The sequence below is a fragment of the Apibacter adventoris genome (genome assembly GCF_002964975.1).
Classification (GTDB): domain Bacteria; phylum Bacteroidota; class Bacteroidia; order Flavobacteriales; family Weeksellaceae; genus Apibacter; species Apibacter adventoris.
In genome coordinates, this window is sequence record NZ_PSZM01000047.1 from 1 (window position 1) to 57,671 (window position 57,671).

At 29.8% G+C, this 57,671-nt stretch carries 69 protein-coding genes and 1 tRNA gene (1 of these 70 running past the window's edge); 52 read left to right on the forward strand and 18 right to left on the reverse strand.

Going from position 1 to position 57,671, the window contains the following annotated elements:
- Positions 1-325: 325 nt before the first annotated feature.
- From C4S77_RS12440 to C4S77_RS13495, 31 genes are all read left to right on the forward strand, one after another.
- Complete coding sequence (locus C4S77_RS12440; RefSeq protein WP_105245813.1) at positions 326-544, forward strand: hypothetical protein; 219 nt, start codon at positions 326-328, stop codon at positions 542-544.
- Between the two features lie 2 nt (positions 545-546).
- On the forward strand, positions 547-1,371 hold the full coding sequence (locus C4S77_RS12445; RefSeq protein ID WP_181042895.1) for an ankyrin repeat domain-containing protein: 825 nt from the start codon (positions 547-549) through the stop codon (positions 1,369-1,371).
- Between the two features lie 198 nt (positions 1,372-1,569).
- The gene (locus tag C4S77_RS12450; protein WP_221405136.1) at positions 1,570-2,121 is read left to right on the forward strand and encodes an RHS repeat-associated core domain-containing protein; all 552 of its coding nucleotides are present in this window, start codon (positions 1,570-1,572) and stop codon (positions 2,119-2,121) included.
- Positions 2,060-2,299: a hypothetical protein gene (locus C4S77_RS12455; protein WP_105247830.1), complete on the forward strand. Its 240-nt coding sequence runs from the start codon at positions 2,060-2,062 to the stop codon at positions 2,297-2,299. Before C4S77_RS12450 ends, C4S77_RS12455 begins: the two co-directional genes overlap by 62 nt.
- Positions 2,296-2,514 carry a ParB N-terminal domain-containing protein gene (locus C4S77_RS12460; protein ID WP_105247831.1) on the forward strand — a complete coding sequence of 73 codons (219 nt, stop codon included), beginning with the start codon at positions 2,296-2,298 and terminating at the stop codon, positions 2,512-2,514. Before C4S77_RS12455 ends, C4S77_RS12460 begins: the two co-directional genes overlap by 4 nt.
- Before the next feature lie 8 nt (positions 2,515-2,522).
- The gene (locus tag C4S77_RS12465) at positions 2,523-3,092 is read left to right on the forward strand and encodes a hypothetical protein (RefSeq protein ID WP_105247832.1); all 570 of its coding nucleotides are present in this window, start codon (positions 2,523-2,525) and stop codon (positions 3,090-3,092) included.
- A gap of 422 nt (positions 3,093-3,514) precedes the next feature.
- Positions 3,515-3,763 carry an RHS repeat domain-containing protein gene (locus tag C4S77_RS12470; protein ID WP_105247833.1) on the forward strand — a complete coding sequence of 83 codons (249 nt, stop codon included), beginning with the start codon at positions 3,515-3,517 and terminating at the stop codon, positions 3,761-3,763.
- Complete coding sequence (locus C4S77_RS12475) at positions 3,745-4,287, forward strand: NucA/NucB deoxyribonuclease domain-containing protein (RefSeq protein ID WP_146106119.1); 543 nt, start codon at positions 3,745-3,747, stop codon at positions 4,285-4,287. The genes C4S77_RS12470 and C4S77_RS12475 overlap by 19 nt, the downstream gene beginning before the upstream one ends.
- A 172-nt stretch (positions 4,288-4,459) precedes the next feature.
- Entirely contained in the window at positions 4,460-5,032 is a 573-nt protein-coding gene (locus C4S77_RS12480) for a hypothetical protein (RefSeq protein ID WP_105247835.1), read from the forward strand.
- Positions 5,033-5,506: 474 nt separating this feature from the next.
- On the forward strand, positions 5,507-6,160 hold the full coding sequence (locus C4S77_RS12485) for an RHS repeat domain-containing protein (protein WP_181042896.1): 654 nt from the start codon (positions 5,507-5,509) through the stop codon (positions 6,158-6,160).
- 300 nt (positions 6,161-6,460) lie between these two features.
- On the forward strand, positions 6,461-7,033 hold the full coding sequence (locus C4S77_RS12490; protein WP_146106120.1) for a hypothetical protein: 573 nt from the start codon (positions 6,461-6,463) through the stop codon (positions 7,031-7,033).
- A gap of 350 nt (positions 7,034-7,383) precedes the next feature.
- On the forward strand, positions 7,384-7,599 hold the full coding sequence (locus tag C4S77_RS13250) for an RHS repeat domain-containing protein (protein WP_105247838.1): 216 nt from the start codon (positions 7,384-7,386) through the stop codon (positions 7,597-7,599).
- Between the two features lie 11 nt (positions 7,600-7,610).
- Positions 7,611-8,015, forward strand: a complete 405-nt coding sequence (locus C4S77_RS13255) for a hypothetical protein (RefSeq protein WP_105247839.1) — start codon at positions 7,611-7,613, stop codon at positions 8,013-8,015.
- Between the two features lie 12 nt (positions 8,016-8,027).
- The gene (locus C4S77_RS12505) at positions 8,028-8,390 is read left to right on the forward strand and encodes a hypothetical protein (protein ID WP_105247840.1); all 363 of its coding nucleotides are present in this window, start codon (positions 8,028-8,030) and stop codon (positions 8,388-8,390) included.
- A 10-nt stretch (positions 8,391-8,400) separates the two neighbouring features.
- Positions 8,401-8,820, forward strand: coding sequence for a hypothetical protein (locus C4S77_RS12510; RefSeq protein ID WP_105247841.1), 420 nt, complete (start codon positions 8,401-8,403; stop codon positions 8,818-8,820).
- A 119-nt stretch (positions 8,821-8,939) separates the two neighbouring features.
- Positions 8,940-9,296 carry a hypothetical protein gene (locus C4S77_RS13440; protein ID WP_260210078.1) on the forward strand — a complete coding sequence of 119 codons (357 nt, stop codon included), beginning with the start codon at positions 8,940-8,942 and terminating at the stop codon, positions 9,294-9,296.
- Positions 9,194-9,520 (forward strand): RHS repeat domain-containing protein, encoded by a 327-nt coding sequence (locus C4S77_RS13260; RefSeq protein ID WP_317614921.1) that lies wholly within the window; start codon positions 9,194-9,196, stop codon positions 9,518-9,520. Before C4S77_RS13440 ends, C4S77_RS13260 begins: the two co-directional genes overlap by 103 nt.
- Before the next feature lie 203 nt (positions 9,521-9,723).
- Complete coding sequence (locus C4S77_RS12520) at positions 9,724-10,131, forward strand: hypothetical protein (protein ID WP_105247842.1); 408 nt, start codon at positions 9,724-9,726, stop codon at positions 10,129-10,131.
- Complete coding sequence (locus C4S77_RS12525) at positions 10,113-10,466, forward strand: hypothetical protein (RefSeq protein ID WP_105247843.1); 354 nt, start codon at positions 10,113-10,115, stop codon at positions 10,464-10,466. Before C4S77_RS12520 ends, C4S77_RS12525 begins: the two co-directional genes overlap by 19 nt.
- Positions 10,467-10,776: 310 nt before the next feature.
- On the forward strand, positions 10,777-11,919 hold the full coding sequence (locus tag C4S77_RS12530; RefSeq protein ID WP_221405137.1) for an RHS repeat domain-containing protein: 1,143 nt from the start codon (positions 10,777-10,779) through the stop codon (positions 11,917-11,919).
- A 10-nt stretch (positions 11,920-11,929) separates the two neighbouring features.
- Entirely contained in the window at positions 11,930-12,712 is a 783-nt protein-coding gene (locus tag C4S77_RS12535; RefSeq protein WP_146106121.1) for a hypothetical protein, read from the forward strand.
- A 436-nt stretch (positions 12,713-13,148) separates the two neighbouring features.
- Positions 13,149-14,129, forward strand: coding sequence for an RHS repeat domain-containing protein (locus C4S77_RS12540; RefSeq protein WP_221405138.1), 981 nt, complete (start codon positions 13,149-13,151; stop codon positions 14,127-14,129).
- Positions 14,130-14,142: 13 nt separating this feature from the next.
- Positions 14,143-14,607 carry a hypothetical protein gene (locus C4S77_RS12545; protein ID WP_146106122.1) on the forward strand — a complete coding sequence of 155 codons (465 nt, stop codon included), beginning with the start codon at positions 14,143-14,145 and terminating at the stop codon, positions 14,605-14,607.
- Positions 14,608-14,740: 133 nt separating this feature from the next.
- Positions 14,741-15,259 (forward strand): hypothetical protein, encoded by a 519-nt coding sequence (locus C4S77_RS12550; protein WP_146106123.1) that lies wholly within the window; start codon positions 14,741-14,743, stop codon positions 15,257-15,259.
- Positions 15,260-15,351: 92 nt separating this feature from the next.
- Positions 15,352-15,495: a hypothetical protein gene (locus C4S77_RS13090; protein WP_181042897.1), complete on the forward strand. Its 144-nt coding sequence runs from the start codon at positions 15,352-15,354 to the stop codon at positions 15,493-15,495.
- A gap of 8 nt (positions 15,496-15,503) precedes the next feature.
- A complete protein-coding gene (locus tag C4S77_RS12555; RefSeq protein ID WP_105247849.1) occupies positions 15,504-15,803 on the forward strand; it encodes a hypothetical protein in 300 nt (99 codons plus the stop codon).
- A gap of 14 nt (positions 15,804-15,817) precedes the next feature.
- Positions 15,818-16,291, forward strand: a complete 474-nt coding sequence (locus tag C4S77_RS12560; RefSeq protein WP_105247850.1) for a hypothetical protein — start codon at positions 15,818-15,820, stop codon at positions 16,289-16,291.
- A gap of 114 nt (positions 16,292-16,405) precedes the next feature.
- Positions 16,406-16,819 carry a hypothetical protein gene (locus C4S77_RS12565; RefSeq protein ID WP_146106125.1) on the forward strand — a complete coding sequence of 138 codons (414 nt, stop codon included), beginning with the start codon at positions 16,406-16,408 and terminating at the stop codon, positions 16,817-16,819.
- 19 nt (positions 16,820-16,838) lie between these two features.
- A complete protein-coding gene (locus tag C4S77_RS12570) occupies positions 16,839-17,036 on the forward strand; it encodes a hypothetical protein (RefSeq protein ID WP_105247852.1) in 198 nt (65 codons plus the stop codon).
- Between the two features lie 16 nt (positions 17,037-17,052).
- Positions 17,053-17,844, forward strand: coding sequence for a hypothetical protein (locus C4S77_RS12575; RefSeq protein WP_146106126.1), 792 nt, complete (start codon positions 17,053-17,055; stop codon positions 17,842-17,844).
- 129 nt (positions 17,845-17,973) lie between these two features.
- A complete protein-coding gene (locus tag C4S77_RS13495; RefSeq protein WP_317614922.1) occupies positions 17,974-18,438 on the forward strand; it encodes an RHS repeat domain-containing protein in 465 nt (154 codons plus the stop codon).
- Here C4S77_RS13495 and C4S77_RS12585 read toward each other — a convergent pair whose 3' ends face one another.
- Entirely contained in the window at positions 18,439-18,702 is a 264-nt protein-coding gene (locus C4S77_RS12585) for a hypothetical protein (protein ID WP_146106127.1), read from the reverse strand. It abuts the gene before it with no gap.
- 118 nt (positions 18,703-18,820) lie between these two features.
- Positions 18,821-19,084: a hypothetical protein gene (locus tag C4S77_RS12840; RefSeq protein ID WP_146106128.1), complete on the reverse strand. Its 264-nt coding sequence runs from the start codon at positions 19,082-19,084 to the stop codon at positions 18,821-18,823.
- Positions 19,085-19,192: 108 nt separating this feature from the next.
- Between C4S77_RS12840 and C4S77_RS12590 the strand changes: the two genes are divergently transcribed.
- From C4S77_RS12590 to C4S77_RS12595, 3 genes are all read left to right on the forward strand, one after another.
- Complete coding sequence (locus tag C4S77_RS12590) at positions 19,193-19,489, forward strand: hypothetical protein (protein ID WP_105247856.1); 297 nt, start codon at positions 19,193-19,195, stop codon at positions 19,487-19,489.
- 142 nt (positions 19,490-19,631) lie between these two features.
- Entirely contained in the window at positions 19,632-19,772 is a 141-nt protein-coding gene (locus tag C4S77_RS13270; protein WP_221405139.1) for a hypothetical protein, read from the forward strand.
- 41 nt (positions 19,773-19,813) lie between these two features.
- The gene (locus C4S77_RS12595) at positions 19,814-20,707 is read left to right on the forward strand and encodes an RHS repeat domain-containing protein (RefSeq protein WP_221405140.1); all 894 of its coding nucleotides are present in this window, start codon (positions 19,814-19,816) and stop codon (positions 20,705-20,707) included.
- A gap of 350 nt (positions 20,708-21,057) precedes the next feature.
- Here C4S77_RS12595 and C4S77_RS12605 read toward each other — a convergent pair whose 3' ends face one another.
- The gene (locus tag C4S77_RS12605) at positions 21,058-21,312 is read right to left on the reverse strand and encodes a hypothetical protein (protein ID WP_105247858.1); all 255 of its coding nucleotides are present in this window, start codon (positions 21,310-21,312) and stop codon (positions 21,058-21,060) included.
- A gap of 214 nt (positions 21,313-21,526) precedes the next feature.
- Between C4S77_RS12605 and C4S77_RS12610 the strand changes: the two genes are divergently transcribed.
- The 3 genes from C4S77_RS12610 (at position 21,527) to C4S77_RS12620 (ending at position 23,496) form a co-directional block, all read left to right on the forward strand.
- Entirely contained in the window at positions 21,527-22,300 is a 774-nt protein-coding gene (locus C4S77_RS12610; RefSeq protein WP_260210109.1) for an RHS repeat-associated core domain-containing protein, read from the forward strand.
- A 9-nt stretch (positions 22,301-22,309) separates the two neighbouring features.
- On the forward strand, positions 22,310-22,906 hold the full coding sequence (locus C4S77_RS12615; protein ID WP_105247860.1) for a LemA family protein: 597 nt from the start codon (positions 22,310-22,312) through the stop codon (positions 22,904-22,906).
- A gap of 86 nt (positions 22,907-22,992) precedes the next feature.
- Positions 22,993-23,496, forward strand: a complete 504-nt coding sequence (locus C4S77_RS12620) for a hypothetical protein (protein ID WP_105247861.1) — start codon at positions 22,993-22,995, stop codon at positions 23,494-23,496.
- 508 nt (positions 23,497-24,004) lie between these two features.
- Here the strand turns inward: C4S77_RS12620 and C4S77_RS12625 are convergent.
- Together C4S77_RS12625 and C4S77_RS12630 are read right to left on the reverse strand one after the other, a co-directional pair.
- Positions 24,005-24,078: transfer RNA gene (locus C4S77_RS12625), tRNA-Arg, on the reverse strand.
- A 38-nt stretch (positions 24,079-24,116) separates the two neighbouring features.
- Complete coding sequence (locus C4S77_RS12630; RefSeq protein WP_105247862.1) at positions 24,117-27,800, reverse strand: glycosyltransferase family 117 protein; 3,684 nt, start codon at positions 27,798-27,800, stop codon at positions 24,117-24,119.
- Positions 27,801-27,964: 164 nt separating this feature from the next.
- Here C4S77_RS12630 and C4S77_RS12635 point away from each other — a divergent pair, with 164 nt between their 5' ends.
- The 7 genes from C4S77_RS12635 (at position 27,965) to C4S77_RS12665 (ending at position 35,294) form a co-directional block, all read left to right on the forward strand.
- Entirely contained in the window at positions 27,965-29,467 is a 1,503-nt protein-coding gene (locus C4S77_RS12635) for a GH3 auxin-responsive promoter family protein (protein WP_105247863.1), read from the forward strand.
- 43 nt (positions 29,468-29,510) lie between these two features.
- Positions 29,511-30,365: a glycosyltransferase family 2 protein gene (locus C4S77_RS12640; RefSeq protein ID WP_105247864.1), complete on the forward strand. Its 855-nt coding sequence runs from the start codon at positions 29,511-29,513 to the stop codon at positions 30,363-30,365.
- Positions 30,362-31,480, forward strand: a complete 1,119-nt coding sequence (locus C4S77_RS12645; RefSeq protein ID WP_105247865.1) for a hypothetical protein — start codon at positions 30,362-30,364, stop codon at positions 31,478-31,480. The genes C4S77_RS12640 and C4S77_RS12645 overlap by 4 nt, the downstream gene beginning before the upstream one ends.
- Positions 31,477-32,277, forward strand: a complete 801-nt coding sequence (locus tag C4S77_RS12650; RefSeq protein ID WP_105247866.1) for an FkbM family methyltransferase — start codon at positions 31,477-31,479, stop codon at positions 32,275-32,277. The genes C4S77_RS12645 and C4S77_RS12650 overlap by 4 nt, the downstream gene beginning before the upstream one ends.
- A gap of 18 nt (positions 32,278-32,295) precedes the next feature.
- The gene (locus tag C4S77_RS12655) at positions 32,296-33,774 is read left to right on the forward strand and encodes a lipopolysaccharide biosynthesis protein (protein ID WP_105247867.1); all 1,479 of its coding nucleotides are present in this window, start codon (positions 32,296-32,298) and stop codon (positions 33,772-33,774) included.
- 99 nt (positions 33,775-33,873) lie between these two features.
- Complete coding sequence (locus C4S77_RS12660; RefSeq protein ID WP_105247868.1) at positions 33,874-34,695, forward strand: hypothetical protein; 822 nt, start codon at positions 33,874-33,876, stop codon at positions 34,693-34,695.
- Positions 34,696-34,769: 74 nt separating this feature from the next.
- Positions 34,770-35,294, forward strand: coding sequence for a DUF4442 domain-containing protein (locus C4S77_RS12665; RefSeq protein ID WP_105247869.1), 525 nt, complete (start codon positions 34,770-34,772; stop codon positions 35,292-35,294).
- A 21-nt stretch (positions 35,295-35,315) separates the two neighbouring features.
- On the opposite strand, the gene C4S77_RS12670 is transcribed toward C4S77_RS12665, so the two are convergent.
- From C4S77_RS12670 to C4S77_RS12685, 4 genes are all read right to left on the reverse strand, one after another.
- On the reverse strand, positions 35,316-36,494 hold the full coding sequence (locus C4S77_RS12670) for a carcinine hydrolase/isopenicillin-N N-acyltransferase family protein (RefSeq protein ID WP_105247870.1): 1,179 nt from the start codon (positions 36,492-36,494) through the stop codon (positions 35,316-35,318).
- Between the two features lie 5 nt (positions 36,495-36,499).
- Entirely contained in the window at positions 36,500-37,195 is a 696-nt protein-coding gene (locus C4S77_RS12675; protein ID WP_105247871.1) for a rhodanese-like domain-containing protein, read from the reverse strand.
- A gap of 16 nt (positions 37,196-37,211) precedes the next feature.
- A complete protein-coding gene (locus C4S77_RS12680; RefSeq protein ID WP_105247872.1) occupies positions 37,212-39,989 on the reverse strand; it encodes a TonB-dependent receptor in 2,778 nt (925 codons plus the stop codon).
- Positions 39,990-40,367: 378 nt separating this feature from the next.
- Entirely contained in the window at positions 40,368-40,982 is a 615-nt protein-coding gene (locus C4S77_RS12685) for a deoxynucleoside kinase (protein ID WP_105193909.1), read from the reverse strand.
- 160 nt (positions 40,983-41,142) lie between these two features.
- On the opposite strand from C4S77_RS12685, the gene C4S77_RS12690 reads away from it, so the two are divergent.
- The 5 genes from C4S77_RS12690 (at position 41,143) to C4S77_RS12710 (ending at position 44,712) form a co-directional block, all read left to right on the forward strand.
- Positions 41,143-41,607, forward strand: coding sequence for a hypothetical protein (locus C4S77_RS12690; RefSeq protein WP_105247873.1), 465 nt, complete (start codon positions 41,143-41,145; stop codon positions 41,605-41,607).
- Between the two features lie 89 nt (positions 41,608-41,696).
- Entirely contained in the window at positions 41,697-42,533 is an 837-nt protein-coding gene (prmA, locus tag C4S77_RS12695) for a 50S ribosomal protein L11 methyltransferase (protein ID WP_260210096.1), read from the forward strand.
- Complete coding sequence (locus C4S77_RS12700; protein ID WP_105193912.1) at positions 42,523-42,813, forward strand: ATP-dependent Clp protease adaptor ClpS; 291 nt, start codon at positions 42,523-42,525, stop codon at positions 42,811-42,813. The genes prmA and C4S77_RS12700 overlap by 11 nt, the downstream gene beginning before the upstream one ends.
- A 153-nt stretch (positions 42,814-42,966) precedes the next feature.
- The gene (locus C4S77_RS12705; protein ID WP_105247875.1) at positions 42,967-43,713 is read left to right on the forward strand and encodes an electron transfer flavoprotein subunit beta/FixA family protein; all 747 of its coding nucleotides are present in this window, start codon (positions 42,967-42,969) and stop codon (positions 43,711-43,713) included.
- A 39-nt stretch (positions 43,714-43,752) separates the two neighbouring features.
- A complete protein-coding gene (locus tag C4S77_RS12710; protein WP_105247876.1) occupies positions 43,753-44,712 on the forward strand; it encodes an electron transfer flavoprotein subunit alpha/FixB family protein in 960 nt (319 codons plus the stop codon).
- Positions 44,713-44,813: 101 nt separating this feature from the next.
- On the opposite strand, the gene rpsJ is transcribed toward C4S77_RS12710, so the two are convergent.
- The 6 genes from rpsJ to C4S77_RS12740 all read right to left on the reverse strand — a co-directional run bounded on the left by rpsJ (position 44,814) and on the right by C4S77_RS12740 (position 52,084).
- Entirely contained in the window at positions 44,814-45,119 is a 306-nt protein-coding gene (gene rpsJ, locus C4S77_RS12715) for a 30S ribosomal protein S10 (RefSeq protein ID WP_055425679.1), read from the reverse strand.
- 12 nt (positions 45,120-45,131) lie between these two features.
- Complete coding sequence (fusA, locus tag C4S77_RS12720; protein ID WP_105247877.1) at positions 45,132-47,261, reverse strand: elongation factor G; 2,130 nt, start codon at positions 47,259-47,261, stop codon at positions 45,132-45,134.
- Between the two features lie 12 nt (positions 47,262-47,273).
- Positions 47,274-47,750: a 30S ribosomal protein S7 gene (rpsG, locus tag C4S77_RS12725; RefSeq protein ID WP_105193916.1), complete on the reverse strand. Its 477-nt coding sequence runs from the start codon at positions 47,748-47,750 to the stop codon at positions 47,274-47,276.
- A 24-nt stretch (positions 47,751-47,774) separates the two neighbouring features.
- Positions 47,775-48,155, reverse strand: coding sequence for a 30S ribosomal protein S12 (gene rpsL / locus C4S77_RS12730; RefSeq protein ID WP_105193917.1), 381 nt, complete (start codon positions 48,153-48,155; stop codon positions 47,775-47,777).
- A gap of 206 nt (positions 48,156-48,361) precedes the next feature.
- Positions 48,362-50,032, reverse strand: coding sequence for a T9SS type A sorting domain-containing protein (locus C4S77_RS12735; RefSeq protein ID WP_181042898.1), 1,671 nt, complete (start codon positions 50,030-50,032; stop codon positions 48,362-48,364).
- 417 nt (positions 50,033-50,449) lie between these two features.
- Entirely contained in the window at positions 50,450-52,084 is a 1,635-nt protein-coding gene (locus C4S77_RS12740) for a T9SS type A sorting domain-containing protein (RefSeq protein WP_105247879.1), read from the reverse strand.
- A 160-nt stretch (positions 52,085-52,244) separates the two neighbouring features.
- Between C4S77_RS12740 and C4S77_RS12745 the strand changes: the two genes are divergently transcribed.
- The gene (locus tag C4S77_RS12745; RefSeq protein WP_105247883.1) at positions 52,245-52,895 is read left to right on the forward strand and encodes a protein-L-isoaspartate(D-aspartate) O-methyltransferase; all 651 of its coding nucleotides are present in this window, start codon (positions 52,245-52,247) and stop codon (positions 52,893-52,895) included.
- A 116-nt stretch (positions 52,896-53,011) separates the two neighbouring features.
- Here C4S77_RS12745 and mqo read toward each other — a convergent pair whose 3' ends face one another.
- Positions 53,012-54,493 carry a malate dehydrogenase (quinone) gene (gene mqo / locus C4S77_RS12750; protein ID WP_105247880.1) on the reverse strand — a complete coding sequence of 494 codons (1,482 nt, stop codon included), beginning with the start codon at positions 54,491-54,493 and terminating at the stop codon, positions 53,012-53,014.
- Positions 54,494-54,658: 165 nt separating this feature from the next.
- On the opposite strand from mqo, the gene C4S77_RS12755 reads away from it, so the two are divergent.
- A complete protein-coding gene (locus tag C4S77_RS12755; RefSeq protein WP_105247881.1) occupies positions 54,659-55,288 on the forward strand; it encodes an alpha/beta hydrolase in 630 nt (209 codons plus the stop codon).
- Between the two features lie 24 nt (positions 55,289-55,312).
- Complete coding sequence (gene bshA / locus C4S77_RS12760; RefSeq protein WP_105193923.1) at positions 55,313-56,437, forward strand: N-acetyl-alpha-D-glucosaminyl L-malate synthase BshA; 1,125 nt, start codon at positions 55,313-55,315, stop codon at positions 56,435-56,437.
- A 184-nt stretch (positions 56,438-56,621) separates the two neighbouring features.
- On the opposite strand, the gene C4S77_RS12765 is transcribed toward bshA, so the two are convergent.
- Positions 56,622-57,443, reverse strand: a complete 822-nt coding sequence (locus C4S77_RS12765; RefSeq protein ID WP_105247882.1) for a hypothetical protein — start codon at positions 57,441-57,443, stop codon at positions 56,622-56,624.
- Between the two features lie 101 nt (positions 57,444-57,544).
- On the reverse strand, positions 57,545-57,671 hold part of the coding region annotated (locus tag C4S77_RS13095; protein ID WP_181042899.1) for a hypothetical protein (this coding region is incomplete at its 5' end). The annotated region continues 534 nt past the right edge of the window; 127 of 661 annotated nt are visible.

Here is a 57,671-nt window from a genome sequence, read left to right on the forward strand (position 1 = left end):
AAAAAGTTATTACTACTAAGTATAATATTCCTGATAGAAATAGGAGTCAACGCACAAACAGGAGGCATAAAAGTAGCCTCCAAAGTATGTTTAAAAAACGGAGAGATCAAAGAAAGTAGACTATGATCAATAAACAATAGCTGGATAAAAGTAATGGACGTAGGTGTAAGAATTAAGGGCAAGGAACTTATGAAAGAGATCAGGTTAAAGCCCAAAGGAGGCAAAAAGGTGAAATAAGCATAGACTAAGAAAATCAACTAAAAGAAGTCATCTAAGGTTCAAATCTATATTTAAAAGTTATAAAGAAACTATTGATGCTTATGTTATGACCACTGATCCATTAAACCTAGTGCAAAATATGGTAACTATATTACCTTCAGTTGATGGAACTCGACACTATGTTACTCCAGCTTCAAAAAATGGGAAATGGAATGGACATAGTATAGATAATATGGTAGAGGCTGTAGATAAGATGCTTACACCTGAACAACAGCGGGCAAGCGATGAAGCAAAGCAACGATTTAATCCTAATATAAAATGGTAAAAATGAGTAAAGTATTTAAAATAATAGCTATATTAATTATATCAACGAAGATATATAGTTGTCAATATTATTATGTGCCGGGATTTGATTTAAATAACTTTAAAAATACCCCATTAGAATCTTTATCAAAAGCGGTAAAAAATCAAGACGAAGAAAAGATTAAAGAATTAGTAAAACAAGGGAATCTTGATTTAGAATACTATGACCCAGAATATGGAAATACAATACTAATGAATGCTGTTGCTAATAATTTACCCAGATCCGTAGAAACATTACTAAAATTAGGGGCAAATCCTAATCAGTTGAGTAATCTTGAAAAAGGGAGTCCAACAACCCCCTTATTAGTAGCATGTACAGGTTCTTATAAAAAAGATAAATGTAACACAAAGGTATTAGAACTTCTTATAAAGTATGGAGGGGATGTTAATTTTGAAATAAAAGGTTCAGAGTCGAATGCAAATGGTTTTACAGATAAATTTTTTTACAAAGAAACCCCATTATCTTTAGCCTCTCGTGGGGGATGCCTAAGTGTAGTTAAAGTTTTAGTAGAATCAGGAGCAGATGTTAATAAAGATATACAATATCCCGGATATAGAGCAATAACAGAAGCTATTATACAACAAAATATGGAAGTAGCCTATTATTTAATAGTAGATAAGAAGGCAGAAATACCCAAGTATTGTTTACTGCTAATAAATGGTAAGAAGAAGACAGTAACAGATTTAATAAATAAAAAAGAAGGGTTGCCAAATTTTGAAAAAGGAACTAAAAATTATAAACTGGGACAAAAAATAAAAAAATATTTAAAGAGTATAGGAAAAGAATAAAATTAGAGAAAACTCCTTGCAATTGCGAGGGGGTATTACTCCTAGTCCAACAAATCCAGTAGATTCAGTTGATCTTTAGGAATAAGGGAGCGTAAGAGTTGATATAATAAACGTTGCGGATCATTTGGGAGTAGCAGTAATATTACTAACTTAGACGCACAAATAGTACAGCATGTAGCATATGTACCATTTAGGGAGGTGTTTATTGAAGAAAGGAACCAGAGTTGGAATACCCCATACCTGTTTAATGGCAAGGAACTGGATGAGGAAACGGGGTTATACTATTACGGGGCTAGGTATTACAATCCGAGAGAATCCGTGTGGTTATCTACCGACCCGTTGAGCGGATATAATCCTGTATTTGAGCAAGAACATTATATTGATGGTCAACATAACGGAGGGGGTTATAACTCAGGAAATCTTAATGCTTATACTTATCAAAATCTGGTTATTTATGTAGATCCCAATGGAAAGCAAACAAAGAATGGGTTTGTAGCAGGGTTAAAGGATGGATTTGTAGGAACATTTAAGGCTGGTTATAAGTTAGTAACACAACCAGTAAAGACACTTAAGGAGACAGTAAGTAATTATTCATGGGAGGATTATGAGGATGTGTTAGGTAATTCTTTTACTCTTGGGCAATATGACTATTTTAAAGCAACTTATAAAGCAGCAACAGGAGATTTTTATGGAGCCAGGCGAAATAACAGGGAAGAAAGCAGCAGAAGCCTCAATTGTATTAGCAACTGAAGGTGCAGGGACAGTCATTAAGTCTGTTAGTAAGACAAGTGCTACAGTAGAAATTATTGAGACTTTAGTAGGTAAAAATGTGAGTAAAATAGAAAGCCTAGCAAGTTCTAGAAAAATTATGAGTCTTCAAGATGGGGTAAGAAGCCATTCAATAGTTGAAAAATTTATGAAAAAATGATTTCTAGTACAGGTTACGATACTAAAGGAAAATTGGGATACTTTATACATGAGGGAGTTATCTATGTTAATGAGGAAAATCATAATATGACAGCAGCATTGTTATATCAAGCAGAGAAGAGGTCTAGTAAATATGTGGATGCTTTGATAAAAGAAGGAGAAAGTGTGTTTAAAATGCCTGAAGGTAAAGTATATAAATTTAGTGCAAAAGAATAAAGTAAGATATGATAGATATTGAAATTGTAAAGGAAATAAAGGTAGATAATTATATTATAGATAAATATGATTTTGAATCAGGGAAATTTTATTTTATTAAAGTTCCATATGTTTTTAATGATTTCTTTATTAAATATAAAGCTGAAATTATGTTTTATAGAAAAGTATATATTGAACAATGGCAGTCATATCAATTGAGAGAAGAATATAAAGAAATAAACCAAATAGAATATTTAGATAATTCAAAATATAAATTAGATGAAATTATAGAGAATGCAAGAAAGTATGGTATAAAAAAACTAAATCATTATGAATTGAAATGTTTATCTACAGTAATTTTTGGCTTAGAGAAAGATATTATTGTAAGTAATTTAGATGCTATGAAAGATCAAAGTATTATTAAATATTTTGAGTATTTAAAATATTTAAGTTCTATCGAAGTAAATAAGACATTTATTAGTGTTTTTAGTGGAGGAGATAATATAGAATCAAATCATTATTTTTCAAAAGTAGAAATATTTGATGTGGAAAATAATAGTGATATTATAGACTATATTCCTAATATTAATATAAACTAATTAAAATTTTATATAATAAATAATCAAGCCTTAATTTGCTATTAAAAAGTTAGGCAAAGAGTAATAAATAAAAACAAAAGCGACCGATACATATCGGTCGCTTTTGTTTTTATTCTTTGTTTAACAGATCAAGCAGTTCCAGTTCATCGTTGGGCAGGATAGATTGAATAAGAGAAAATATATTGTAAATGTCTTATTTTTAAAGTATTAGGAGAGTTCTTTATGATCCAAAGAGAGGATAAGGGAGGACTTGCAAAGGTTACTCCCTAAATAAAGACAACCATGCCTATTTTGAAGTACCTTACCATGGAAAAGACCATAATGATTATGTAAACGGAGCAGGCTTCTGCTGTGAAGGAAAGGATAAAAAACTCCAAGCCTACGGATGCGGAATCGGCAAAGGGAATGAAGAATATGAAAAGATGCAGTATTATTATCATGCGGATCATTTGGGAAGTAGCAGTTATATTACTAACTTAGACGCACAAATAGTACAGCATGTAGAATATGTACCATTTGGAGAGGTGTTTATTGAGGAAAGGAACCAGAGTTGGAATACCCCTTACCTGTTTAATGGCAAGGAACAGGTTGAGGAAACGGGGTTATACTATTACGGGGAGCGAGATACTATAACCCGAGGGAGTCTGTTTGGTTGTCAACGGATCCGTTGAGTGGTTATAATCCAATATTAGAGGATGAGCATTATATTGATGGTGAACATAATGGAGGAGTTTACAACTCATTTAACCATAATACATATATGTATTGCCTACAGAATCCGATTCTTTATGTAGATCCGAATGGGAAGCAGGAGAAATCTCCTCAAATAATAAACGTATATATATCTGAGGCTACGTGGTCTAATGTATACAAAACCCACCAAATGGGTATAGCAAAAGGAAATCCTACATTATTAACTTATGATTCAGATCGATCAGAAGCTAGAAAGAGAAGAAGAGCTGCACAAACAGCTAGCGGATTGACTAAAATACCAGAACAAAATTTAGATGAATATCCGTATGCTTCTACAAAAGAGGGAGGAAAAGAGGCAGCAGTTAATTCTGTTCCTGCTAGTGAAAATATGTTACATGGTGGTTATTTAGGTAGTTTGGTAGTTACAAATAAAATGAAAACGGGGGATAAATTTAATATAATTCTTATTCCTAAAGTTAAGGAACCCAAACCTCAACCATAGACAGTTGAACAACCAAGTGTTTCTCCTACTAGTACTCAGAAAGCAATACCTGGAGCAAAGGAAGGGGTAAAAAATATAGGTATCTTAGGAACGGCTATGGGGATACTTATAACAATAGGAATGCTTTTAGGAGGGTAATTGTAGAATCGTAAAAGAATATTAAAGTTAAATCATGATAGAAAAAGAACTTATTACATTAGAAGAGACATTAAGAAAAATAGGTTATCCTATGTCTGTCTATAAGGAAATAGAAAGTCAAATAAAGATAGAGAATTTATTATTGAGTCAAAACTTAGTAATTAATGAAAGTTTAGTTAGTTTATATTTATGGAAAGGAGGATTAGATGGATCTAAAGTTTATGATGGAACGTTTATAGATTTATTTTCTTATGGGAATTTTATAGATATAGAATCAGTTGTAAGTTTATATCTTTTAGATCAAAGTACAAATAAAATTTATGGAAAAAAACTTCCCATAATACAATCCTTAACAGATAATGTATTTATAGATTTGGATGAGAATAGTTCAACTATAGGACGATTGTATATTTTAGCTCCAGCCATAACATTAAGTAATAATTTTGTTTCAATCTATGATTCTTTAGAATCATGGATACGGACTATTAGGTCTTGTTATGAAAAGAAAGCATATATATACAAAAATAGTGACTTGGATATAGATTTTCATTTAGAGGCTGAAATATCAAAAGAATTAAATCCTAATTCAGAATTTTGGGAAAGTTAAATTTCTAAATTAAGTTATGGTTGGTTGATATTATTTTAATAAAAACTTCCCCCAAATTAGATTTCCCTAAAATTAAAGACAAATATTGCAGTAAATATTTAAAAAGAAAGCGACCGATAAATCGGTCGCTTTTTGTTTTCAAGGTCTTTATTAATTAAATCCAATAGTTCCAGTTCATCTTTGGAATAAGAGAGCGAATGAGGGTAAGGATATTATAAATATCCCATTGGATGTGTTCTTGGAATTCCTTATGCTACAAAGAAAGAATAAGAGAAGAATTACAGAGGATAATCCCTAAGTAAAGACCACTATGCGTATTTTGAACCTTACCATGGAAAAGACCATAATGATTATGTAAACGTAGCAGGCTTCTGCTGTGCAGGCAAAGATAAAAAACTCCAAGCCTATGGAGGCGGAATCAACAAAGGAAATGAATAATATGAAAAGATTCAGTATTATGATAATGCGGATTATTTGGGCAGAATCAGTTATATTACTAACTTAGACGCACAAATAGTACAGCATGTAGAATATGTACCATTTGGGGAGGTGTTTATTGAGGAAAGGAACCAGAGTTGGAATATCCCTTACCTGTTTAAAGGAAAAGAGTTGGATGGGGAAACGGGGTTATACTATTACGGAGCCAGATACTATAACCCGAGGGAATCTATCTTTTTAAGTGTAGATCCAATGTTTGAAGAAACGATGACTCCGTATCAATATACGTATCAAAATCCAATTAGGTTTACTGACCCAACGGGAATGGAGCCAGAGGAAGGGCCAGGGCCTAAAGGGGTGATATCAAGAAGACTGCAAATTTTAGTTAATTTAAATGTCAAGGGTAATGAACAAATACCTATTGCGGCAGGAGAAAGTCATACATCAGTAATCTTAGCTCATACAGGGGTTATGACTAGTGTAAATCATAAACGTTCTTTAAATCTTGTATATTCAACTCATGCTAAAAAAGTAGATAATGATAGTAAATTTTCTAAAATAAATAAAAATTCTAGTGCAGAGATTGCTAATTCTACAAATTGTTATGGATATGTATTGACAGGTGGAGAGTATTTTGTTGAAAATGAGTTTAAAGAAATAGGGTCATATTATATTAAATTCAGGCTATAACCATATAAAGGATAATCGAACAAATATGTTTAGAGAAGGAGATATATTATTATGGGATGGACATATTATAGAAGCTGTTAAAAAGGGAGAGAATTTAGTTTGGTAGACTTTTTTTGCTGGTTCAGAATCGCTATATTATGGCTCTTTAGAGGATGTAATATACTATAATAGTGAAGTTGGTGGGTCAATTTATGGAGATGTAAATAATGCTTCATTGTTTAGACCTACTAAACCAGATGTTGTAGATAAGAAATATAAATCTAAAGATAAAGCCAATAGTTAAAAAATATAAGGGAATTTATGGAAGTAATTAAGTTTATAATTATTTATATTGTAGTTATTTCATTTACTTTTTCATGCACTAATGGTAGTGTAAGGGATAAGGTGTGTAGGATTCAAATAACAGGGTTTGGTAAAACGAGTGATCGGGAAAATGAATTTATTGAAGGTGAGTGGACTTTAAGAAAAATTATTTTGAGAAAAAAGTTAATTAGTAATAAATGTGTATTTGAAGATGAAAAAGAAGTAGATAAAAGTTTAAATATTAAAATTTCGAATATAGGTATAGAAGAAAATAATTTATTAATAGCTTATCGAAAACCTGATAATAATAGAATTTTTATTTTTAATAGATTAGATACCTTGAATGGGGAATATTATTTAAGAAGAATAAATTTTTCAAGAGAGAAATATTTTGCATTAAAAAGTATGCAATATCAATATTATAAAAATGATAGTATTGAGGGTTATTTATCGGTAGAACTTTTATTTTTCAGAGATAAAGTTCCTGATAAAATAAAAAAGTATATAGAAAAGGAAACAACTATTAATACTTTGTTAAAAAAGCAAGATACAATTGACTTTGATAAATGAATAGTGAAATTAGAAGATCTAATAAAAACATAAATAACCCAATAAAGAACCCCGCATTTCGCGGGTTTTTTCTTTTTAAGGTTCTTTATTGAGTAAATCCAACAACTCTAACTCATCCTTAGGGACAAAGGAGCGAATGAGTTGCAGGATATTGTAAATATCCCATTGGATGTGTTCTTGGAATTCCTTATGCTACAAAGAAAGGATAAGAGAATAATTACAGAGGATACTCCCTAAATAAAGACCATAATGATTATGTAAACGGAGCAGGCTTCTGCTGTGCAGGCAATGATAAAAAACACCAAGCCTATGGAGGCGGAATCGGCAAAGGGAATGAAGAATATGAAAAGATGCAGTATTATGATCATGCGGATCATTTGGGAAGTAGCAGTTATATTACTAACTTAGACGCGCAAATAGTACAGCATGTAGCATATGTACCGTTTGGGGAGGTTTTTATTGAGGAAAGGAACCAGAGTAGGAATACCCCTTACCTGTTTAATGGCAAGGAACTGGATGAGGAAACGGGGCTAGGTATTACAATCCGAGGGAGTCTATCTTTTTAAGTGTAGATCCGATGTTTGAAGAAACGATGACTCCGTATCAGTATACTTATCAAAATCCAATTAGGTTTACTGACCCTACGGGGATGGAGGGAGAGTGGACAGGAGTTACTAAAAATGAGGATGGAAGTTATACAGTAGTAGCAGGAGAAGCTGATAATGATAGAAATATCTATGTAATGGATAGAAAAGGGAATAGAACAGATGAAGTTGTCGAACAATCGTTTACAGAATATTCATTTTTATTATATGAAGGTCAGCCTGCAATAGGAGCTATAATCAATCCTGGAGATATGAGTGGAAATGATTTTATGAATAATGAAATTATTAATAATCCTAATGGATTGGGATTAATTGAATATATGAGAAATGCTACAGGGGGAGAGCTTTATGATTTTAAGGCTAGAGGATTTGTTTAAAAACCTGGAGGTATGACCAAAACACAGTATAATTATCGTGGAATGTTATTTTCAATAGATGAAATGAAATTATCAAATGATAATCTTGCAACGTTTGCTTCAGCAAGGGATTTTGGAAATGCAGCAGCAGGATATGTAGCAGGGCGTAAAGGAATTCCATGGAGAGTTGCTAGGATAGCTTTTGATGGCTTACAAACAATACAAGGGAAAAATTGGAAATCTGGTAAATGGCAGGTCGAAGGGCAACCTACTCAAAGAGCTCAAAGAGTAGGTCATACTGCAGGTATGAATGCTTTTAAAAGGGCATATAGTAAATCTTTAGAAGAAGTAAAGAGGGCTAAAGCGCAACGTGTTATTTCTTTTGGACCAAAGTAATTGAAATATAATGAAAAAACAGATAATAATTATTTTGATATTTATCATTACAATAATTGGGAGTGGTATATTGTATTTATTTCAAGAAAGAGAATATTTTTGTTTAACATCAAATAACTGTATAACAGTATGGAAAACATCAGAAGGGGCTTATATAATTCCAGGTAAATATACTAGTTGGTTTAAACCTAAGGATAATTATATAAAAACTAGTAATGTAAATGCAGTTACAATAGTAATAGATAAACAATCGAAATATGATTATATTATTTCAAATGATTATAATAAATCAATAGAAGTAAATATGTCTAAATATAAGATAAAATATTATCCATATAATGAAAGGAATAGCTTTGAAAGAGAATTTTACGAAAAAAATAAATTAAAGGAAGGGTTGAAGTGTTTACCGATAGATATTGGAGAATTATAAATTAAAATAAAAGAAACCCCGTTAAGTGCGGGGTTTTTTATTTAACTAATCTCCTTCATCCATGCACTAATTTGAGGAGTTCAATAATATTATAAATAGACAACTATGCGTATTTTGAAGTGCCTTACCAAGGAAAAGACCATAATGATTATGTAAACGGAGCAGGCTTTTGCTGTGCAGGCAAAGATAAAAAACTTCAAACCTATGGGGGAGGAATAGGCAAAAGGAATGAAGAATATGAAAAGAAGCAGTATTATGATCATGCAGATCATTTGGGAAGTAGCAGCTATATTACTAACTTAGACGCACAAATAGTACAGCATGTAGAATATGTACCGTTTGGGGAGGTGTTTATTGGGGAAAGGAACCAGAGTTGGAATACCCTTGCCTGTTTAATGGCAAGGAACTGGATGAGGAAACGGGGTTATACTATTATGGAGCTAGGTATTACAACCCGAGGGAGTCTGTGTGGTTGAGTGTGAATCCGATGTTTGAAGAAACGATGACTCCGTATCAGTATACTTATCAAAACCCAATTAGGTTTACAGATCCTACTGGGTTGTTACCAGAAGGTGAAGATCCTCCAAAAATGAGCTGGTTTGGCAGAAATATATATCAACCAGTAAGTGATTTTTTAAGAGAGTTTTTGGAAGTAATACAAGTAAAGGAACATCTGATAGTGGGAATAGGGGTATTATAGAAGCAGGAATACCTGTCAGAGAGATATGCAGGAATGATAATGACTGCAATATTTCGGAGAGTGCATCTGTAGTGTCGGGGGCTGTAACAATAGGAGAAACAGCTTCAAGAAGAGTTGGAACAGTTGCTACTATACTGAAGTACCTTGGCAAGAGTATCTCCATGGTTAATGATGCTTGCTTTGACAGGAGACAAACTTAGAAGTTGGAAGATTATGTTATTGCTCAGGATCCTAATGTATCAGAGATATATCTATATAGAAATATGACTTCAACAGGTGGATTACTTACATTAGGTGAAGGAGCAAATAAATTAGGAATAAGGTCAAAAGAAGTTGAAGGTAAGATGGGGATAGATTATGTTTATCCATCTTCTTTACAGGGTTTGTCAACAACTTTAGGGATAGGAAATGTAATTCCTCAAGTACCGTTTTCTAATCTTCCTAAAACAACTTTGTTTAGAATAAATATAAAATCTTTACCAGCTTGTAGTTTATTACCTGTATTAATAAATGGTAATTATTCTATAATTATTCCAGCTTATTGGATGAATGTACAAGAATTTGATATAAGAATTAAATCTACAGCACCATTATGGAAACTAGTAAGATAGATGAAATTAAGGAAAACATTTCTAACAGTTTAAATTATAATAATATTAAGAATCTAACTGGATCTGAGTATGAGGATTTTGTTATTAATTTTTTTAAAGAATTGAACAAATATAAGGAACAAGGAATAAAGAAAAAAGATATAGAAGCATTTGTTAATGATCTATATACAAGAGAACTTGCATTATTAGACGATAATGATAAAATTAATGAAGAAAAATTTTCAGACTTAGTAGGAGAAATTATAGGGTTTTGTCCATCTGCTTTTTTTTGGGAAATACCTTTAGATGATTATATTAAGAAATGGCAAAATATATATTTTCCTTATTACAAATAGAAGGGATGGTAATTATATCCATATTATATGTTTAATGTGATGATAAATAATAGTTAAAACAAAAGCAATAGATTACATCTGTAAGTTTTATAAAATAACAAACCCTGCTTTATGGCGGGGTTCTTCATTTTACTATTCTTTATTGAACAGATCCAACAACTCCATTTCATCCTCAGAAATGACTGAGCGGATAATTTGGTGGATATTATAAATTTACTATTTTTAAAGAGCTCGGAGAGTTCTATATGTTCCAAAGAGAGGGTAAGAGAAGATTTATGTTACTACCTAAATAAAAACCACTAAACCTATTTTGAAGAGCTTTACCGGAAAAGCCCATAATGATAATGTAAACGGAGCAGGTTTCTATTGTGCAGGCAAAGATAAAAAACACCAAGCCTATGGAGGCAGAATCGGCAAAGGGAATGAAGAATATGAAAAGAAGCAGTATTATGATCATGCGGATCATTTGGGAAGTAGCAGTTATATTACTAACTTAGACGCACAAATAGTACAGCATGTAGCATATGTACCGTTTGGAGAGGTGTTTATTGAGGAAAGGAACCAGAGTAGGAATACCCCTTATTTGTTTAATGGCAAGGAACTGGATGAGGAAACGGGGTTATACTATTACGGGGCTAGATACTATAACCCGAGGGAGTCTATCTTTTTAAGTGTGGCTCCGATGTTTGAAGAGGCAGTAGGAAGATCTCCATATGAGTATGTAAATAGTTCTCCATTAAATCATATAGATCCTGATGGTAATAAGGCTTTAAGATGGCCTCCTACAGATTGTTGGCAGCCGATGCGCTATGGAGATATACAAATAATGTATCCAAGTGCAGGAGCAGAAAAAGGATTAGAAAAATTATGGGGAAGATATAATACGACTAATATTAGTTTGCTTAGTAGACATAAGTACAGCTCTAATGTATCTCAATTAAAAACAGCAGGAGGTAAAGTATTCAAACCTGATGGTAAATTAGAATATGATCATCATTATATGATTTGGGAAGGAGAAGTGAAATTTAGAACAATAACTAAAACTAATCTTAGTTTGTCGGAAGTCACAACAGCAAAGAAAAATATTGGTATATTAAGGTTATCTGATAAAAATGGACAATTACAAGCATATATTGATTATTTAGAACAATATCATGTAAATAAGAAAGTCACAGGATCTTATAACATATTTGATAAAAGAGGAAGATTCAATTTAGTTACACTTCCTGAAATCACAGATGTTTCGGAGATTAGTACTGATGCTTTTGCTAATTCTATAGATTTTCATCAATATGTTCCCTATTACAAAAAGTCAGATGATGGAGTTGGTATAAATATTGAATTTAGGGAGAGGAAAACTTCATTTTTTGGTAATCAATCAGATACGGAAATAGATAATTGGTCTCCAATTTATAGCTCTATGCCATCTGGAAATACAAGTGTATTGCATTAAATTGAGATACATGAAAATTATTTATATAATAGTTTATTTTTTAGTTTCAATAATGATTATGGGACAGATAAAGTTAAGTCAATCAGAATATTATAGGTTTATTGAGGAGAATAAGCAAATAAAAGAACATGATAAAGATCTAGAATTTTTTTATAGAGGATATGATAAACCTTTTTATACAATTTTACCGTTAATTACAAATAATAATTACTCTTATGTATACCTAATAAATAGTAATTTATTTATAGAAAAAAATTTAAAGGATAAAGATGAAATTTATTTGTTTAATAGTTATGAGGAATTGAGAGAATATTATTTAGCATTAAATAAGAGAGTGCTTTTACCAAATAAGTTAGAAGATCTTTATCAAAATTCTGAATATTTATTAGCTAAAAATTATATTCAAGATGAATTAAGAATTCTTAATTTTCAAAGTAATATTGAATATTATTTGAATATTATATTTGATGAGATATTTGGAAATGTAGTTAATATAGAGGACATATCTATTTCAGATTTAGAAAATTATGTAAGTCCTGAAGTGTCTTATAGTGGTACTCAAAAGTATGAAATACCTTTGTTAGTTTATTTTGGAGAATATCTAAAAAGAAAATATAGTGGAAAATGGGTTATATACAAAGGATATAATGAGTTAGGAGAGGTATTTTACTATCCGGATTTAATTATAGAGGATAAAGAAGTAAATCTGTGGGAATCTTTACGAAAAGTTTTGTATAATGAGAAGAATGATAAAATATTTAATTTTGAATATTTATTAAGGTATGATCCGTAAAGAGGTAATGTATCATAAGTGTAGATACTTGCGTAACTATGTGAATTATTATTAACAAATAAAACAGAACCCCGCTTCATAGCGGGGTTTATTATTTTAAGAATCTTTATCCAATAAATCGAGCAGTTCAAGTTCATCTTTGGGAATAATAGAGCGAATGAGGGTAAGGATATTGTAAATGTCCCATTGAGTGTGTTCTTGGAATTCCTTATGCTACAAATAAAGGATAAGGGAAGATCTACAGAGATTACTCCCTAAGTAAAGACACTATGCGTATTTTGAAGTACCTTACCATGGAAAAGACCATAATGATTATGTAAACGGAGCAGGTTTCTGCTGTGAAGGAAAGGATAAAAAACACCAAGCCTATGGAGGAGGAATCGGCAAAGGGAATGAAGAATATGAAAAGAAGCAGTATTATGATCATGCGGATCATTTGGGAAGTAGCAGTTATATTACTAACTTAGACGCACAAATAGTACAGCATGTAGAATATGTACCATTTAGGGAGGTGTTAATTGAGGAAAGGAACCAGAGTTGGAATACCCCTTACCTGTTTAAAGGCAAGGAACTGGATGAGGAAACGGGGTTATACTATTACGGGGCTAGGTACTATAATCCGAGGGAGGCTGTGTGGTTGTCAACGGATCCGTTGAGTGGTTATAATCCTGTAAATGAATTCGAACACTATATCGATGGGCAGCATAATGGAGGAGTATTTAATTCATTTAACTTAAATACATATGGGTATTGTTATCAGAATCCGGTGCTTTTAATAGATCCTAATGGAAAACAATCTATTTCTGATATAATCATGGGAGAGAGAAAACAATATTGGCTAGGTGGGGAATTATCAAAAGAATTTATAGGGAACGGAGAGACATTTAATGCCCAGGTTTATGCAGAAGTAACACAGTTAAAAAGAGGTAATGCAACATTGCCTGCGCTTTATACGGTAAAGTATAGTAATGGGTATAATATTATTAAACGGGACGATATACAATATTCAACAAATTGTTTAGGATTTGTTTTGACAGGAGGGGAGTATTATATACCAGGAGGAGATATAGCTAAATTTTTAAAGGCATCAGGATATAAAGAGACTAAAACGTTAGCTTATAGAGAAGGGGATGTTTATTTATGGGGTAATGGAGGACATATCATTGAAGCGGTTAAAAAAGATGGTAAATTGGTGTGGGAGAGTTTTTTTGGGGGAGACACGGATGCTTATTATGGCAGTCTCTCAGACATTCTTTTATATAATGAGTCTTTAGGAGGGATGTCAGATTTAAAAGAAGCGAAACTTTATAGACCTAGTCAACCAGATGTTAAAAAGAAAATTTATGAATCTATTGATGTAAAGGAACGCGTAGAAGTTATCAAGGAATTTAATAGAACTATACAAGATGCAAAATAAATTGATATTGTTTATGTGGTTTTTAATTTTTCTTTCATGCTCTGAAAAGAAAGAGAATATTATTAAAAAAAATGATTATAAAATAAAGAAATGGTACTTACCCTTAGAAAAGGGAGAGCCCAATATAGAGAAATATGAAACTTTATTGGGAGAATGGGATGTAAGGAGAATAATGATTAAAAAACATGTTAAGGGACAAAGATCTACAATTAGTAAGGATACAGTAATCCGCATTAATATTTCTAAGGAGGGTATATTTGATAGTAGTGGAATTAAAATAGGTGAAAACTATGGAGATAATAGTACTGTATTTTCATTAAAATTAGACACTTTAGAATGTAGGTATTATGTAATGGGTAAAAATATTGATAAGAGAGGAGCTTTTATATTTCAAAGCCCAGGAGTTAAGTATTATAAAAATGAGGAAGAGGTAGTTTCTTTGACATCAACGTTGTATTTAACTAAGTCTTTAAAATAAGTAAGTGTTCCATTTTACCAATAATCTCCATACAATCCTAATACAAAACTATTTAGACTAACACAGGGAGACAGAGTTAATGAACATGGACATATAACAGAAGAACCAAGACCAATAAATACAAAATATAAATATGAATCATTATAAAGTTGTTTTTAGTATTTGTTTATTTTGTTTGTTATTAGCAACATGTAAGAAAACAGAAGATTTTTCTAACAAGAAAATTGAAACACCCCTAATTCAAAAAGAGATAATAATTGAAAAGAATTTTGAGGGTATAGATATGGATTCTGCTAGACTAGTAGATAATATTTGGGAGATAATAAATGTTAAACACAGTAAAGAAGGAAAATTGCAAAATATTCCATATTATAAGCAACAGTATAATAAAAGAATTATAAGGTTTGAGAATACAGGAGTTTTAAAATTAGGAAATGATTCAATTGGTAGATGGAATAATAGATATGTAACAATATATATAAAAGACTCTTTAAAAGGTAAGTATTATTTTATGAAGTTAAATAATTTACAGTTAATCAGAACTAAAGATGATCATAAAAAAGAATTCTTCCTCATCAATATTCAACCTAAACAAGAAGAACTAAAACCACTATCTCAAACAAAAGAAGATGTTATTAACTTTGATAAATGAGTATTAATTAACACCATATTTTTAAAACCCCTTACAATTGCGAGGGGTTTCAAAGACATTAAAAACAAAATAAAAAATAAAACAAAACAACTATGAAAAAGTTATTACTACTGGGCTTATTATTCCTGATAGGAATAGTAGCTTATGGACAAACAAGAGGCATAAAAGTAGCATCCAAAGTATATTTAAAAAACGGAGAGATCAAAGAAGGTAAATCTATGATCAATGTAAACTAAACTTAGTGATGGTTAACGTTCCTGTCATACCTAATGAGTCGGCATATAGATTAACACCCATAGAAAAGCTTCATATTAATTCCATTCAAGTAGATTCTAAATTAGATCTTGTAGCTGGGTTAGGTCAGGAATTTACAGGTTCAAGTGCTTTAAAGGAATTTTATTCAGATGTAGATAAAAATTCACGCATAGAGTATAAAGATCAGTTGAAAAAAGATTTTTTTGGTTGCGGAATGTCTAACCATTGCGGACATGCAGATGCAAATGTAAAGGTTTGGTATCCTAAGGTGGAAAAAATTTTGAAATAATAAAAAATTATATTATGAAAGTAAAAAAATCAGTAATTAAACTTTTATTAGTTGTTATATTCTGTACATCATTTATTATATGGTTTTGGCCGGTTAGAAATGATTATTATACAGAAATAACTTATCAAGAATTACCCTCAGATGTGAGAAATAAGTTTAAGGAAGTATATAATTATAAAGAACCTCCTAAAATAGTGAATGATATAGAACATTTTTATATGCCCCCTTTTAAAGATTGCTATAGTATGAATAAAGATTGTCCTTGTAAAGTAAAATCTAAAGGAGGAATTATAAGAGATGCATTTTTTGTAATTACTGCTTGTGATAAGACTAAAAAGATGTCTTGGGCAATATTGCAAAGAGTATTTATTATAAAAAATGATTCTATTTACTATCCATGGAGTACTGACGGAGTAACGACGGCTGGAGAATCAAGATCTTTTAATATAAAAATAGATACAATAAAATTTAGAGTAGAAAAGATGTAGAGCTATCTCTAAAAATATCAGATAAATTAGTAGTCAATATTAGAATATACCCCTCGCAATTGCGAGGGGTTTTAAAGATAACAAAAACAAAATAATTAATAAAACAAAACAACTATGAAAAAGTTTTTACTAATGAGTATAATATTCCTGATAGGAATAGGAGTCAACGCACAAACAGGAGGCATAAAAGTAGCTTCCAAAGTATATTTAAAAAACGGAGAAATCAAAGAAGGCAGATCTATGATGAATGTAAACAATACCCGGATAAAAGTAATGGGCATAGGCGTAAGAATTAAGGGTAAGAAATTTATGAAAGAGATCAAGCTAAAGCCCAAAGGAGGTAAAAGGATGAAAATAAGCATAGACCAGATAGATAAGATAGAGTATCAGTTACCAGCAAAAATGTTTAGCAAAGAAGTAAAAACGGTAACTTATAAACCCATGGAAATAGAAGGAGAAACAATTCTGGCCAAAGAAATAGTAGCCAATAAACTGTATTCTGTGCATAAATTAACTGCAGTAACATAGGGAATATTCATTGGATTGGATGCCGGCTAAGGATAATAGCGATAGAGAAGCATTTAAAGATGAATATATTAGGATGCAAGGGGATAGAACAGAAAAGTTCCCACAAGGGTTTCGTAATCCGGAGAATTATAATATTAGGAATTCACCAGGAAGGGAATATATGAAACAAGATAATGATCCAAGGTTGAAAAGGATAGATCCTGATAATGGTAATTAAAAAAGATAAAAAACAGATGAATAAGTATCATGTAGCTTTAGCAAATGATAAAAAAAATAATTTATTTTTTTTATTAATTGATTTAAAAGAAAAAATTGATAATAGGATTGAACTTTATAAATCAGACTTACCTTTAGTTGATAGAACGGTTGAATATATAGATTTAGGAGAGTATAAGGATAATTTAGATTTGTTGGAATTGGTAGATAAATATAAAGTAAATGAAATTATAATAAAAAATTTTATAAATGTAGGATATGAATTATTAAACAAGATTTCTAATACATCCATTACTTCATTGAGTATATTATCTTCCACTATTAAAGTGGATATACCAAAATTTCCCAATATAGAAAGCCTGTTACTAGGCGACAAGGTAAAGATGAATTTAGATTATTCAAGATTTCCTAAGTTAAAATATTTATCCTTATTATCTTATAAAAGTTTTAAAGGTAAAATAGAAAATAAAACAGATAGTTTAGAAGAATTGATAGTATGGTATTATAATCCTAAGAATAAGTTGTTAGAAGATTTATTATCTGAAAATATAAAACTTAAAAGACTAGAATTGAATCTTACCAATATAGAAAGTTTGGAAGGTCTAAAACAATTGGAAGATTTAGAAGAATTGAATATTGCATATGGTAGAAATTTAACAAATATAGATAGCTTGTTATTAATTAGTAAATTTAGAAAGGTAATATTTGAAAATTGTAAGAAAATAACAGGATTAGAAAAGTTTGAAGAAGATAAAAGATATGCAGTAAGAAAAGTAGGAAAGGATTTTATAGAAATAACAAAACTATAGGTAATAAAAAAAACCTTTGCACTGCAAGGTTTTTTTTTATTATTAAATAATCTCTTCCTCTATGCAGAGCAATCTGAGGAGTTCCACGGTATTGTAAATATCCCATGTGGAATGTTCTTGGAGTTCTGTATGTTTCAAAGAAAAGATAAGAGAAGATTTTACGGAGTTTACTCTCTAAATAAAGACCATAATGATTATGTAAACGGAGCAGGTTTCTGCTGTGAAGGAAAGGATAAAAAACTCCAAGCCTATGGAAGCGGAATCGGCAAAGGGAATGAAGAATATGAAAAGATGCAGTATTATAATCATGCGGATCATTTGGGAAGTAGCAGTAATATTACTAACTTAGACGCACAAATAGTACAGCATGTAGCATATGTACCATTTAGGGAGGTGTTTATTGAAGAAAGGAACCAGAGTTGGAATACCCCATACCTGTTTAATTGCAAGGAACTGGATGAGGAAACGGGGTTATACTATTACGGGGCTAGGTATTACAATCCGAGGGAGTCTGTGTGGTTGTCAACGGATCCTCTTGCTGAAAAGTACCCTAATATTAGTCCTTATGCATATGCTTTTTTTAAATCCAGTTAATTATATAGCCCCTACAGGAATAGCTCCTGCATAGCCTCCAGAAAAAGAACTTTCTGGAGTAACGGTAACAGGAGCTAAAGATACTTGGGTAAAGGGAGCTGGGATATGGAATAATATTTTTAAGCATTTTAATGGAATACGTGACGAGCAGTATAATAAAAAGAATTTTGGAGGAGCAGGAACTGTAAATAAAGTAGGCAGAGGGAAATTCACAGTAGAGGCTAGTGTAACTATAGATTTACAAAGTTTAAATGGACCATTCAATGTAGCAACGGATTTAAATATATTAGCAAGATTTGGGGCTATTCAATTTCTCAAAGAAAAGTATCCACTGACTGATAAACCGCTTATGTATATAGGATTTGGATATGATCCGGGATTATCAGATGCAATATGAGCTTATGTTAGTAAACAAAATAGAAGAAGGAAATATAACAGGAGAACTAGCTATATTAGCAGGGGTAGGAATAATGATTTTATCAAAAGGAAAGAGTGGGCATAAAATTTCAGGTAAGTAAGTTCGTAAGGAATTCCAGGCATTGGATAGAGCTATCCAAACTAAGGTGCCCAGTGCTATAAAAAATAGAATTGTTTCTTCTACAGGAAAATAAGGGATTATTAAATTAGCATCAGAAGCTAAAGCCACTGGTTATACTTATAAAATTAAAATATTAGGAAAAGGTGGTGATATTAGAATATATGGTAATATGAATAAAAATGGACATATAGTTTTTGATAAAGTAATGAGACATTAATGAAAAATAATAAAGATTTTATAAGAGAATTATTTGCAATTAGTAAAACTTATTTTAGTAAAATTCTTAATGAAATAGATGTTCAACAAGAATTATTTGATAATTATAAAGTAAGTGTAAATGATTTAATAGTTAAAGAAGTTTTAATAAGTGAGGTTATTTATCATACTATTGTACTAACGCCATCAATACATGTAAAATTAGGTGTTTTTTTGAATAATGAAAATATAGGATATTACTCTATTTATTTAGCGGAAGATTTGAAATTTTTAGATGAGTTTTTTGCTCTTAAATAAATTTTGTTTAATGATATAAAAAAATAATTTCAATAAATAATAAAAAAGCTCCGCTAATCAGTATAGCTTTTTATTCAATAATTTCCTACTTAATGCAGAGCATTTAAAGGAGTACAATAGCGTTGTAAATATCTCAGTTGTTATGTTCAAGGCTTATTTTGAAGTGCCTTACCATGGAAAAGACCCTAATGAATATGTAAACGGAGCAGGCTTTTGCTATGTAGGCAAAGATAAAAAACTCCAAGCCTATGGAGGCGGAATCGGCAAAGGGAATGAAGAATAAGAAAAGATGCAGTATTATGATCATGCGGATCATTTGGGGAGATGTTTATTGAGGAAAGAAACCAGAGTTGGAATACCCCTTACCTGTTTAATGGCAAGGAACTGGATGAGGAAACGGGGTTATACTATTACGGGGCGAGATACTATAACCCGAGGGAGTCTGTGTGGTTATCAACGGATCCATTAGCGGAAAAGTACCCGAATGTAAGTCCTTATGCATATGTGTCGAATAATCCAGTAAATGCAATAGATCCTGATGGTAAGAGAATTTATTTTGTAGCAGGAGCTGGTAATGATGTTGATGGTTGGAATTATGTAAATAGATTTAATAAAATTTGGACAAGTTTGGGATTAAAAAATTTTAGAAGAGTTAATGTTTCCCATGGTAAGACAGGAGATATAAATTTTGTTAATAAATATAGAAATAAACGGTCATTCTGGACTCATGGAGAGTTTAGTGGACCTAATGAGCATAGAGCTTCAGATGATAAACAATATCAGAGGGCATTAAAAGGGATTATTAATGATCTTAAAAAGAATCCATTACCGGAAGGAGAACAGTTAAATCTAGCAGGATATAGTTATGGAGCAGTAATGCAGGCCCAATTAGCTATTGGTTTAGTTGAAAAAGGGTATAAGGTAGATAACTTGATTCTAATAGGAAGTCCGACCTCAGATAATAATGATCTAATGAAAACACTTAAAGGGTATGAAGCTGAAGGAAAGATAGGTAAGATAATTCGCCATGATATAAAAGGAGATTATTTAAGTAATCCTAAGAATGAGTGGGAATTTATTAAAGGAGGGGCACAATCTTTGCAAGGAATAGGTGAAGGTGATGACGCACCACATTTTGATTTGGCAAGACCTGGAAAAGAGGCAGATAGTAAAATAGAAAAATTAGGAAAAACATTACAGAATAATGGAGTGGAGTAAAGTATTAAGGTTAGTTTCTATTATACTAATTTTATTGTGTATTGTTCCAATTTATTTAGTTAATAAAATTCCAAGAGGGAATTTTATTGCAGGTCCTATAATAGTAATTATTGATATAGCATTATTAATTATTCAAATTATTCTAGTAATATTCATGTTTAATATAAATAACAAAAAGTTAATATGGATGTTTTCTATTATTAATTTTCTAATATTAATTTTTTCTTATTGGCTTTTGTATAGTTATATATATAAATTATCATAAGTCAGCATTTATTTGATAATATAAACTTATTAATAAAAATCTATCTAAATAACCCAACCCCCGCTCATCGAGCGGGGGTTTTATATTACCTTTTATTCAATAGGTCGAGCAGTTCCAGTTCCTCGTTAGGCAGGAGAGATTGAATAATAGAAATAAGGTTGTACAGGTCGTAGTCATTAAAATCAGCTTCCATACGGTTTAACAGGGCAGTTTTAAGAATAGTACAGAGAGAGTTAAGGGTAAACCCAAGGTTTTGGTAATCCGGAATAGATTTAAGGTTTTCTAAAGTAGTTAAGAACTCTTTAGGGTTTTTGTTTTCATGAGAATTTTTTGTGTTCATAAAAATGCGATTTGGGAAATAAGAAACCTATAAGGTTTAGGTGTTCCACGCTCGCAAAAGCGTTGCTTTAGTTTCCAAGTAAGCCACCCTGCCCTATAGGCTAAGTTTTTTGTTTTCATAAAATTTGCGATTTGGAGCTGTAAAAATAAAAAAACTATTTCAAAGAGAAAAGTTTATATCTTAGGGGTAGGAGTTTATTGAGGAAAGGAACCAGATTTGGAATACCCCTTACCTGTTTAATGGCAAGGAACTGGATGAGGAAACGGGGTTATACTATTACGGGACCAGGTATTACAACCCGAGGGAGTCTGTGTGGTTGTCAACGGATCCGTTGAGTGATTATAATTTAATTTTTGGAGTAGAGCATTACATAGACGGTCAACATAATGGGGGGTATTTAACTCAGGAAACCTTAATACGTATGGATACACCTATCGAAACCCAATCAGATATATATCCAAATGGAAAACAAATAGAATGGTTTAATAAGTGGGCAGAAGAGAAAAAAATTAATTTAGTTAATGATTTAGTTAAAAGACATAAAAGTAATTCTACTAAAATTATGGCTTATTCTATTGCTGCTGATGTTATAATAGAAACAACAGATAAAGGAGAGTGGGTAACAAAAGCAAGGGAAAAAATTATAAATACTTATGGAGATACTGACACAAAAAAAGCTAATGAAGTTTATAGTCAAGTTATAAGTACTTTAAAAGATATAAAAGAAGCGATAGAAGGCAATATAAATTCTGAAGATAAGTCTAAAAGAATGTTGCAAGATAAGTCTGGTAAGAAACAAACAAAACTTGACAATTATCTTTATGTAGCAGCAGCAAAATTAGCATTAAAAGCAGTAGGATTACAAATAGAGAATAAAGCAATAGAAGAAACTGTTAAGAAGCTTGATGAAAAAACTTATGATAGTAAGTTAAGCACTAAGCCTAAAGATAGCGGGTTTGGAGGTGGTGGTGCTAGTGGTAAATATTAAAATAAATTTATGAAAAAAATATTAGTTTACTTTGGTATAGGTTTGGGGATAGTTTTTCTTTTAATTATATTTTTAACATGGATGTATATTAACCATGTCAAGTCTAATATGGAGGAAAAATTAGTAAATGTAGAGGAGAGTTGGGGTAAATTTTATGAGTTTAGAAATAAAAGAATTATTTTACTAGATAGTATTGTAAATGTATATGATAAAAGTAATATAAATGTTGATAGTTTATTTTTAGTTATAAATGGAGTGAAGAAAGAAAAAAATGATAGTTGTTCACTAAGTTTTATTTTTGGAGAGTACGAAGTTAATAAGGAGTATTTGAAGTTATTAAAGCATAACGATTCTAAGAATATAGAATCGCTAGAAGCAATAAAAAAAATAAAAGCTAATACAGAAAAACTAAATAAATTAAAAGATATCTATAATGAAAATGTTAGAGATTATAATACTTATATAATAGTACTACCTAATAACTTTATTGCTAAAAAGAAAAAATATTATCAAAAAGAATATTTTGGTATTACTTATGGGGTTTATAATGAAGATCCTATTAAGAAACGTGAAAATGCATTTAAAATGTTGAGAGATTCATTTTAGCTTTTGAAATTATGTTTGGAGCACCTAGGGCTTTGGGAGAGTTACCCGCAGTGAAGCATTTTAGATCAATTCATTAATTTTTTATTATGATAAAAGTAAAATTAGAATTATTGGCAAATTTACCTAAATCAAATATTGAGGTATATGATAATATTAATAGAATTCCCCTTTTACTAACAGTGGATACTTCAATGCATAAGGAAGAATCTATATATTGTAGAAACTTAAATGGTGAAAATTTTCTAGAATTATGGTTTAATAAGAGAGATAAAAAATTAAAGGAAGTCGATTTGTTAGCCTTACAGGAAAATACAGTGAAAATAGTTGAGAAAATAAGCTTACCCGAAGACAATAGTTATTATAGTTGCCTTATTGAGATTAATGAAAGTGTTTTAGAGTTTTCTTCTCCTATGATTATTCTTAGAAGTGACGTATCAATTAATATATTATTTAAACCCATAGAGGAGTATAATATTACTTATCATTATTTAACTAAAGAATGCTATATAGGAATAACTCCTGATAATTATTTAATATCGGTAGGATTATCTTTAGGAAAAGAACAAATTGTTAATATATTTGGTTTTTGAATAAACTAAGATACACAAAACTTCTCGCAGTTGTAGATAGTACTCAAAATATTAGACAAATATTTACTGAGTAAATTGAGCAGGTCGAGTTCATCTTTAGGGATAAGGGAGCGAATAAGGGAAAGAATGTTGTAAATGCCCCATTGAGTATCTCGGTGTAATTGGGGAACGAGATTTCCGCTAACAGGGCGGTTTGGGTAATTTTACAGAGGGATTTGAGGGTAAAACCTAGTTCTGGTAATCCAGAATAGATTTAAGGTTTTCTAAAGTAGTTAAGAACTCTTTCTGATTTTTATAATTCCGAATGATAAATTTTGTATTCATTGGCACAAACATTTTTTTTGTGTCACATATTGTGTCATAAAGTTGTAAAATTTAAGTATTTTCCATATTATTTCAAATAAATATAATAAACAAAAAAAGCATCTATAAACCACTTTTTCAATGATTTATAAATGCTTTTAAATTTTATTTTGAAGTCCCTGCTTATTTGGACTTTGATGCTTAGTGACCGCGGAAGGATTCGAACCCTCAACCCTCAGAGCCGAAATCTGATATTCTATCCAGTTGAACTACGCGGCCTACTTTTTGTTTTTTCAAAATGCAAAAGTAATTATAAATTATTTTAATTTCATCATAATTGATGAAATTTCTTCAGCTTTTTCCTGTCCATAAACAGAATCTAGAGGATATAAAATTTGTAACATCTGCCCGTAAGAATACATAAGATTTTCTATAGAAGCACTATGTTCTTTTGCTATATTTTCCCCTAACATTTCGACTGATTTTAAACGTTTATCAAAAGGTTTAAATGATTCGGTAATATAAGCTATAGCTTTGTCCTTTTGATCTAAATCTATATAAGTATTAACTATATTTGCAGTTATGTAAGCATAGTATTGCGAAAGTTTAGCCATGTCATCGGTAACAAAAGTTTGTTTATTTTGGAATGGATCATCGGAGAAAGGAGAAAGTGCCTGGTTTTTATGTGTTTTAAATAAATTTGCAATTATGTAAGCAAAGTTTTTCAAAAGCTTAGTAAAGTGATCATCGGAGGATAGAGATAAATAGTAGTTTAGCTCATTTAGTACCTGATCTTTATATATTTCAGCTAATTTTAAACCTTCTGTTTCTTTACCTATATAAAAATATGCACTGATGATAGTATTGAATGAAGGGGTTCCCGGATATAAATTCAAAGGGATTTCTTTGTTAATCAGTTGTAATACATCATAGGCTCTTTTTTTATCGCCTGCTTTTGCTAGAGCAATAGCAGCTCTACCACAAGCCATTCTATAATTTAAAATATTACTTCTACAAGTTTCATCAAAATAAGCCTTAGGATCTTTTAAGTTACCAAATTTGTAATTCATAACTAAGTGATATAAAGTATTAGGATTAATTCTTCCTTGTTCTCCGGTTTCATTTTCAGGAGTGTAAATTGGTACCAGTTTGGATACTAATCCCTGAAATTCCAAATAATTATCTGTATACATTAAATTTGCAGATGAATATGTACCTCCTGAACTAAAATATATAGATCGATCCCAATTATAATTTGAAAATAAATTAATCATAGCCAAGCCATCTTTGTTTAAAGCTCCCTGTTTGATTTCTATAGTAAGGTTGTTAACAATAAGATTAGCATCTTCAGGTTTTACAATCCCATATTTTAAAGCATTTTGTTTATTTACCGGTATATATATTTTCTTAACAGGTAAAAAACCTATGTTTTTTACCATATCTTTTTTCTCAGGAGAATAATAAAAATCTCTCAATAAATTTTGTACATTTTTATCTTTAAGAAATTGTATAGCTTCTTTAGCAGAAATACTATCCTGAGTAGCAAATTTTTTTAATTGGATATAATCAGCAGGTACATGATCTCCCCAACTTGCAAAAAGTTGTTTCCATAAATTTGGGTACATTAAAATGACCTGATCATTTACCCCATCTCTATATTCTTCATGAGATAAAGATGAAGGAAGCCCTGGGGCTTTATAAGTTTTTCTTAAAACCTGATCAATATACCAAGCAGTTCCCAGTAAAGTAAAATTAACAACTTTAGCATCAGATCTAAATTCTTCTGTTTCCTGTAAGGCCCATAGCGGATATGTATCATTATCTCCGAATACAAAGAGAATAGGATTATTTTTATCTAAATCTTGTAAATAACTTTTTGAAAAGTCGTAAGCTGTGTATCTCCTGCTACGGTCATGATCATCCCAGTTTTGAAATCCTACTAAAACAGGAATAGCTAAAGTAGCAAAACCGGTAATGATACTTGCTTTCTCAAGTTTTAGTTCAGTAAGTAAATACATTATTGCGGTTACCCCTAAACCTATCCAGATAGCAAAAGTATAAAAAGAAGTAACCAAAGCATAATCTCTTTCTCTTGGCTCAAATGGACTTACGCTCGTATATAAAATTATACCGGCTCCTGTAAGTAAAAATAAAACAATAAGAGCAAAATTTCTTCCCGTATCTCGATTTAGCTGAAAGAAAAATCCGATGAGACCTAATAACAATGGAAGACAGTAATATACATTGGTGCCTTTATTTTTATATGCTGCAGGTAGTTGTTCCTGATTCCCTAAGCGAGCATTATCCCAAAATTTAAAACCGGTAATCCAGTTTCCTTTCGTGTTTTCATAATTTCCCTGAATATCATTTTGTTTTCCTGAAAAATTCCAAAGGAAGTATCTTATAAACATATACCCCATTTGGTAAGTCATCATAAAATTAAAATTTTGCCATAATGTAGGTTTTTTTATGACCATAAGGTCTTTAAATTTTTTATAAGAAGAAATATTTATGGTACCATTATTTTTAGCATATCTAAGAGAATCTAAAGTTTTCTCCTGATATTTACTAACCTCAGGCGCTATTTTATCATAAAGTTGCTGATATAAAGGTTCTAATTGCTCCTGAGGGAGATTAATTAGGTTATTTTGGCGTAGATATTCTTCAATGTGCCCATTTGCTGCATTTTTCACATAATCAGGATCTGCATCAAAATCAGGGAACCCTTCCATTAAACCATAATTTTGCATAATATCATCACTGGGTTTAAACATCCGTGGTAAAATACTAATTTGGGCTGGGTTGAATTTATAATTTTGTCTTCTTCCTGTAACAATATATCTTCCGGTTTTTTCATCTTTTTCATAAATAGGACCATTATCTACCATGATAGCACTTCCGTTATCATCATATAATATTCCGTTGTTATCAAGATAGGCGGTATAATTGGGACCGTAAAATACTGGCCAGTCTCCATATTGTGCACGATTATAGTAATCTAACATACCTATAGCATTATCAGGATCGTTTAAGTTTATTGGTGGATTTGCATTGGCTCTTATGGGTAAAACTATCCAGCTAGAAAATCCTATTAGCATGAAAAGTATGGAAAGTAAAACAGTATTAGCAATAGTATATCCTTTTTTAATAGTATATTTCAATGAAAAATAAAATATTGCAACAATTACAATAAATGCAAATATAGACCCGCTGTTAAAAGGCATTTGCAGATCATTCACAAAAAATATTTCAGATTTGCCAAAAAAGGTCATGGTAAGAGGAAAAATAATTTTGAAAACCAATAAAAAGATTCCTCCGATTATTAAGCTGGCAATTATAAAATTTTTCCAGGTAAATTTATATTTTTTGGTATAATAAATATAGCCTAAAGTTGGAATTACTAAGATTACCATCAAATGTACTCCTACAGATAATCCTATAATTAAAGAAATTAACACGAGCCATCTATTAGATCGGGAATTATCAAAATCATTTTCCCATTTACATATCAACCATAATAATAAAGCTGTGAAACAGGAAGCTGCAGCATAAACTTCTCCTTCAACTGCAGAAAACCAAAAAGTGTCGGTAAATGTAAAGGTTAAAGCTCCTACAGCCCCACTTAAGAGAATAATAATTTTTTGATAATTAGTATATTCTTTTGGTTCAGTGCGTGTAAATAAGGTCTTTCTGGCAAAATGTGTAATGGTCCAAAATAAAAATAAAATAGTAAAAGCACTCATTATGGCAGACATAGCATTAATAACCAACGAATATTTAGTTCCGTCACCTAAGGCAAAAAGAGCCCATACAGCCCCTAGTATCTGAAAAAATACTGCACCGGGGGAATGGGTGACTTCTAATTTAACTGCAGATGAAATGTATTCACCACAGTCCCAAAAACTAAAATTAGGTTCTATAGTAGCTAAGTAAGTTATTGCAGCTATAAGAAATACAAACCAGCCTGTCAGATTGTTTAGTTTATTGTAATTTAATTTCATTTTGCCCTAAATTATAATTTGCGAATATACTAATAATATTATTTTTAAGTAAGTAGAAATATGTAGAATCTAAAAAGAATAATTAATAATATAAAATTCCAAGCAGATAAAAAAACATTAAATTAAATTCCGATATTTGTTCACAACAAACCGGATTAGTAAAAATGGGATTTATTAAAAAAAGGATAGCATTATGGTGGGCTTTTAATCATTGTAAACAACAAGAGAAATGGAAAAATAGGCCAATTGAAATTCAAAATATATGGTTTCAAAAACTGATTAAAACGGCGGAAAATACACAGTTTGGCAAAGAATATAATTTTTCACAGATACGGACAATTAAAGACTATCAGGAACAAGTACCGGTTTTTGATTATGAAAAGTTAAAAATATACATTGAAAAAATAAAAGAAGGGGAAAAAGACGTATTGTGGCCGGGAAAGCCCTTGTATTTAGCAAAAACTTCCGGTACTACCTCAGGTATTAAATATATTCCTATAACAAAGGATTCCATGCCTTTTCATATAGAGGGTGCTAAAAGTGCTTTATTTCACTATATTAATAAAAGAAAAAATTCTGATTTCGTAAATGGAAAAATGATTTTTTTGCAGGGAAGCCCTAAATTGGATGATATTCATGGAATTAAAATAGGAAGATTATCTGGGATTTCAGCTCATTTTGTGCCTAAATATCTTCAAAGTAATAGATTACCTTCTTGGAAAACCAATTGCATGGAAGATTGGGAGGCTAAAATAGATTGTATTATAGATGAAACTATCCATCAGAATATGACGTTAATAAGTGGCATACCTCCATGGTTAGTAATGTATTATGAAAAATTAATTGAAAAATCCGGAAAGAATATAATACAAACATTTCCAAACCTGCAATTATTGGTAACAGGAGGGGTTAATTATAAACCCTATGAAGAAAAAATGGAAGAACTTATAGGACGTAAAATTGATATTGTACAGACTTATCCTGCTTCAGAAGGTTTTATTGCTTTTCAAGATGATGTAGATACTAATGAATTATTGCTTATGCTTAATCATGGAATTTTTTATGAATTTATACCTATGGAAGAAATTCATAAAAAACAACCGAAACGCTTAACTATAGAAGAAATTGAATTAAATAAAGACTATTCAATAGTTTTAACTACAAATGCCGGATTATGGTCTTATCAGATAGGAGATACAGTAAGATTTGTCAATAAAAAACCTTTTAAAATTATTGTTTCAGGAAGAACTCAACATTATACTTCTGCCTTTGGAGAACATGTAATTTCTTATGAAGTTGAAGGAGCATTAAAAGAAATATCAGAAAAAAATCATATACTAATTCAAGAGTTTACATTGGCTCCAGAAGTTAATCCCTCTCAAGGGTTGCCTTATCATGAATGGTTTATTGAATTTGAAAGGATACCTGATAATATTCATGCTTTTTCTTTAGAATTAGATCAAGCTTTAAGAAAAAGAAATACTTATTATGATGATTTAATTTCAGGAGGTATTTTGAGACCCTTAAAAATATCTGTAGTACGAAAAAATGGATTTAATGATTATATGAAGGAAATAGGAAAGTTGGGAGGACAAAATAAACTTCCACGTTTATCTAATGATCGTAAAATTGCCGATGTATTGGAAAAGTATCTAAAGAAACCATAATTTAAAATTAATCTATATTTTTTTGAAAAAATAATTAAATTTATTGAGACTTTTAGTAATTATCCCCGTATATAATGAAGAACAGCATTTAGAGGAATGCTTAATTTCTTTTGCAGCCCAAACTTATAAAGATATAGAATGGGTAATTGTGAATGATGCATCTACAGATAATTCTTTATCCATTATAGAATCTTTTTGTAAAAACAAAACAAATTTTACGTTTGTAAACCTTACTCACAAATCAGAACATAATCCAGGCGCAAAAGTTGTCAAGACTTTTTATGAAGGATTAAAATCTAAAAATTGGAAAGATTTTGACGTAATAGCTAAATTAGATTCAGATATAATATTACCTGCGAATTATTATGAAACTATGATCTCGGAATTACAAAAAAATCCAAAGATAGGAATGGTTGGAGGATTAGTATACATTGAAAAAAATGGAAATTGGATACATGAAAATGTAGCTAATAAAAATCATATAAGAGGAGCTATAAAAACCTATCGTAAGGAATGTTTTAACGATATTGGTGGATTAAGGGAAACTTTAGGTTGGGATAATTTAGATGTGTTGTTAAGTCGTATGTATGGGTGGGAAGTCAAAGTTATACAAACAATTTGGGTAAAGTTATTAAAACCGACTGCTTATGTTTATAATGATACAAAAGCAGAAAAAAGAGGAAGGTATTTTTATAATATAGGTTTAGATAAAAAACTTGCTTTTATTTCCTGTGCGAAAGCTTCATGGAAAGATCATTCTTTAAAAAATTTTTATACATCATTCTCAACTTTTCTTACTATGGAAAAGAATAAAGAACTTCGTAAAATATCTCAAAAAGAAATTTCGTATATACGAAAATACAGATGGAATGAAATGTTGAAAAAATTAAAATTATGAGATTAGCTATTCTGGAATTTGAAACTCATTCTCATTTAATATACCTGTGGGAGGAATTGTTGAAAGATGTGAAAGAATTAGATTATAAATTCTTTATTACCCCTGCTATAGCCCAGCATATTTCAGAAATACCATTAAATAAAAAACAAATTATTAAAATAGATAATATATCAGAAAATATTCATGAATTTAGGTCTTATGATGTGGTTATTTTCAATACTTTACATCGTAATTTTGATAAATTTACTTCTATTTTTAATCATGGAAATGTTTTACTTCTTGTTCATAACAGTAACTTTTATTTTCATTCCATAGCCCCTCAATGGAAATATTTAAGAAAAGTGAAAAATATAAATCTAATTTATTATTATTTAAAAATTATATTTAGAGAAAAAATATATCAGACTAAAGAAATTATAAATAAGGCTTGGGGATATGGCTATTTGAATACAAATGTAGCATTTAATAATAAAGGAGAAGGAATACATAATTTTGTAATCCCACTCCATTATAATTCTTTTTTTTCACTTTTAAAAAATACATATGAAATTCGGATTGTTATTCCGGGTAATGTTTCTTGTAATCGGAGAAACTATCCTTTGATATTTGATCTAATTTTGAAAATTAAACCTCAAGAAAAACTTAGATTTATATTTTTAGGTAAACCGGAAGGGCATAGAATGATCCAAAAATTGGAAAAATTAAAAAAATCTTTACTTCAGCCGAATGTAAAAATAGAATATTATACACAAAGAATACCTCAAGATGATTTTATAAAGCAAATGAAAGAGGCTCATTTTGTCTTATGCCCGATACTAAAAGAAACTCAATTTTATTTACAACCGGAAATATACGGAAAGACTAAAGCTAGTGGTAATGAAGGTGATTGTATTTATTATGGGAAAATAGGAATATTTCCTGATTATTACAAGATTCAAAACTGGACATGTTTGTATTATAAGAATAAAAATAATCTTTGTACTATTTTGGAAACCCTTACATATGAAAAGTACATATACTATCATCAAGAGTTATCTGATAAAATAGAAATATTTACTAAAGAAAATTCGCAAAAAAAATTTCTCAACCTGATAAAAAATGTTAAAATAGCATGAATAGTTTTAGAAATACAGCTATAAAGTGGGCTTATAAATATTGGCCGGCTCTATATAAAAAAAGGTTTTTTAAAAAGTTGAATAATTTAAATCAATATAATATCAGAAAAAGAAATGTAGAATTTGAATTTTTACTTCTTACAAAATATCTACAACAAGATAGTATTTTTTTAGATGTAGGGGTAAATATGGGATCATATCTATACTTTGCAGAAAAATTTATTACTGATAAAAATATTTACGGTTTTGAGCCTCAACCAGCTTTATATAAAAGAATCAAGTATTTATTTCCCAATATAAATGTTTATAATATCGCTTTAACAGATACGCAAGGAATTTTAAAATTTAAAGTTCCGATGGTGGGAAATAGAGAGTCTACAGGCAGAGGTACTTTGAAGATAGATTATATAGAAGAAGATGAAACCTCTAATAAAATATATGATGTGCAGGCCAATACGTTGGATTGGTTTGTTGCAGAAAAACAAATATCCAAAATTTCATTAATAAAAATAGATGTAGAAGGCGCAGAAATTAATGTAATTAAAGGAGGAGCGAATACAATAAGAAAATTTAGGCCTATATTATTGATAGAAGTAGAAGAAAGGCACCATAAAGATAAACTTTGGAATATTATACAACCTATAATAAATTTAAATTATACACCGTATTATTTAGATAGGGAAACGTTCGATTTAATAAAATTAAAGCAAGATACGCTAATTCATCAGGAAATTACTAATATTAAAAATAAAGAAATGTATATTAATAATTTTATATTTTTGCCTAATTCAATTTGAAGCTATTAAAAACAAAGTATGGGAATAGTAGCAAGGCAAGGAATTAAATACAGTATTATAAGTTATCTTAGTTTTTTATTGGGTACTTTTTCAACTATTTTTATATATCCCACAAATACTCAATTTTTAGGACAGTTACGATTTATACAACCAGCTGCTGAATTAATATATCCTTTTGTAGTTTTTGGATTAAGTTTTGCAAACATAAGGTTTCATCAAAAATTTAAAGCTCAAAATCAACAAATTGATTTTTTAGAATTTTCTGTGAAATTTATATTTTGCAATTTTATTTTCATTTTACTTATTTATCTAATTTTAGCATACACTATCCCATTAATAAGAGATACTAATTATTGGAAAATGCGGTATTATATAATGCCTACAGTACTTATTTTAGCTTTGACTCAATTATTTGCCAGATATATATCTAATTTTAAAAGAGTGGCTATCACTGGAATATTTGAAAATTTTTTTCCAAAATTAGGTTCGTTAATTACTTTTATTTTCTGTGTATATTTAGGAATCTCTCATAAAATTTCATTATATATTTTTATTCTTTTTTTTGCTTTTGGTTTGATTGGAATTATATACTATTTTTTTCACTTAAATAAAGATAAAAAAAGTGGCACTTTAAGTATTTTAAAAGATAAAGAATTCAAATCAGAATTATTTTACTTTTGTCTTTTTGCAGTCTTAGGGAATTTAGGAAATCAGTTAGCTCTTAAAATTGATAATATAATGATAGCAGAATTGATAGATTATAAACAAAATGGAGTATATTCAATACTTATATCAATTGTAGGCTTCTTATCAGTTCCGTTATTAGGGGTATTTGCTATCTCAGGACCTATTATTGTAGAAAAACTTGAAACCCACAAATGGGAAGAATTGAGAGAATTTTATCAAAAAATTTCAAGATTTTTATTTCTTTTTGGTACAATATTATTGTCCTGTATATTTTCAGGGATGGATTATCTATTTCACTTAATGAAAAATGGGCAAGATTTGATAAACGCTAAATCTGTGGTATATATTTTAGGATTTGCAACCCTTTTTGATTTAGCAACCGGATTTAACAGCCAAATTATTAATTATTCAAAATACTACAGATTTAATATATATGCAATGCTTTTACTAGCGGTATTAACCATAATATCAAATTGGATTTTTATTGTTCATTTTCATTTAGGGATAGAGGGTGTATCTTTGGCAACAGCTATCTCCCTTACTATTTTTAATATAGTTAAAGTAATCTTTAATTATAAAAAATTTGGAATACAGCCTTTTACAAAAATATTTATTCCTATTCTTCTTACCGGTGTTGTTAGTGTATTAATTGCTTATACAGTGCCTGATTTTACTAATAATTTATGTAATCTTATTCTAAAACCTTCTATAGTCCTTTGCATATTTTTTATATCAAACTTTGGGTTTAAATTTATTCCTTTACAACAAATATTCAAGACCAATTTTAAAAATTTTTTAACAGGTAAATAAAAGTAATATATTTTATCAATCATTTAAAAGAATATTAAATGAATAATCTAACTATCAATCATATTTTAATGTATTTTTGTTTATAGAAATGTATTATTAATGAAACTTATTTATTGTTGTATATTATGTAATTTGTGTTTTTTATTATCTTCTCAAGAAAGAAAAATTCTGGAAGGGAAGGTATATATTAATGATTCTCAAGAGTCTATATCTGGAATTTATGTAAAAAATCAGACAACCCATTATACAACAATTACCGATATAGTAGGTAACTTTAGCTTGCCGGCACGTCAAGGAGACGAAATTATATTTCAATCTTATAATATTGAAAATCGTACACTTATTGTCACTCCTCTAATGGATAAAAACCAGGCAATATTCATACATTTAAATGTAAAAGAAAAGGAAATACCTGAAATATATGTTACGCCCTTTAAAACTTATGGTAGTATTGAACTTGATGTAAAGAGGATACCTATGATGAATAAAACTAATGAAATATTAGCGAAATTGGGCGATTTGACTCCGTATAAAAAATTAGATGGTAGTACAGATGTAGATACAGAAGCAGCTAAGTTATCAAATATGAAAATTAGTATTGAAAGTATTATTGATATGCTTACAGGAGATGGTAAAAAACGAGAGAGATTGCAAGCCTATGAAAATCAAATAAAAATAATAAGAAATATAAGAGAATATTTTGGAGATCAATATTTTATAGGATTAGGACTTGAAAAATATGAAATAGATGAATTTATATTATATACATATCTAAATTATAATATTAAGTTTTTTTATGATCATAATAATTATTTCCAAATTTTAAATGTTTTTGATAAAAATGTTTTAACCTTTAAAGCACTTAAACAAAATACTATTTCCACATCACCTAAGGTAGGAAAGACTTATTTTAAAAATTAAGAAAAGCTTAAATAAAAATTTTATTTATTGTTGTTATTAAAATCATATATTTAAAAAGCTAAATATTTGATAAGATGTATAAAAAAATAGCTAAAATTCTTTATAAAATTTTTACTCCCGCAGCAGTTTATAAATATTTTTTAAGCATATCGCCTATGTATAGACGTTCTACAGGTAAAATTAAATATGTATCTAAAAATTTAGATACAATTAACATAGAAATTCCTCTTTCTTATAAAAATAAAAATTATGCAGATTCCATATTCGGGGGTAGTTTGTTTTCAGCAACTGATCCTATATACATGATGCAGTTAATTAAAATTTTAGGAGATAGTTATATAATATGGGACAAATATTCTAGCATACATTATATTAGGCCAGCCAAAGAAAATGCCTATGCTTCCTTTGTTTTTTCAAAAGAAGAAATAGACAATATAAAAAGTGGAATAAGAAAAAATGGAGAAATAGTCTGGGATAAAAAATTATCAATTACTGATAAAAACGGAGGTATATTTTGTTTACTTGAAAAAAAAATTTGCATAGCAGACAAATTTTTTTACAATGGAAAAATAAATAATCCCCATATTTCTATAAACTAAATTCTTTAATTTATAGTAGGGTTATTCTAAATATAATTGGGGAACATAATCATCGATCCATTGATAAAAATCAGTTATTTCTTTTTCATTTAATCTTCCATTTTTTCTCCATAAATTAAGATATTTTTCAGATTTCTTGAATATATTGTTTTCTGTAACATAAATCTTAGGCAAAATTTTAAGTAATTCTTCTACATTTATATAGTCATTACCTTCTCCTCTTTCAATAGGGAAAAGTTTTTTCTTAATACAACTGGCCCATTCGTCCATTAAAGTTTTTTGTTGTTTGTCTGCTATGAGAATTTTAGGAAGAATATGCTTATTATTTAACCATAATGGAATAGTTACAGAACCTAAAGTACTTCCCAATATAGTCCAAGCCGTAGTTAATGAAGGAGATTCATTGGTTTTTACTCCTTGAAATACAACTGCAGAAGCTGTAAAATAACGGGGTATAAAATCACGAAAAGCGGCAAATTTTTCTTTATATTGGTTTAAATTTACTTTGGTTAGCCCATGAACAAGGCATTTGGAAACATCCTGTAAAAAAAATCTGGGCGTTAAATTATTATTTAAAGAAGCATTGTATAATAATTCTTGAGCTTGCATATATCGGCTATATCCTTTACCCTCATTAATCAATCCAGAAAATGAATAATTTGTGCGTATTATATAACCAAAAGGAGCTATTATGGGGTCATTAGCATCAAATTTAGTAAATCCGGTATTATTCGTTTCATAATAAGCCGCTCCACCTTTGGCGTCAATTACACCAAAATTAGAGCTTAATCGTAAAGGTTTTGACAAATGATTAAGTAAGTTTTCAAAATCTTCAAGAGTAGCACAAGTTTCTAAAGCCAGTCTCATAATTTCCCCATCTTGTCTTTCTTCGTCTTTTAGAGCAGGATAGTTTATATTATAACTATCAGAATTTATAATAGCAAATCCGGCGCTATTATGTCCGTTTAAAACGCTTTTTTCCTCTATATCCATAGGGTTAACCATTCCAATAAATGAGTATTTACCTTGGGTAGAATAAATAAGTCGACTGTGAAGAGTTTGGGTATCTCTGTTTTTATATAAAATAGGTCTTCCGTCTGGAGTAGCTTTTCCCGAGACTACAGCAGTAGTACAAGCATGTAGAAAGCGTACAGACAAAAATAGCATAAAAACTATTCCCCATATAGCGTATTTTTTCATAAATTTTATCTTATAAGGTTTTCAATATATTCTATAAGTTTTTGTTTTTTTATATAACCGGATTTTTCCCATTCTATTTTCTGATTTTTATAAGCAATTAAAATAGGAAATTCTCTTTTGGTGAAAGATTGCACAAGATTTCTGTTTTCATCTGCATTAATTTTAACTATCTGGATTTTCTCTTTGTAATTTTTTTCTAATTCATTTAGTTCGAAATCCATTTGGTTACAAGAACTACACCAAGGTGTATAAAATTCAATAAGAATAATAGGAAAAGACAAAAGTATTTTTTGATATTCTTTCGCAGAAATCATATCTTCTTTTTCTCCCACAAACGAATATCCTTTACGTATCCATTGAGTTATCCCACCATTCAATTCATATAAATTTTTATATCCTAAACTTTTAAGGATTTCTAATGTAGAAATACTTCTTGCCCCAGATCTACAATAAATAAGATAGGTTTTAGATTGATCTAGTTTTTTTAATTGGCTTAGAAAATTTTCACTTCTATAATCTATTAATATTGCATTTTCAATATGTCCCAAATTGAATTCTTCCGGAGTTCTTACATCTAAAATAACTATGTCAGGATTGGTCATTTTATTGAAAAAATCTTCTGGTTCCAAAGCTTCAGAATTTTGTCCTAATATTTGAGAGGTACTGATAATCATGATTATAAAAAGTAATATAGGTTTCATTTATATTGTAAATTTACTAAAAATCAAAATTTACTTTACTAAATAAATAACGTCCGTTAAATCCGAATTGGCTGACATATCTGGAATATACAAATTGTCCATTGTTACTATTTGAAGCTATAGCTACTTTCTCCGGATAGATATTAAATAAATTATTAGCTCCGACAGTTATTTTAAAGAATTTAAGAACCTTGTAACTAATAGAAGTATCCGTAATCCATCGGGGATTATAAAATTGTTGATATTCAACATATGTAGGCTCTGTTACTCCACCAAAATAATTATTTCTAACAAAGAATGACCATTTACTAATATCATAAGTTAATGATAAATTAAATTTTTGATTTGGTATAGCATTTTCTATATATATTTTACTAGCATCACTAAAATAAATTTTTTCTTTTCCTTTTAATAATTCCGATGTATGTATATTTCCCACTTGTTGAGTATATGAAATAGTCCCAGCAAGGTCAATAAATAATTTTCCTTTTCCTAAACTAGTTTGGTAAGAAATTACAGCATCTAAACCTTTAGTTTCTGTATTAATAGCATTAGCGAAAAATCGAGCTTTTTGAGCCCCAGCTTGTTGTAGAATTTTATAGATTTCTTGATCAACCGTAGATCCGTTAGGATCTCCCCCAAATAAATCTGTATATACAATTCTGTCATTTACGCGAGTGAAATATCCATCCAGACTAATATGTAATGGACCTAATTTGCTGGTTAATCCGGCACTTATACTTTTAGATTTTTCAGCTTTTAAATTAGGAATTCCTAACAATCCGGCAATTTTACTGTCATTAGTGAAAGTTCCAACTTCATACATATTACCATTAAGATATAAAGTACTGGTATTAGAATAGTATCTTTGTTGTAAGGAAGGTGCCCTAAACCCCGTATTTCCTGACCCACGGAATGTTAAATTAGGAAGAATTTTATAACGGAAAGCTATTTTTCCGTTTACAGTATTTCCAAAATCATTATAATATTCATATCTGGCAGCTGCATTTATAAGGAAAGAAGATGAAAAATTAATTTCTAAGTCTGCATACCCAGCTAATGAATTTCTATGTGAATCTGTTGCATTTTCAGGAGAAAAACCGGCATTTCCTTGAGCTCCTCCTGCTATTGGAGTTTTACCATCGGGAGCAAACTTTATCGGGATATTTCCATTAATATCAGGAATGATTGATATGCTTCCATCCTTATTGGTGATTGATTTGCCTAGCCCATAGTTGGCATAAGACGCTTCCTCTCCGGCAATGATTTGATATCTTTCATATCTGTATTCTCCTCCAAAGGCAATGTTAACACCTGAGAGCCAGTCTAATTCACGTGAAGCATCCATATTAAAAACATTTTGCATAAATTTTAGTTTTCCTCCCTGAAAAGAAGTAGGTGAATCGGATCCTAAAGAAGCATTGACCGTATTTTTTGTTTTATTGTTAAATACATTTTGTCCATAGGTATTACTTATATCAATTTTCCAATCTGATATTTTACTTTTAATTCCTACTACAACAGATCGGTCATAAATGCTGGCTTCTGCTTGAGGAAGAAATCCTAAAGGGTAAATTTCATTTACATTATTGGCAGAATTAGGATATCTATAAAATTGTGATGCTATGCTATTCCTATAACCAAAAATACCAAAAGAATATAATTCTGTGATGGGATTTACCGGGAGTATAGCATTATAAGCTATTTGTCCACTTAATAGTTTAGATTGTCCTATTTTTAAACTATAATCTCTTCTTGTTGTATGAGTAGCAGCTAAAAAATCATCTGTCTTATCAATACCTATACCACTAGAAAAATCTTTATATATAGTACCATTATAAATTCCTCCACGATCGGTTGAGTTTCTTTTATCAAATGTTGTAGAAAAATTAATAAAACCTCCTTGTTTTCCTAATGGTATGCCATAGTTTAAGTTTACTTGTACATTTTCACCATCATGAGAAGTTTTATCTTGAGCAATATTTTTACTTAAATATTCGCCTCCTGTAATACTTGCACTAAATTTATTTACTGTATTTTTAAGAATAATGTTAATTACACCAGCAACAGCATCACTACCATATTGTGCTGCAGCAGCATCTCTAAGTATTTCTATTCTATCGATGGAGGAAACCGGAATTGCATTCATATCTGTTCCTACAGTTCCTTTTCCAAAAGTCCCGTTTACATTAATAGTTGCAGAATTATAACGTCTTTTTCCATTAACTAAAACTAAAACTTGATCTGGACCCAATCCGCGTAAAGATGCCGGATCAGTCATATCTGTACTGCCACCTAAGGATTGAGGTGTAGAAGTAAATGAAGGTGCAACATAATTTAAAATTTGATTAATACTAACTTGAGCGCCATTACCTGCTACTTTTTTTATATCAATAATATCTACAGGAGTAGGAGAGTCTAGTAAAGTACGAGAAGTAAAACGAGTGCCTGTTATGACCACATCTTCAATTTGCCGAGAATTAATTTTAAAATCAAGATTTTTAATGTCTTCATCTATAAGAATAATTTTTTTAGAAATTTTATCCTCATCTAAGGGTTCTGCAGTAATTGTGTAATTTCCCGGAGATAGTTTTAATGTATATTCTCCATTTTCATCTGTATATGTATATTCTTTTGTATTTTCAACAGATATTTTTATTTCTGGTAATATAATCCCCTTTTCATCTACTACTTTACCTTTAACAAGAATTTCTTTATTAGGTTGTGCATATAAGTATATATCGGTTAATAAGACAATTAATACTCCTATAGCCAGGTTTAGTTTTAATTTCATTGTTTGCTAATTATTAATTTGATTGTTATTCCTATAGGATTAGTAGGAATATCATGTAAATATAATGACTTTTATCATATAAATAAATAATAATAAAAAAAATAATTTAATTTTTTTATTATTATTTTAAAAATCTATGAAATATGCTTTTAAATTGAATAAGACTAGGCTATATTAGATTTAATTCTATATGATAATTTATAATATTGATATTCAGTAATATAGTATTTATATGTAGATACAAAACTATAATTGATACAATGTTTCACTTTCTATCAAATTAGTTTTATAAAAAATAAGAATGGTTTAAATTATTTTACTATTTATTAAAATAGTTTAAAATAAAAAAATAGTGATTTAGAAAAAATAGATAATTTTTTAAAATAAACCGTGTATATTAGCCTCTACTTGATTAATAATATTTCCTAAATCCTCTTGATTGTCAACAAAATTTGTATGATCTACATCAATAATTAATAAATTGCCTTCTTTATAATTACTAATCCATGTTTCATATTTTTCATTTAAGCGATTAAGGTAATCGATGCTTATAGAAGATTCATACTCTCTACCTCTTTTTTGTATTTGGTTAACTAAAGTAGGGATAGTAGCCCGTAAATAAATAAGTAAATCAGGAGGCTGAATAAAATCTTTCATTAAGTTAAATAAATTCAGATAGTTTTTGTAATCGCGAGTTTGCATTAAACCCATTTCATGAAGATTAGCAGCAAAAATATAAACATCTTCATAAATAGTCCGGTCTTGAATAATATTTTTTTTACTTTCTCTAATTTCTTGAATTTGCTTAAATCGAGAACTTAAAAAATAGATTTGAAGATTAAAAGACCATTTTGCCATATCATAATAAAAATCATCCAAATAAGGATTATCTCGGGCATCCTCATATTGAGGAGTCCATTTATAATATTTAGCTAATAATTTGGTTAAAGTAGTCTTACCTGCTCCAATATTTCCGGTAATAGCAATATGCATTTTTAAAGGTTAAATTTTTTGTAAAGATACGCATCCTATAAACTTATTTGAAATAAATGTTTAATTAATATGTTTAAAATTCTATTTATAATTATTATTTTTATATAATTCACAATTATATAATTTAATTTATATATTTATATAATATTTATGTAATAGTATGATTGAGATTTTTATTGGAGTATCGGCATTTTTATTTTTACTCATTCTTTTTTTTATTTTAAGGAAAAAGAAAAAAATAACAAAAGAAGTAAAATTTACAAGTTTACCTGAAAAAAACATATCGGTAGATAACAAAAAGAAAGAGATAGTTAAGGAATTTGAATTAACAGTTTTAGGAACCGATGAAAAAGCAAAACGGACAAGTAGAAACCGCCAAATGTTATTAATGGAAATGAGTAGTTATGATGAAGTAATATTAGAATTATCAAAGGAAAAAAATAACATATGGGTATTAAATGAAAATAGGTATGATATAGGATATCTAAGCAAAGAAGATAGAGATTTAATATTACCTTATATAGAGAATAATGAATATTCTATAGAAACAGGTGTAGAACGTTTTTTTAGAAGTGAGCGAGGAGAAAGTTTAATTATATATGTTACTGTATTAGGATTTATATAAGTAATTTTCGTATTAAGTACTTTTGCTGCCTGTTGATTATGATAAATTAATTATATATTTGCTGCAATTTTATTATTTATAAATTTATAATGAAATATACAGAATATCAATTTATTGTTAAACCTTTAGATCCCTGGAAAGATATACTAATAGCTTATTTAGCAGAATTACCTTTTGAAAGTTTTATTGATACGGAAGATGGTTTTTTAACCTATGTAAAAACCGATCAAGATAATGAAGAACAAGTGAAAAAGTTACCTATATTGTCATCTTCAGATGTACAAATAATATATAAGAGAAAAAATGTTCCTGATATTAATTGGAACGAAGAATGGGAAAAAAACTTTTCACCTATAAACATAGAAAATAAGATATATTTACATGCTAATTTTCATCCCAAGAAAGATACTATTCCTTATCAAATACTTATACAACCAAAAATGTCTTTTGGTACAGGACATCACGAAACAACCTATAATATGCTTCATGCTATGTTATCAATGGATTTTCAAGGAAAATCAGTATTAGATATGGGATGTGGAACAGGGGTTCTGGCAATTTTTGCTAAAATGAAAGGAGCTGGATATGTAGAAGCTATAGATATTGATGAATGGTCTTATGAAAATTCTATTGAAAATGCACAGAAAAATTTGGTAGAGATAACAGTAAGATTAGGAGATACAAATATATTAAAGGAAGAAACCATGTTCGATGTAATACTAGCAAACATAAATAAAAATATTTTATTGCAAGATATTAAAACTTATAGTAAATATTTGAAACCTCAAGGGAAATTATTGGTAAGTGGAATTTATAACCACGATTATGAAGATATAATCGTAGAATCAAGTAAATATGGTCTGAAATTTGAACAAAAATGGGGAAAAAATAACTGGATATCAATATTATTAAATCATGATTTGTAACAATAACTATCCTAATTGGAAAGAGAGTGAAGAATATGATACATTAATATCTGAAGATTCTTCACATGTAATAATATTGCATAATGATGAAGTAAATACCTTCGATTTTGTCATAGAGTGTTTAATTGAAATTTGTGAACATACATTGGAACAAGCACAACAATGTACTTTTTTAGTTCATTATAAAGGGAAATGTGAAGTAAAAACAGGTTCATTAGAAAAATTAATTCCTTTAAATAATGCATTATTAAGAAAAGGTCTTTCCTCAGAAATTGTCTGAATCCATAAATGTTATCTAAAAAAAATCCTATACACTGAAAATAGGATTTTTTTGTTTTAATCGGGCTTTAATTCTATAAAATATAAAAATAGATTAAAAATTTTAAGATGAATACATAATAATTTTATTACATTAGACTGGAAAAAACAAAAAATGAAAATATTAGTAGCTATAAGTTGTGTTCCTGATACTACATCAAAAATAAATTTCACTCAGGATAAAAAAAAATTTGATAAAAATGGCATTCAATATGTAATTAATCCACAAGATGAATATTGTTTAAGTAAAGCTATATATCTACAGGAAAAACAAAATGCAGAAGTCACTATTGTTATTGTAGGAGATCTATCTGTAGAACCGGTAATGCGAAAAGCCTTGGCTATAGGAGCCCAAAATGCAATACGAGTAAATATAGAACCCATAGATAGTCAAAATGTGGCTAAAGAAATAGCCGAAATAGTAAAACAGGGAGATTATGATATAATACTATTAGGAAAAGAATCTTTAGATTATAATGGGGGTATGGTACCCGGGCTGGTTGCTGCTGAGTTAGATTTACCATTTGTAAATGGAGTTATAGGATTAGAAATAGAAAATAAAACCATAAAAGTGACTCGCGAGTTAGAAAATGGTGTAGAATTAATTTCATTAGATTTACCCGTTGTGTTGGCAGGTCAAAAAGGTTTGGTAGAAGAAAACCAATTAAAAATTCCTAATATAAGAGGAATTATGGCGGCAAAAAACAAATCATTAAATGTGGTAGAAGCTAAATTTTCAGATTTAAAACTCAAGATTGATGAATATGAGAAGCCTAAATCCAGATCTCATGTAGTTCTTGTAGATAAAGAAAATTTAGATGATTTAATTCAATTATTACATGAGCAGGCTAAAGTAATCTAAAAGATTTAAAATGATTTATTAATTTAAACACAATTAAAAATGATTTATGCATATATAGAAAATTTAAATGGTAAATATAAAAATTCATCAATAGAAATAGTTTCTTACGCTAAAAATATAGCAGATGCTCAAGGAGACAGTGTAATAGCTATTACCTTTAATGCAGAAGATTCCCCCGAAATTCTATACAAATATGGTGCAGATAACGTTTATAATATAAAAAATGAAGCTTTAAAAAACTTTGATCCGAAAGTATATGCGTCATTAATTTCTCAATTAATAGAAGGAAATTATATTATATTTTCACATTCTGATGAAAGTACATCGATAGCACCTTTTTTAGTAAAAGAAAAAGAAGCTGTTTATATAACGAATGTAGTATCTCAACCTTTATCTTTTTCACCATTTAAAGTGAAAAGAAATATTTTTTCAGGGAAAGGTATTGCAGTAGTAGAAACCTCAAACCCTTTTTTGATAATTACTGTAGCATTAAACTCAACGGGTGTTAAAGAAAATCCCGTATCAGGTAGAGAGATAAATCCCTTGATTACGATACCGGATGATTCTCCATATAAGGTAGAAAGTATAGAAGAATCTGATAGTAAAATAGATTTAAAAGAAGCTAAAATTGTAGTTAGCGGTGGAAGAGGAATGAAAGGACCGGAAAATTGGGGAATTATAGAAGATCTTGCTCAAGTTTTAAATGCTGCTGAAGCTTGTACCAAACCGGTTTCAGATATGGGATGGAGACCTCATTCAGAACATGTTGGGCAAACAGGAAAAAATATAGCACCTAAACTCTATATAGCAATAGGAATATCTGGTGCCATACAACATTTAGCTGGTGTAAACGGAAGTAAAACCATACTTGTTATAAATAATGATCCGGAAGCTCCTTTCTTTAAATCTGCAGATTATGGGGTAGTAGGAGATTTATTTGAAGTAGTCCCTAAATTAACAGAAAAACTCAAATCTTTTATAAATAATAAGAAGATATAAAATTAAATTTAAGTTAAAAAATAAATTGTTTCATAAAAAAACCTTCTGAATATATTCAGAAGGTTTTTTTATGAAAATAAAGTAAATATAATATGTACTTTTTATACTTTAATTTCTACTTCCACACCACTAGGAAGTTCTAACTTCATTAGAGCATCTACTGTTTTTGAAGAAGAACTGTAAATATCCATTAATCTTTTATGAGAATTTAATTGAAATTGCTCACGAGATTTTTTATTTACGTGTGGAGAACGTAAAACAGTAAAGATTCGTTTATGTGTAGGCAATGGAATAGGTCCATTAACAACAGCACCGGTAGCCTTTACGGTTTTTACGATTTTTTCAGCTGATTTATCAACTAAATTATAATCGTAAGATTTAAGTTTTATTCGTATTTTTTGACTCATTGTTTTTTTATTTTAAACGGTTGCACCTTTAGACTTTGCAATTACTTCTTCGGCTATGTTTTGAGGAGCAGCTTCATAATGGTCAAATTCCATAGTGGAGGTGGCTCGCCCTGAAGATAACGTACGTAAAGAAGTTACATATCCAAACATCTCTGATAATGGAACAAAAGCTTTAATTACTTTCGCATTATTTCTATCGTCCATACCAGTAACGGTAGCTCTTCTACGATTTAAATCGCCTACAATATCACCCATATATTCTTCCGGAGTTAAAGCCTCCAGCTTCATAATAGGTTCCATAATTACAGGTTTAGCTTTTCTTGCCGCTTCTTTAAATCCTAGTTTAGCCGCTAGTTCAAATGATAATTGATCAGAGTCTACCGGGTGGAAAGAACCATCCTTAAGAGTGATTTTCATACCATCAATCTCATAACCTGCTAAAGGTCCATTCTTCATGGATTCTTTAAATCCTTTTTCTACAGAAGGGATAAATTCTCTTGGAATATTACCACCTTTAATTTCATTTACAAATTCCAGACCGGATTTACCTTCCTCCGCAGGACTGATAGAGAAGACAATATCTGCAAATTTACCACGACCACCGGTTTGCTTTTTGTAAACTTCTCTATGATCTGCATCGCCAGTTAAAGCTTCTTTATATTCAACCTGAGGTTGTCCTTGGTTTACTTCAACTTTAAATTCTCTTTTTAAACGGTCTATAATAATATCTAAATGAAGTTCCCCCATACCGGAAATAATAGTTTGTCCGGATGCTTCATCTGTTTTCACTTGAAAAGTAGGATCTTCTTCTGCTAATTTTCCTAAAGCCATACCTAATTTGTCAACATCGGCTTTGGTTTTAGGTTCTATTGCTATCCCAATTACAGGATCAGGGAATATCATGCTTTCCAAAACAATCGGAGCTTTTTCATCACATAGAGTATCCCCGGTTTTAATATCTTTAAATCCAACCGCAGCACCAATATCACCCGCTTCAATATATTCAACAGGATTTTGTTTATTGGCATGCATTTGGTAAATACGAGAAATTCTTTCCTTATCACCGGAACGAGTGTTTAATACATAAGAACCTGCATCTAAGTGCCCGGAATAGGCTCTAAAAAATGCTAAACGTCCTACAAACGGATCTGTCGCAATTTTAAAAGCTAAAGCAGCAAAAGGTTCTTTAGAATCTGGCTTTCTAGCAATAGGTTCATCTGTTCTAGGGTCTGTTCCTTCAATAGCTTCTTTATCTAGAGGAGAAGGAAGATATCTACAAACAGCATCAAGCATGAATTGAACTCCTTTATTTTTGAAAGAAGAACCACAAACCATAGGGATAATACTTATATCTATAGTTGCTTTACGAAGAGCTGTGTGAACTTCTTCTTCCGTAATGGAATTTGGATCATCGAAAAATTTTTCCATTAAATTTTCGTCATATTCCGCTACGGCTTCAATTAAAATTTGTCGGTATTGCATAACTTCTTCCTCCATTTCTGCAGGAATGTCTACAATATCAAATGTAGAACCGAAGTTATCATCATGCCATATAATAGCTCTGTTTTTAACAAGGTCTACAACTCCTTTAAAATCTTCTTCAGAACCGATGGGTAAAACAATAGGAACCGCGTTGGACCCTAACATCTCTTTTACCTGACGACAAACATTTAAAAAATCTGCTCCCTGACGGTCCATTTTATTAACGAATCCCATTCTTGGAACTCTATAGTTATCTGCTAATCTCCAGTTAGTTTCCGATTGAGGTTCCACACCATCAACGGCACTAAATAAAAATACTAAACCATCCAATACCCGCAAAGATCGGTTAACCTCTACGGTAAAATCTACGTGTCCCGGGGTATCTATAATGTTAAAATGATAAGGTTTAGTTTCCGGTAATTTTTTACCATCATCTGCTACTGGAAAATTCCAATTACATGTTGTTGCTGCAGAAGTAATTGTAATACCTCTTTCAGCTTCCTGAGCCATCCAGTCCATTGTAGAAGCTCCATCATGAACTTCTCCTATTTTATGGTTTACTCCGGTATAAAATAAAATACGTTCTGTGGTGGTAGTCTTCCCGGCATCAATGTGGGCAGCGATACCAATATTACGTGTATAATTTAAATCTCTTGACATAGTAAATTTCTGTTAGAATCTGAAATGAGAAAATGCTTTATTTGCTTCCGCCATGCGGTGAGTATCTGTTTTCTTTTTAACTGCAGCTCCTTCTTCTTTAGCAGCAGCTAAAATTTCGGCAGCTAACTTTTGTGACATAGCTTTCTCATTTCTATCTCTAGAATATTTGATCAACCATTTCATTGCCATAGAAATTTTTCTATCTGGTCGTATAGGCATAGGAATTTGGAAGTTTGCACCACCAACTCTTCGGCTACGAACCTCAACGTGAGGCATTACATTTTCTAAAGCATCTTTCCAAATATCTAAAGATGATTTTTCTGGGTCTTCTTTTTTAGCTTCTACGATTTCTAAAGCATCGTAAAAAATTTTAAAAGCGATACTCTTTTTACCATCTGTCATTAAGTTGTTAACGAAACGAGTTACTAACTGATCGTTAAACTTGGGATCTGGTAAGAGTGTACGTTTTTTTGCTTTCGTTTTTCTCATTTTACCTGAATAATTTCGTTAATACTATTTTTTGTCTTTAGGACGTTTAGCACCATATTTACTTCTTCTTTGTAAACGACCTTGTACACCTGCGGTGTCTAAAGCTCCTCTAACGATGTGATAACGAACTCCCGGTAAATCTTTTACCCTTCCGCCTCTCACCAATACTATCGAGTGCTCTTGCAGATTATGTCCTTCTCCTGGTATGTAAGCATTTACCTCTTTCCCGTTTGTTAAACGTACTCTGGCAACTTTTCTAAGTGCTGAGTTTGGTTTTTTTGGGGTAGTGGTATATACACGGGTACATACTCCACGACGTTGTGGACAAGAATCTAAAGCAACCGATTTACTCTTCTTGGTAAGTGTGGCTCTTCCTTTTCTTACTAATTGTTGAATAGTTGGCATTTATGCTCTTTTAAATTTTAGTGTGCAAATGTAATGTTTTTTTAGAAGAATACAAAAATAATATCCTCACAATCTTTTTATTACTTAACGGTTATGTTAATTTTATTTTACTCATAGTTTTTATTTAAACTTTTGCCGATAAAATCATACAAATAAAAAAGGCTTCAATCTAATGAAGCCCTTTATAAAGTTAAATTAATAAATAATTATTTCTTAATGATCTTTTTTGTAATGGTACCTTGACTTGTTTTTATGGTGAGTATGTAGTTACCATTAGATAAGCCTTGTAGATTTACTTCTTTATTGATAACCGGACTTACTTTTTTTACTTCATTACCGGAATAATCATATATACTTACAGATTCTATTTGAGAAGGTGTATTGATTTTTAATACATCAATTACCGGATTAGGATATACCTTTAAGTTAGAAGTTTCAACTTCAGGTCCTGTTAAAGTAAAATTGTCAGGTATTTTAAAATCTCTATTTTTAGCAGAAAAATCTTGAATCATAGAGTTGGTAATTGTTACTTCATATTCTATATCTAAATTTGGGTATAAAGCATTGGTCATTTTACAAAGAAGAGTTTTACCCTTATTACCCGGTCCGGGATAAAAAGCTCCATTAGAGGCAAACATAGCAACTTTTTGATTGGTAGTCTTGTCATACCATGTATAAGTAGTTAATGTTTCATGAATATTATATTCGGAGGAAAGGTCAATCAAATCTAAAAAACCTTTCGTACCTCCTTTCCATATGGCTTGGGGACCTAATTTACTTAATGTTCCATATTTAAGATTAGAAAAATCTCCTTTTAAAGTAGAAAATTTTAATAAGTTATCATAACAATTCAAATGTAATAATTCTCTAACATTAGATAAATCTAAAGAAGTTAATTGATTATTATTACAATCTAGGAATTCTAAAATAGGATTATGAGATAAATCTAAAGAGGTCAATTGATTATTATTGCATTTTAGTTCTTTTAAATTAGGGTTGTTAGACAAATTTAAAGAAGTTAATTGATTATTATTACAAGCTAACAATTCTAAATTTGTATAAGGAGTTACATCTAAAGAAGATATTTGATTTTCATCACATAAAATTTTATTCAGATTTGTATTTTTGTCCTTAGGTAGGTTTAAAGAGGTTAATTTATTCTTTTCACAATCTAAATATTCTAAGTTATTATTGTAAGATAAATCTAAAGAGTTTAGTAAATTAGTATTACAAACCAGAACTTTTAAATTAAGATTATTAGATAAATTTATTGCACTTAATTTATTTTCATAGCAAATCAGACTTTTCAACTTAGGATTTTTTGAAAGATCTAAAGAGGTTAATTGATTTCCATTACAATCTAAAAATTCCAAATTAGAATTATGAGATAGGTCTAAAGAAGTTATTTTATTTGAATAACAAATTAGATTGCTTAAATTGTAATTTGTAGCTACATCTATTGAGGAAATATTAGTTTGTATAATTTCTAAAAGCTCTAAATTTTTAAAATAGCTACCATTAAATGTACCGTAAAAATTTTGATAAATTTGAATACGCGTTAACACTTTGTGATTTCCTGATACTTTCCAAGTAAGGGGAGGGGTTTCCATATCACTGGTTGTTATTTTATTTATCAAGTCATCCGGATTTCCGCTGATAGCTTCTTCTATATCCTTCCAAGTCAAGTCCGCAACCTCATAATTATACTTTCCTATAGTGTTTGAATATTGCATTAGAAAGGACAATATTCCAAAAACATCCATGGCATCATAATTAGAAGTAGTGGAAGCTACAAAATTTTTTTGAAGGTAATTTGCTTTTGCAGAAGGAGAACCTGAGGCTAAAGCATAAGTGTTAAAAATAAATAACACTGACATAAATAATAAAATTTTTCTCATAAGTAATATATTTTAAAGTTATTTTGACTAATGTAAGAAAAATATTTTATAATTATAATAAAAAATTAAATTACTTGAATGGTTTGTTTTTTATTTATAAGTGTATGATGAAAAAGTTATTATTTATAGTAATTATGTTTGTTTTTATATTTTATTCTTTAATTTATGAAAATTCAGTTCGTGACGTGTATATCTGTTAAAGGGCAGGGATTTTAAAGAATATTACTATAATAACAATTACGGAGATTTAAAAAAACTGTGGTACGGATATTTATAAGATTTCTAAAAGTGAAGCCTAAAAAATGAGGAGAGGGTTTTGTGGATATGAGTAAATTATTTCATAAAGCCAAAACCCGCCTGAATGCGGGTTTTGATTATAGGTTAATTAAGATTCTTTTATTTCTTAATGATCTTTTTTGTAATGGTACCTTGGCTTGTTTTTACGGTGAGAATGTAGTTTCCACTCGATAAACCTTGTAGATTAACTTCTTTATTGATAACAGGACTTACTTTTTTTACTTCATTGCCCGAATAATCATATATACTTACAGATTCTATTTGGGAAGGTGTATTGATTTTTAATACATCGATTACTGGATTAGGATATATCTTTAAATTAGAAGTTTCTGCTTCAGGCCCTGTTAAAGTAAAATTTTCAGGGATTTTAAAATCCCTAGTTTTAGCAGAAAAACCTTGAGTCATTGAGTTGGTTATGGTTACTTCATATTCTAAAGTAAGCGTTGGATATGAAGCATTCGTCATTTTACAAATAAGGGTTTTTCCTGCATTGGCCGGGCTGGCATAGAAAGTACCATTAGCAGCAAACATTGTAACCTCCTGATTAGTAGCTGCATCATACCATTTAAAGGTAGTCAAAGTTCCATTGATATTGTATTCGGAAGAAAGGTCGATTAATTCAAAAAAGCCTTTGGTTCCTCCATAGAGCGAGGCTTGGGGGCCTAGTTTGCTAAATTTATAATCAAGTTTAGAAAAATCCCCTTTTAAGGTGGAGAATTTTAATTTATTTACATAACATTGTAATTGCTCTAAATTAGGATTTTTAGATAAATCTAAGGTAGTTAATCGATAGTTAGAATTGCAATATAAAATTTTTAATTTAGGATTATTAGATACATCTAAAGAGTTTATTGAAGTATATCTACAAGATAACCATTCTAAATTGGGGTTTTTAGATATGTCTAAAGACTTTAATTCACTAATATTGTTACATGATAGTGATTTTAAATTAGGGTTTTTAGAGACATCTAAGGAGGTTAATGGAGTCCAAGTAATATCTAAAATTTCCAATTTAGTATTTTTAGAGACATCTAAGGAAATTAGTTGATGATTATATTGCACACGTAATTCCTTCAAATTAGTATTTTTAGATATGTCTAAGTTAGTTAATTGATTATCAGCACAATTTAAAATAACTAAATTTTTATTTTTAGATACGTCTATGTAGTTTAGTTTATTCCCCGAAATAGATAAGTTTTGTAAATTAGAATTATGAGATACGTCTAATTTAGTTAATTTATTTAAATTACACATTAAAGTAACTAAATTAATATTTTTAGAGATATCTATGGAGGTGATTTGAGTATGCCAAAGGACAAATATTTTTAAATTTTTAAAATATTTTCCATCAAATATCCCTGTTAATGAATCTTTATTAAATTCCAAATGAGTTAAAACTCTAGAGTTTCCGACTTTCTCCCAGGCAAGATTGGGAGATATTTCAGGCAATTTTCCTATTAATTTAACAAAAATAACATCCGGATTTCCACTTATAGCGGCTGCCATCTCTTCCCATGTAATCCCCTGTACCTCATAATTATATTTTCCTGTAACTTCGGAATATTGCATAAGAAAAGTTAATAGACCAAAGACATCCATAGGATCGTAATTGGAAGTCGTAGGAGCTGTAAAGTTCTTTTTTAGGTAGGTTTGTTTTGCTGAAGGAGAACCTGAGGCCAAGACCTGAGTACTTATAAAACACCCAAGCAACATAAATATTAAAATTTTTTTCATAGGTAAAATAATTTAAAGGTTATTTTATAGCAATATAATATAAATATTTGAATTATTTATAATAAAAATATATTTTTATTTTATGCTGAAACTAAAAACGGATAGGGAAAATAAGGGTTGGGTATTGCATCCCTTTTATATTTTAAATAACTTGCGAACGATGAAATTGGATACATTAAAACATAAGGGAAGAAGAAATCAACTAATTGAATTACTAAAACGAAAAGGAATACATGATTTAAATGTTCTACATGCCTTAAATGAAATTCCCAGACATATTTTTATAGATTCAGCTTTTGAAGATTTTGCCTACGAAGATCGTGCATTTCCAATTCTTTCCGGGCAAACCATTTCTCACCCTTATACGGTAGCATTTCAAACTCAGTTGCTCCATGTACAGAAAGGGGAAAAGGTGCTGGAAATAGGTACAGGTTCCGGATATCAGACTGCCGTACTGGTTGCTTTAGGTGCTCAGGTTTACACTATTGAAAGACAAAAGGAGCTTTTTGATTTTTCTAAAAATATATTAAAGAAAATCCATTTTTCTCCTAAGCATCAGATTTTTGGAGATGGTTATCAGGGGTTACCTTCATTTGCTCCATTTGATAAGATTATTGTTACAGCAGGCGCACCGGTCTTGCCCAAGAAATTATTAGAACAACTTTCTGTGGGAGGAGTTATGGTAATTCCCATTGGAAACAAGGAACAAAAAATGTATACCATATTGCGATTAGATGATAAAAATTTTGAAACTCTTGAGTTTGGAGAGTATCAGTTTGTTCCTATGTTAGAAAAAAGAGAATTGGGTTAATTTTTAGCAATATCATAAAGGATATATTTCTAAAATGATTTCGGATAATAATTACTCATATATTTTCTAAACAGAGTTTGATTGTTAATAATTAAGTGATAGATAATAAAAAGATACTATAAATTTAATTGCAATATTTCATGAGATTTTTTTCTAACATCATCACAATACGATTCTTCGTTAAAATCTTTATTAAAAGAAGGAATCATTTCTGTTAATTTAGATTGCCATTTGTCAGAATTATACTCTTCAGGGAAACACTGTTTAATTAAATTTATCATAATATCTACAGCTGTCGAAGCTCCGGGAGAGGCTCCTAATAATGCAGCAATAGAAGTGTCTTTAGCAAAAATAACTTCTGTTCCGAATTTTAAAACGCCACCTTTTTCTTTGTCTTTTTCTATAACTTGTACTCTTTGTCCGGCTACTTCTTCATCCCAATCCTCAATAGCAGCCATAGGTAAATATTCCTTTAAAGCTTCAATTTTTTGTTTTTTAGTCAATTTAACCTGATCTATCAAATATTGAGTTAAATCCATATTATGCCATCCAGCCTCAATCATGGCTCCTATATTTTCAAATTGCAGAGATTTAAAAAGATCTAAAAAAGATCCGTGTTTTAAAAATTTTGTAGAAAATACGGCAAAAGGCCCGAATAATAATTTTTTTTCTCCCATAATCATACGTGTATCTAAATGGGGAACAGACATAGGGGGAGCACCTAAATTGGCTTTTCCGTAAACTTTTGCATGATGTCTTTGTACAATTTTTTCGTTATTGCAGATGAGCCATTCTCCGCCTACAGGGAAACCGCCAAAACCTCTGGCTTCCCTTATGCCGGATTTTTCTAATAATAAAATAGCTCCTCCGCCTGCTCCTATAAAAACAAAATCTGCACTAACCTGGAAACTTTCATCCGTTTTTTTATTTTGTATTTTCAGATTCCACTTTCCATCATTCATTTTATCTATATCTTTTACTTTATGATTTAGGTGTAATTCAATTTCATTCTTAGATTGCAAATGATTAAAAATTTCACGAGTTAACGCTCCGAAATCAATATCTGTTCCCAGATCAATTCTTGTAGCAGCTACTTTTTGTTTTTCATTTCTGCCTTCCATCACTAATGGAATCCAAGATTCAATTTCTTTCCTGTTTTCAGAATATTTCATAGATTTAAACAATGGATGTTTAATCATTGCATTATAACGTTTTTTTAAAAATTGAATATCTTTTTCATTTTCAACAAAACTGTAATGCGGAGTGGAGTGTATAAAAGTATCAGGTGAGGAAATATATTGCTGAGTTACTAGATAACTCCAGAATTCTTTGGATAATTCAAATTGAGAAGCTGTATGCACAGCTTTTGAAATATCTATAGAACCATCCGAAATTTCAGGGGTATAATTTAATTCACAAAAACCGGAGTGTCCTGTACCTGCATTGTTAAGGGCTGAAGAACTTTCTCCAGCAACTTCATTAAGTACTTCATACACTTTTATTGTAGCATCAGGCATTAATTTTTTTAGTAGCATACTTAATGTAGCGCTCATAATGCCGGCTCCTATGCAAACAACTTCTTTTTTTTCTCTATTCATTTTATTGTGATTTATTTGTAAATATTCAAAAATTATACCTTACTGTAATTGTATTTTGTATTTTAATGTATATATATTAATAAATTACTATTTTTATAAAAGTGCACTAAAAAAATGGATTAGTCTAAAAAAAATAGATTATTTTTGTTTTATATAATTAAAAAAATGGTACATTATTTATTGAGAGAACCCAAATCAGCTATAGAAAAACCTTATCTTATACTTCTATTACATGGATATGGAAGTAATGAACAAGATTTATTCAGTTTTGCTGAAGAATTACCCGAGGATGCATATGTAATTAGCCTAAGAGGGCTAAGGATTGTTGGAACGGAGGGTTTTTCTTGGTATGATCTTGATTTTACAAATGGTGCCAGAATGGTTGACTATGGGCAAGCAATAGAAGCTCAGCATTATATCAATGAATTTATAGAAGAAATTAAAAATAAGTATTTTTTTGATCAAAATAATATCAATCTTATTGGGTTTAGTCAGGGAGCGATTCTTTCTTTCTCTTTGGCTTTACATAATCCTAAAAAATATAGAAAAATACTTTGTTTAAGCGGTTATCCTGATCCGGAATTATTAAAAGATATAAATATGGGAGAGGATTTTACACAATTAGAATTTTTCTTTTCTCATGGTGATAAAGACCCTATAATACCTATTCAATGGTCTAGACAATTTAAATCAATTTGTGAAGAGCTGGATATAGATTATGAATATCATGAGTATGAAGAGGGACACGGTATTAATTCAGAGAATTATTATGATATGTTAAATTTTTTAAGGTAGAAAATATTATACAATATTTGAAAAATGAAAATAGGTGTTGTTTGTTACCCTACATATGGTGGTAGTGGAATTGTAGCTACACAGGTAGGAATGGATATGGCTGCCTTAGGAAACCAAGTACATTTTATAAGTTATAGTTTACCAGCTCGGTTAGATGTTACCTTACCAAATATTTACTTTCATCAGGTGAGTATAAAAAATTATCCTTTATTTGAATATCAACCTTTTTCTTTAGCCCTGTCTACTATAATAGTTAATATTGCAGAAACTCAAGGTTTAGACCTACTACATGTACACTATGCAATACCTCATGCCTATGCAGCATATTTTGCTAAACAAATATTAATGCAAAAAGGGATTAATTTACCTATAATAACCACTTTACATGGAACAGATATTACGCTGGTAGGAAAACATCCTGTGTATAAATCAGGTGTAGAATTTTCTATCAATCAGTCTGATTATATAACATCGGTTTCTGAAAGTTTGAAAAGAGATACTTATGAAGTTTTTTCAATTAAGAAAAATATAGAAGTTATTCCAAATTTTATTGATAATGATTTAATTAAAGATACTCAACCTTGTTTAAGAGGAAATTTTGTGAGCACTAATGAAAAATTATTGATTCATGTTTCTAATTTACGAAAGATAAAAAGAATAGATGATGTGGTTAAAATTTTTAATTTGGTTCAGAAGAAAATAAAATCTAAATTATTGATTGTAGGAGAAGGACCAGAATCAGAAACAATAGAAAAACTTACTCATGAATTTAAATTAGAAGATAAAATAAAGACCATAGGCAGCATTCAGAATGTTCCATGTATTTTAAGTGTGGCGGATTTATTTTTATTACCATCTGAACAGGAAAGCTTCGGATTGGCGGCTTTAGAAGCTATGGCTTGCAGTCTACCGGTAATATCGAGTAATGCGGGAGGAATAACAGAAGTAAATAAAGATGGTTTTTCTGGATTTGCTTCACCTGTAGGTGATGTGGAATCGATGGCCAAGCACGCTATTTACTTATTAGAAGATGACTCACGTTTGCAAAAGTTTAAAAAACAAGCGAAAGAACAAGCTTTATTATTTGATAAGAAAAAAATTTTTCCTATGTATGAAGACTTATATCATAGGGCATTATTACTAAAATAAAATTTTAATATTAAAAAATTATGTTTTATTGATAAATAATAAAGTAAGTATATTTTTATTTTCGTGCATCTTTATTATTATTAAATTTTCATTGTATAAGTCAAATAAAAAGCAGATTAGTTATAATAATATATTTACTTTATTATCTATATTTTAAGTATATTAATATGATTTTTTATTTATCTTAATCTATTGTAATATATTTATAATCAAATATATAAGAAGCCTTAAATTCGCCAGTAACGGTATCTTTTCCTTCGATGGTTAAAGGATAATTTTCATTATCATAGGTGATGGTATAAATAATTGATTCTTCATGATTACCATCAGAATAAATATCCTTACGTACCGGATTATTTTGGGATAAGGTTAAAAAATATAAGTCCTCATTAATCATAATCTTAAAATACGGATTATATTCTTTAAAAGGATTGATTTTTTGATCGTATGAAAATATATCTTTAGCATCATCAACTTTATTATATAAAAGTGTTTCTATATTATTTGCTGAATTATAAGTATACATATAATTAAGAGCTGTATCAGAACATAATTTGTCATTACATGACATAGTTAATAAATTTTGAGTATAGTGAAAATAATCTCTGTCAACTACTCCGTTTCTTATTCTATTAGAGTATGATAATAAATTACCTGAATAAAAAAGTTCCTCAGTATTATCCAGAATATTGTTATTGTATTCTATAATTTTAATTAATTTTTTGTCTTTGTCATATTCAAAATTTCTATAAGAACCTTCTTCCTCTAAGTCTGTAAGTTTAGATACCTGCCCGTTTTCATAAAAAAATTCATAAGTATTAGTATCATATTGAGGAGTATTGTTTGCGCCTTTATATACCTCTTTAATTGATAAATGATGAATAACCTTTTGAGTTTTAGACTCAGGTTTATTAATAACATCGATAGCATCATTATCATCATTATCACTACTGCAGCTAAATAGAATAAAGAGTAGAACGTTTAGTAGTACAATTTTGTTTTTCATTTTTTTATTAATTTAAGAGTTATTAATTGAATATTATAAAACAAAGACACATTAAAATATGTTAATATGCCTTTGTTTTTATATATTATATTTTACTTTTTCTAATCTACCTTAATAGTTCGATATTCGAATGCATAAGAAATCTTAAATTCACCTGTAACGGCATCTTTTCCTTCGATGGTTAAAGGATAATTATCATTATCATAGGTAATGTTATAAATGATTGAT

What these genes read in the sequence shown, in the direction of transcription:
- C4S77_RS12440 (WP_105245813.1), top strand. Translation starts at nt 326, where the DNA reads ATGACCACTGATCCATTAAACCTAGTGCAAAATATGGTAACTATATTA.
- C4S77_RS12445 (WP_181042895.1), top strand. Translation starts at nt 547, where the DNA reads ATGAGTAAAGTATTTAAAATAATAGCTATATTAATTATATCAACGAAG.
- C4S77_RS12455 (WP_105247830.1), top strand. Translation starts at nt 2,060, where the DNA reads ATGGAGCCAGGCGAAATAACAGGGAAGAAAGCAGCAGAAGCCTCAATT.
- C4S77_RS12460 (WP_105247831.1), top strand. Translation starts at nt 2,296, where the DNA reads ATGATTTCTAGTACAGGTTACGATACTAAAGGAAAATTGGGATACTTT.
- C4S77_RS12465 (WP_105247832.1), top strand. Translation starts at nt 2,523, where the DNA reads ATGATAGATATTGAAATTGTAAAGGAAATAAAGGTAGATAATTATATT.
- C4S77_RS12470 (WP_105247833.1), top strand. Translation starts at nt 3,515, where the DNA reads ATGCAGTATTATTATCATGCGGATCATTTGGGAAGTAGCAGTTATATT.
- C4S77_RS12480 (WP_105247835.1), top strand. Translation starts at nt 4,460, where the DNA reads ATGATAGAAAAAGAACTTATTACATTAGAAGAGACATTAAGAAAAATA.
- C4S77_RS12490 (WP_146106120.1), top strand. Translation starts at nt 6,461, where the DNA reads ATGGAAGTAATTAAGTTTATAATTATTTATATTGTAGTTATTTCATTT.
- C4S77_RS13250 (WP_105247838.1), top strand. Translation starts at nt 7,384, where the DNA reads ATGCAGTATTATGATCATGCGGATCATTTGGGAAGTAGCAGTTATATT.
- C4S77_RS13255 (WP_105247839.1), top strand. Translation starts at nt 7,611, where the DNA reads ATGTTTGAAGAAACGATGACTCCGTATCAGTATACTTATCAAAATCCA.
- C4S77_RS12505 (WP_105247840.1), top strand. Translation starts at nt 8,028, where the DNA reads ATGACCAAAACACAGTATAATTATCGTGGAATGTTATTTTCAATAGAT.
- C4S77_RS12510 (WP_105247841.1), top strand. Translation starts at nt 8,401, where the DNA reads ATGAAAAAACAGATAATAATTATTTTGATATTTATCATTACAATAATT.
- C4S77_RS12525 (WP_105247843.1), top strand. Translation starts at nt 10,113, where the DNA reads ATGGAAACTAGTAAGATAGATGAAATTAAGGAAAACATTTCTAACAGT.
- C4S77_RS12535 (WP_146106121.1), top strand. Translation starts at nt 11,930, where the DNA reads ATGAAAATTATTTATATAATAGTTTATTTTTTAGTTTCAATAATGATT.
- C4S77_RS12545 (WP_146106122.1), top strand. Translation starts at nt 14,143, where the DNA reads ATGTGGTTTTTAATTTTTCTTTCATGCTCTGAAAAGAAAGAGAATATT.
- C4S77_RS12550 (WP_146106123.1), top strand. Translation starts at nt 14,741, where the DNA reads ATGAATCATTATAAAGTTGTTTTTAGTATTTGTTTATTTTGTTTGTTA.
- C4S77_RS13090 (WP_181042897.1), top strand. Translation starts at nt 15,352, where the DNA reads ATGAAAAAGTTATTACTACTGGGCTTATTATTCCTGATAGGAATAGTA.
- C4S77_RS12555 (WP_105247849.1), top strand. Translation starts at nt 15,504, where the DNA reads ATGGTTAACGTTCCTGTCATACCTAATGAGTCGGCATATAGATTAACA.
- C4S77_RS12560 (WP_105247850.1), top strand. Translation starts at nt 15,818, where the DNA reads ATGAAAGTAAAAAAATCAGTAATTAAACTTTTATTAGTTGTTATATTC.
- C4S77_RS12565 (WP_146106125.1), top strand. Translation starts at nt 16,406, where the DNA reads ATGAAAAAGTTTTTACTAATGAGTATAATATTCCTGATAGGAATAGGA.
- C4S77_RS12570 (WP_105247852.1), top strand. Translation starts at nt 16,839, where the DNA reads ATGCCGGCTAAGGATAATAGCGATAGAGAAGCATTTAAAGATGAATAT.
- C4S77_RS12575 (WP_146106126.1), top strand. Translation starts at nt 17,053, where the DNA reads ATGAATAAGTATCATGTAGCTTTAGCAAATGATAAAAAAAATAATTTA.
- C4S77_RS13495 (WP_317614922.1), top strand. Translation starts at nt 17,974, where the DNA reads ATGTTTCAAAGAAAAGATAAGAGAAGATTTTACGGAGTTTACTCTCTA.
- C4S77_RS12590 (WP_105247856.1), top strand. Translation starts at nt 19,193, where the DNA reads ATGAAAAATAATAAAGATTTTATAAGAGAATTATTTGCAATTAGTAAA.
- C4S77_RS13270 (WP_221405139.1), top strand. Translation starts at nt 19,632, where the DNA reads ATGTTCAAGGCTTATTTTGAAGTGCCTTACCATGGAAAAGACCCTAAT.
- C4S77_RS12595 (WP_221405140.1), top strand. Translation starts at nt 19,814, where the DNA reads ATGTTTATTGAGGAAAGAAACCAGAGTTGGAATACCCCTTACCTGTTT.
- C4S77_RS12605 (WP_105247858.1), bottom strand. Translation starts at nt 21,312, where the DNA reads ATGAACACAAAAAATTCTCATGAAAACAAAAACCCTAAAGAGTTCTTA.
- C4S77_RS12615 (WP_105247860.1), top strand. Translation starts at nt 22,310, where the DNA reads ATGAAAAAAATATTAGTTTACTTTGGTATAGGTTTGGGGATAGTTTTT.
- C4S77_RS12620 (WP_105247861.1), top strand. Translation starts at nt 22,993, where the DNA reads ATGATAAAAGTAAAATTAGAATTATTGGCAAATTTACCTAAATCAAAT.
- C4S77_RS12630 (WP_105247862.1), bottom strand. Translation starts at nt 27,800, where the DNA reads ATGAAATTAAATTACAATAAACTAAACAATCTGACAGGCTGGTTTGTA.
- C4S77_RS12635 (WP_105247863.1), top strand. Translation starts at nt 27,965, where the DNA reads ATGGGATTTATTAAAAAAAGGATAGCATTATGGTGGGCTTTTAATCAT.
- C4S77_RS12645 (WP_105247865.1), top strand. Translation starts at nt 30,362, where the DNA reads ATGAGATTAGCTATTCTGGAATTTGAAACTCATTCTCATTTAATATAC.
- C4S77_RS12650 (WP_105247866.1), top strand. Translation starts at nt 31,477, where the DNA reads ATGAATAGTTTTAGAAATACAGCTATAAAGTGGGCTTATAAATATTGG.
- C4S77_RS12655 (WP_105247867.1), top strand. Translation starts at nt 32,296, where the DNA reads ATGGGAATAGTAGCAAGGCAAGGAATTAAATACAGTATTATAAGTTAT.
- C4S77_RS12660 (WP_105247868.1), top strand. Translation starts at nt 33,874, where the DNA reads ATGAAACTTATTTATTGTTGTATATTATGTAATTTGTGTTTTTTATTA.
- C4S77_RS12665 (WP_105247869.1), top strand. Translation starts at nt 34,770, where the DNA reads ATGTATAAAAAAATAGCTAAAATTCTTTATAAAATTTTTACTCCCGCA.
- C4S77_RS12670 (WP_105247870.1), bottom strand. Translation starts at nt 36,494, where the DNA reads ATGAAAAAATACGCTATATGGGGAATAGTTTTTATGCTATTTTTGTCT.
- C4S77_RS12675 (WP_105247871.1), bottom strand. Translation starts at nt 37,195, where the DNA reads ATGAAACCTATATTACTTTTTATAATCATGATTATCAGTACCTCTCAA.
- C4S77_RS12680 (WP_105247872.1), bottom strand. Translation starts at nt 39,989, where the DNA reads ATGAAATTAAAACTAAACCTGGCTATAGGAGTATTAATTGTCTTATTA.
- C4S77_RS12685 (WP_105193909.1), bottom strand. Translation starts at nt 40,982, where the DNA reads ATGCATATTGCTATTACCGGAAATATTGGAGCAGGTAAGACTACTTTA.
- C4S77_RS12690 (WP_105247873.1), top strand. Translation starts at nt 41,143, where the DNA reads ATGATTGAGATTTTTATTGGAGTATCGGCATTTTTATTTTTACTCATT.
- prmA (WP_260210096.1), top strand. Translation starts at nt 41,697, where the DNA reads ATGAAATATACAGAATATCAATTTATTGTTAAACCTTTAGATCCCTGG.
- C4S77_RS12700 (WP_105193912.1), top strand. Translation starts at nt 42,523, where the DNA reads ATGATTTGTAACAATAACTATCCTAATTGGAAAGAGAGTGAAGAATAT.
- C4S77_RS12705 (WP_105247875.1), top strand. Translation starts at nt 42,967, where the DNA reads ATGAAAATATTAGTAGCTATAAGTTGTGTTCCTGATACTACATCAAAA.
- C4S77_RS12710 (WP_105247876.1), top strand. Translation starts at nt 43,753, where the DNA reads ATGATTTATGCATATATAGAAAATTTAAATGGTAAATATAAAAATTCA.
- rpsJ (WP_055425679.1), bottom strand. Translation starts at nt 45,119, where the DNA reads ATGAGTCAAAAAATACGAATAAAACTTAAATCTTACGATTATAATTTA.
- fusA (WP_105247877.1), bottom strand. Translation starts at nt 47,261, where the DNA reads ATGTCAAGAGATTTAAATTATACACGTAATATTGGTATCGCTGCCCAC.
- rpsG (WP_105193916.1), bottom strand. Translation starts at nt 47,750, where the DNA reads ATGAGAAAAACGAAAGCAAAAAAACGTACACTCTTACCAGATCCCAAG.
- rpsL (WP_105193917.1), bottom strand. Translation starts at nt 48,155, where the DNA reads ATGCCAACTATTCAACAATTAGTAAGAAAAGGAAGAGCCACACTTACC.
- C4S77_RS12735 (WP_181042898.1), bottom strand. Translation starts at nt 50,032, where the DNA reads ATGTCAGTGTTATTTATTTTTAACACTTATGCTTTAGCCTCAGGTTCT.
- C4S77_RS12740 (WP_105247879.1), bottom strand. Translation starts at nt 52,084, where the DNA reads ATGAAAAAAATTTTAATATTTATGTTGCTTGGGTGTTTTATAAGTACT.
- C4S77_RS12745 (WP_105247883.1), top strand. Translation starts at nt 52,245, where the DNA reads ATGAAATTGGATACATTAAAACATAAGGGAAGAAGAAATCAACTAATT.
- mqo (WP_105247880.1), bottom strand. Translation starts at nt 54,493, where the DNA reads ATGAATAGAGAAAAAAAAGAAGTTGTTTGCATAGGAGCCGGCATTATG.
- C4S77_RS12755 (WP_105247881.1), top strand. Translation starts at nt 54,659, where the DNA reads ATGGTACATTATTTATTGAGAGAACCCAAATCAGCTATAGAAAAACCT.
- bshA (WP_105193923.1), top strand. Translation starts at nt 55,313, where the DNA reads ATGAAAATAGGTGTTGTTTGTTACCCTACATATGGTGGTAGTGGAATT.
- C4S77_RS12765 (WP_105247882.1), bottom strand. Translation starts at nt 57,443, where the DNA reads ATGAAAAACAAAATTGTACTACTAAACGTTCTACTCTTTATTCTATTT.